General features: G+C 68.2%; 72 protein-coding genes (1 of these 72 running past the window's edge). 8 read left to right on the forward strand and 64 right to left on the reverse strand.

Going from position 1 to position 50,219, the window contains the following annotated elements; all coding sequences use genetic code 11:
* The coding region (locus tag MKK75_RS02780) for a LamG domain-containing protein (RefSeq protein ID WP_244041104.1) at positions 1-904 on the reverse strand (904 nt) is incomplete at its 3' end.
* Between the two features lie 168 nt (positions 905-1,072).
* Between MKK75_RS02780 and MKK75_RS02785 the strand changes: the two genes are divergently transcribed.
* Positions 1,073-1,624: a hypothetical protein gene (locus tag MKK75_RS02785; protein WP_244041105.1), complete on the forward strand. Its 552-nt coding sequence runs from the start codon at positions 1,073-1,075 to the stop codon at positions 1,622-1,624.
* A gap of 296 nt (positions 1,625-1,920) precedes the next feature.
* Here the strand turns inward: MKK75_RS02785 and MKK75_RS02790 are convergent, their stop codons facing one another.
* The 28 genes from MKK75_RS02790 to MKK75_RS02925 form a co-directional block, all read right to left on the reverse strand.
* Positions 1,921-2,628 (reverse strand): YmfQ family protein, encoded by a 708-nt coding sequence (locus MKK75_RS02790; RefSeq protein ID WP_244041106.1) that lies wholly within the window; start codon positions 2,626-2,628, stop codon positions 1,921-1,923.
* On the reverse strand, positions 2,621-3,718 hold the full coding sequence (locus MKK75_RS02795) for a baseplate J/gp47 family protein (RefSeq protein ID WP_244041107.1): 1,098 nt from the start codon (positions 3,716-3,718) through the stop codon (positions 2,621-2,623). The genes MKK75_RS02790 and MKK75_RS02795 overlap by 8 nt, the downstream gene beginning before the upstream one ends.
* Before the next feature lie 22 nt (positions 3,719-3,740).
* Positions 3,741-4,232, reverse strand: a complete 492-nt coding sequence (locus tag MKK75_RS02800) for a phage GP46 family protein (protein WP_244041108.1) — start codon at positions 4,230-4,232, stop codon at positions 3,741-3,743.
* A 29-nt stretch (positions 4,233-4,261) separates the two neighbouring features.
* Positions 4,262-5,317, reverse strand: a complete 1,056-nt coding sequence (locus MKK75_RS02805; protein WP_244041109.1) for a phage baseplate assembly protein V — start codon at positions 5,315-5,317, stop codon at positions 4,262-4,264.
* Between the two features lie 4 nt (positions 5,318-5,321).
* The gene (locus MKK75_RS02810) at positions 5,322-6,440 is read right to left on the reverse strand and encodes a phage baseplate assembly protein (protein WP_244041110.1); all 1,119 of its coding nucleotides are present in this window, start codon (positions 6,438-6,440) and stop codon (positions 5,322-5,324) included.
* A 3-nt stretch (positions 6,441-6,443) separates the two neighbouring features.
* Positions 6,444-7,112: a hypothetical protein gene (locus tag MKK75_RS02815; protein ID WP_244041111.1), complete on the reverse strand. Its 669-nt coding sequence runs from the start codon at positions 7,110-7,112 to the stop codon at positions 6,444-6,446.
* Positions 7,113-7,120: 8 nt separating this feature from the next.
* The gene (locus MKK75_RS02820) at positions 7,121-7,861 is read right to left on the reverse strand and encodes a DNA circularization N-terminal domain-containing protein (protein ID WP_244041112.1); all 741 of its coding nucleotides are present in this window, start codon (positions 7,859-7,861) and stop codon (positions 7,121-7,123) included.
* Between the two features lie 14 nt (positions 7,862-7,875).
* Positions 7,876-10,215, reverse strand: a complete 2,340-nt coding sequence (locus MKK75_RS02825) for a phage tail tip lysozyme (protein WP_244041113.1) — start codon at positions 10,213-10,215, stop codon at positions 7,876-7,878.
* 99 nt (positions 10,216-10,314) lie between these two features.
* Positions 10,315-10,677: a phage tail assembly protein gene (locus tag MKK75_RS02830; RefSeq protein ID WP_244041114.1), complete on the reverse strand. Its 363-nt coding sequence runs from the start codon at positions 10,675-10,677 to the stop codon at positions 10,315-10,317.
* Positions 10,678-10,703: 26 nt separating this feature from the next.
* Positions 10,704-11,066: a phage tail tube protein gene (locus MKK75_RS02835; RefSeq protein WP_244041115.1), complete on the reverse strand. Its 363-nt coding sequence runs from the start codon at positions 11,064-11,066 to the stop codon at positions 10,704-10,706.
* Positions 11,067-11,166: 100 nt separating this feature from the next.
* On the reverse strand, positions 11,167-12,672 hold the full coding sequence (locus MKK75_RS36005) for a phage tail sheath C-terminal domain-containing protein (RefSeq protein ID WP_244041116.1): 1,506 nt from the start codon (positions 12,670-12,672) through the stop codon (positions 11,167-11,169).
* Positions 12,673-12,675: 3 nt separating this feature from the next.
* On the reverse strand, positions 12,676-12,906 hold the full coding sequence (locus MKK75_RS02845; RefSeq protein WP_244041117.1) for a hypothetical protein: 231 nt from the start codon (positions 12,904-12,906) through the stop codon (positions 12,676-12,678).
* Between the two features lie 28 nt (positions 12,907-12,934).
* Positions 12,935-13,075 carry a hypothetical protein gene (locus MKK75_RS02850; RefSeq protein ID WP_244041118.1) on the reverse strand — a complete coding sequence of 47 codons (141 nt, stop codon included), beginning with the start codon at positions 13,073-13,075 and terminating at the stop codon, positions 12,935-12,937.
* A 162-nt stretch (positions 13,076-13,237) separates the two neighbouring features.
* Positions 13,238-13,528, reverse strand: coding sequence for a hypothetical protein (locus MKK75_RS02855; protein ID WP_244041119.1), 291 nt, complete (start codon positions 13,526-13,528; stop codon positions 13,238-13,240).
* On the reverse strand, positions 13,525-13,896 hold the full coding sequence (locus MKK75_RS02860) for a hypothetical protein (protein ID WP_244041120.1): 372 nt from the start codon (positions 13,894-13,896) through the stop codon (positions 13,525-13,527). The genes MKK75_RS02855 and MKK75_RS02860 overlap by 4 nt, the downstream gene beginning before the upstream one ends.
* Positions 13,897-13,906: 10 nt before the next feature.
* Positions 13,907-14,182: a hypothetical protein gene (locus MKK75_RS02865; protein WP_244041121.1), complete on the reverse strand. Its 276-nt coding sequence runs from the start codon at positions 14,180-14,182 to the stop codon at positions 13,907-13,909.
* Between the two features lie 54 nt (positions 14,183-14,236).
* Complete coding sequence (locus tag MKK75_RS02870) at positions 14,237-15,307, reverse strand: major capsid protein (protein WP_244041122.1); 1,071 nt, start codon at positions 15,305-15,307, stop codon at positions 14,237-14,239.
* Positions 15,308-15,394: 87 nt separating this feature from the next.
* The gene (locus tag MKK75_RS02875; protein WP_244041123.1) at positions 15,395-16,081 is read right to left on the reverse strand and encodes a head decoration protein; all 687 of its coding nucleotides are present in this window, start codon (positions 16,079-16,081) and stop codon (positions 15,395-15,397) included.
* Positions 16,082-16,152: 71 nt separating this feature from the next.
* Positions 16,153-16,860: a hypothetical protein gene (locus tag MKK75_RS02880; protein ID WP_244041124.1), complete on the reverse strand. Its 708-nt coding sequence runs from the start codon at positions 16,858-16,860 to the stop codon at positions 16,153-16,155.
* Positions 16,861-16,862: 2 nt separating this feature from the next.
* The gene (locus MKK75_RS02885) at positions 16,863-17,702 is read right to left on the reverse strand and encodes a S49 family peptidase (RefSeq protein ID WP_244041125.1); all 840 of its coding nucleotides are present in this window, start codon (positions 17,700-17,702) and stop codon (positions 16,863-16,865) included.
* Complete coding sequence (locus tag MKK75_RS02890; protein ID WP_244041126.1) at positions 17,699-19,384, reverse strand: phage portal protein; 1,686 nt, start codon at positions 19,382-19,384, stop codon at positions 17,699-17,701. Before MKK75_RS02890 ends, MKK75_RS02885 begins: the two co-directional genes overlap by 4 nt.
* Positions 19,385-19,390: 6 nt before the next feature.
* Entirely contained in the window at positions 19,391-19,642 is a 252-nt protein-coding gene (locus MKK75_RS02895) for a gpW family protein (protein ID WP_244041127.1), read from the reverse strand.
* Positions 19,639-21,702: a phage terminase large subunit family protein gene (locus MKK75_RS02900; RefSeq protein ID WP_244041128.1), complete on the reverse strand. Its 2,064-nt coding sequence runs from the start codon at positions 21,700-21,702 to the stop codon at positions 19,639-19,641. Before MKK75_RS02900 ends, MKK75_RS02895 begins: the two co-directional genes overlap by 4 nt.
* Entirely contained in the window at positions 21,662-22,219 is a 558-nt protein-coding gene (locus tag MKK75_RS02905; protein ID WP_244041129.1) for a terminase small subunit, read from the reverse strand. The genes MKK75_RS02900 and MKK75_RS02905 overlap by 41 nt, the downstream gene beginning before the upstream one ends.
* A 199-nt stretch (positions 22,220-22,418) precedes the next feature.
* Positions 22,419-22,937: a hypothetical protein gene (locus tag MKK75_RS02910; protein ID WP_244041130.1), complete on the reverse strand. Its 519-nt coding sequence runs from the start codon at positions 22,935-22,937 to the stop codon at positions 22,419-22,421.
* Positions 22,938-23,140: 203 nt separating this feature from the next.
* Positions 23,141-23,353 (reverse strand): hypothetical protein, encoded by a 213-nt coding sequence (locus MKK75_RS02915; RefSeq protein ID WP_244041131.1) that lies wholly within the window; start codon positions 23,351-23,353, stop codon positions 23,141-23,143.
* Positions 23,354-23,472: 119 nt separating this feature from the next.
* A complete protein-coding gene (locus tag MKK75_RS02920) occupies positions 23,473-23,730 on the reverse strand; it encodes a hypothetical protein (RefSeq protein ID WP_244041132.1) in 258 nt (85 codons plus the stop codon).
* 5 nt (positions 23,731-23,735) lie between these two features.
* Positions 23,736-24,584 carry a recombinase family protein gene (locus tag MKK75_RS02925; protein WP_244041133.1) on the reverse strand — a complete coding sequence of 283 codons (849 nt, stop codon included), beginning with the start codon at positions 24,582-24,584 and terminating at the stop codon, positions 23,736-23,738.
* Between the two features lie 269 nt (positions 24,585-24,853).
* Here MKK75_RS02925 and MKK75_RS02930 point away from each other — a divergent pair, with 269 nt between their 5' ends.
* Positions 24,854-25,093, forward strand: a complete 240-nt coding sequence (locus MKK75_RS02930; RefSeq protein ID WP_244041134.1) for a hypothetical protein — start codon at positions 24,854-24,856, stop codon at positions 25,091-25,093.
* 87 nt (positions 25,094-25,180) lie between these two features.
* Here the strand turns inward: MKK75_RS02930 and MKK75_RS02935 are convergent, their stop codons facing one another.
* The 10 genes from MKK75_RS02935 to MKK75_RS02980 form a co-directional block, all read right to left on the reverse strand.
* A complete protein-coding gene (locus MKK75_RS02935) occupies positions 25,181-25,330 on the reverse strand; it encodes a hypothetical protein (protein ID WP_244041135.1) in 150 nt (49 codons plus the stop codon).
* Positions 25,314-25,718 carry a hypothetical protein gene (locus tag MKK75_RS02940; protein WP_244041136.1) on the reverse strand — a complete coding sequence of 135 codons (405 nt, stop codon included), beginning with the start codon at positions 25,716-25,718 and terminating at the stop codon, positions 25,314-25,316. The genes MKK75_RS02935 and MKK75_RS02940 overlap by 17 nt, the downstream gene beginning before the upstream one ends.
* A complete protein-coding gene (locus MKK75_RS02945; protein WP_244041137.1) occupies positions 25,715-25,918 on the reverse strand; it encodes a hypothetical protein in 204 nt (67 codons plus the stop codon). The genes MKK75_RS02940 and MKK75_RS02945 overlap by 4 nt, the downstream gene beginning before the upstream one ends.
* Entirely contained in the window at positions 25,915-26,121 is a 207-nt protein-coding gene (locus MKK75_RS02950; protein WP_244041138.1) for a hypothetical protein, read from the reverse strand. Before MKK75_RS02950 ends, MKK75_RS02945 begins: the two co-directional genes overlap by 4 nt.
* 1 nt (position 26,122) lies before the next feature.
* Complete coding sequence (locus tag MKK75_RS02955; protein ID WP_244041139.1) at positions 26,123-26,278, reverse strand: hypothetical protein; 156 nt, start codon at positions 26,276-26,278, stop codon at positions 26,123-26,125.
* Positions 26,279-26,419: 141 nt separating this feature from the next.
* Positions 26,420-26,650 (reverse strand): hypothetical protein, encoded by a 231-nt coding sequence (locus MKK75_RS02960; protein WP_244041140.1) that lies wholly within the window; start codon positions 26,648-26,650, stop codon positions 26,420-26,422.
* Positions 26,651-27,009: 359 nt separating this feature from the next.
* Positions 27,010-27,279: a hypothetical protein gene (locus MKK75_RS02965; RefSeq protein ID WP_244041141.1), complete on the reverse strand. Its 270-nt coding sequence runs from the start codon at positions 27,277-27,279 to the stop codon at positions 27,010-27,012.
* A gap of 496 nt (positions 27,280-27,775) precedes the next feature.
* Entirely contained in the window at positions 27,776-29,452 is a 1,677-nt protein-coding gene (locus MKK75_RS02970) for a methyl-accepting chemotaxis protein (protein ID WP_244041142.1), read from the reverse strand.
* 639 nt (positions 29,453-30,091) lie between these two features.
* Entirely contained in the window at positions 30,092-30,976 is an 885-nt protein-coding gene (locus tag MKK75_RS02975; RefSeq protein ID WP_244041143.1) for a hypothetical protein, read from the reverse strand.
* Between the two features lie 211 nt (positions 30,977-31,187).
* Positions 31,188-32,195, reverse strand: coding sequence for a LysR family transcriptional regulator (locus MKK75_RS02980; protein WP_244041144.1), 1,008 nt, complete (start codon positions 32,193-32,195; stop codon positions 31,188-31,190).
* A 100-nt stretch (positions 32,196-32,295) separates the two neighbouring features.
* Between MKK75_RS02980 and MKK75_RS02985 the strand changes: the two genes are divergently transcribed.
* Together MKK75_RS02985 and MKK75_RS02990 are read left to right on the forward strand one after the other, a co-directional pair.
* Positions 32,296-33,600 carry a GNAT family N-acetyltransferase gene (locus MKK75_RS02985; RefSeq protein ID WP_244041145.1) on the forward strand — a complete coding sequence of 435 codons (1,305 nt, stop codon included), beginning with the start codon at positions 32,296-32,298 and terminating at the stop codon, positions 33,598-33,600.
* On the forward strand, positions 33,597-33,800 hold the full coding sequence (locus MKK75_RS02990; protein ID WP_244041146.1) for a hypothetical protein: 204 nt from the start codon (positions 33,597-33,599) through the stop codon (positions 33,798-33,800). The genes MKK75_RS02985 and MKK75_RS02990 overlap by 4 nt, the downstream gene beginning before the upstream one ends.
* Before the next feature lie 20 nt (positions 33,801-33,820).
* Here MKK75_RS02990 and MKK75_RS02995 read toward each other — a convergent pair whose 3' ends face one another.
* The 23 genes from MKK75_RS02995 to MKK75_RS03100 form a co-directional block, all read right to left on the reverse strand.
* Positions 33,821-34,066 carry a hypothetical protein gene (locus tag MKK75_RS02995; RefSeq protein ID WP_244041147.1) on the reverse strand — a complete coding sequence of 82 codons (246 nt, stop codon included), beginning with the start codon at positions 34,064-34,066 and terminating at the stop codon, positions 33,821-33,823.
* A 107-nt stretch (positions 34,067-34,173) separates the two neighbouring features.
* Entirely contained in the window at positions 34,174-34,560 is a 387-nt protein-coding gene (locus tag MKK75_RS03000) for a hypothetical protein (RefSeq protein ID WP_244041148.1), read from the reverse strand.
* A 105-nt stretch (positions 34,561-34,665) separates the two neighbouring features.
* On the reverse strand, positions 34,666-34,881 hold the full coding sequence (locus MKK75_RS03005) for a hypothetical protein (protein WP_244041149.1): 216 nt from the start codon (positions 34,879-34,881) through the stop codon (positions 34,666-34,668).
* 44 nt (positions 34,882-34,925) lie between these two features.
* Positions 34,926-35,054 carry a hypothetical protein gene (locus MKK75_RS35620; RefSeq protein WP_279593541.1) on the reverse strand — a complete coding sequence of 43 codons (129 nt, stop codon included), beginning with the start codon at positions 35,052-35,054 and terminating at the stop codon, positions 34,926-34,928.
* 422 nt (positions 35,055-35,476) lie between these two features.
* Positions 35,477-35,899, reverse strand: coding sequence for a hypothetical protein (locus MKK75_RS03010; RefSeq protein WP_244041150.1), 423 nt, complete (start codon positions 35,897-35,899; stop codon positions 35,477-35,479).
* Positions 35,900-36,107: 208 nt separating this feature from the next.
* Positions 36,108-36,383 (reverse strand): hypothetical protein, encoded by a 276-nt coding sequence (locus tag MKK75_RS03015; RefSeq protein WP_244041151.1) that lies wholly within the window; start codon positions 36,381-36,383, stop codon positions 36,108-36,110.
* Positions 36,380-36,739, reverse strand: a complete 360-nt coding sequence (locus MKK75_RS03020) for a hypothetical protein (RefSeq protein WP_244041152.1) — start codon at positions 36,737-36,739, stop codon at positions 36,380-36,382. Before MKK75_RS03020 ends, MKK75_RS03015 begins: the two co-directional genes overlap by 4 nt.
* A complete protein-coding gene (locus MKK75_RS03025; protein WP_244041153.1) occupies positions 36,739-37,170 on the reverse strand; it encodes a hypothetical protein in 432 nt (143 codons plus the stop codon). The genes MKK75_RS03020 and MKK75_RS03025 overlap by 1 nt, the downstream gene beginning before the upstream one ends.
* A 43-nt stretch (positions 37,171-37,213) precedes the next feature.
* Positions 37,214-38,404 carry a PcfJ domain-containing protein gene (locus MKK75_RS03030; RefSeq protein ID WP_244041154.1) on the reverse strand — a complete coding sequence of 397 codons (1,191 nt, stop codon included), beginning with the start codon at positions 38,402-38,404 and terminating at the stop codon, positions 37,214-37,216.
* On the reverse strand, positions 38,404-39,474 hold the full coding sequence (locus MKK75_RS03035) for a helix-turn-helix domain-containing protein (protein WP_244041155.1): 1,071 nt from the start codon (positions 39,472-39,474) through the stop codon (positions 38,404-38,406). The genes MKK75_RS03030 and MKK75_RS03035 overlap by 1 nt, the downstream gene beginning before the upstream one ends.
* The gene (locus tag MKK75_RS03040) at positions 39,471-39,704 is read right to left on the reverse strand and encodes a hypothetical protein (RefSeq protein WP_244041156.1); all 234 of its coding nucleotides are present in this window, start codon (positions 39,702-39,704) and stop codon (positions 39,471-39,473) included. The genes MKK75_RS03035 and MKK75_RS03040 overlap by 4 nt, the downstream gene beginning before the upstream one ends.
* A gap of 352 nt (positions 39,705-40,056) precedes the next feature.
* Positions 40,057-40,401, reverse strand: a complete 345-nt coding sequence (locus tag MKK75_RS03045) for a hypothetical protein (protein ID WP_244041157.1) — start codon at positions 40,399-40,401, stop codon at positions 40,057-40,059.
* 88 nt (positions 40,402-40,489) lie between these two features.
* A complete protein-coding gene (locus MKK75_RS03050) occupies positions 40,490-40,786 on the reverse strand; it encodes a hypothetical protein (RefSeq protein WP_244041158.1) in 297 nt (98 codons plus the stop codon).
* Between the two features lie 123 nt (positions 40,787-40,909).
* A complete protein-coding gene (locus MKK75_RS03055; protein WP_244041159.1) occupies positions 40,910-41,446 on the reverse strand; it encodes a hypothetical protein in 537 nt (178 codons plus the stop codon).
* Complete coding sequence (locus tag MKK75_RS03060; protein WP_244041160.1) at positions 41,443-41,826, reverse strand: hypothetical protein; 384 nt, start codon at positions 41,824-41,826, stop codon at positions 41,443-41,445. Before MKK75_RS03060 ends, MKK75_RS03055 begins: the two co-directional genes overlap by 4 nt.
* Positions 41,827-41,936: 110 nt before the next feature.
* On the reverse strand, positions 41,937-42,122 hold the full coding sequence (locus MKK75_RS03065; protein WP_244041161.1) for a hypothetical protein: 186 nt from the start codon (positions 42,120-42,122) through the stop codon (positions 41,937-41,939).
* Complete coding sequence (locus tag MKK75_RS03070; protein WP_244041162.1) at positions 42,119-43,315, reverse strand: MT-A70 family methyltransferase; 1,197 nt, start codon at positions 43,313-43,315, stop codon at positions 42,119-42,121. Before MKK75_RS03070 ends, MKK75_RS03065 begins: the two co-directional genes overlap by 4 nt.
* A 127-nt stretch (positions 43,316-43,442) precedes the next feature.
* Entirely contained in the window at positions 43,443-43,643 is a 201-nt protein-coding gene (locus MKK75_RS03075) for a hypothetical protein (protein ID WP_244041163.1), read from the reverse strand.
* A gap of 4 nt (positions 43,644-43,647) precedes the next feature.
* Entirely contained in the window at positions 43,648-44,535 is an 888-nt protein-coding gene (locus tag MKK75_RS03080; protein ID WP_244041164.1) for a TAXI family TRAP transporter solute-binding subunit, read from the reverse strand.
* A 9-nt stretch (positions 44,536-44,544) separates the two neighbouring features.
* Positions 44,545-44,742, reverse strand: a complete 198-nt coding sequence (locus tag MKK75_RS03085; protein WP_244041165.1) for a hypothetical protein — start codon at positions 44,740-44,742, stop codon at positions 44,545-44,547.
* Positions 44,739-44,912 carry a hypothetical protein gene (locus tag MKK75_RS03090; protein ID WP_244041166.1) on the reverse strand — a complete coding sequence of 58 codons (174 nt, stop codon included), beginning with the start codon at positions 44,910-44,912 and terminating at the stop codon, positions 44,739-44,741. Before MKK75_RS03090 ends, MKK75_RS03085 begins: the two co-directional genes overlap by 4 nt.
* A gap of 364 nt (positions 44,913-45,276) precedes the next feature.
* Complete coding sequence (locus MKK75_RS03095; protein ID WP_244041167.1) at positions 45,277-45,465, reverse strand: hypothetical protein; 189 nt, start codon at positions 45,463-45,465, stop codon at positions 45,277-45,279.
* A 1-nt stretch (position 45,466) separates the two neighbouring features.
* A complete protein-coding gene (locus tag MKK75_RS03100; RefSeq protein WP_244041168.1) occupies positions 45,467-45,769 on the reverse strand; it encodes a hypothetical protein in 303 nt (100 codons plus the stop codon).
* 200 nt (positions 45,770-45,969) lie between these two features.
* Between MKK75_RS03100 and MKK75_RS03105 the strand changes: the two genes are divergently transcribed.
* Positions 45,970-46,317, forward strand: a complete 348-nt coding sequence (locus MKK75_RS03105; protein ID WP_244041169.1) for a hypothetical protein — start codon at positions 45,970-45,972, stop codon at positions 46,315-46,317.
* Between the two features lie 180 nt (positions 46,318-46,497).
* On the opposite strand, the gene MKK75_RS03110 is transcribed toward MKK75_RS03105, so the two are convergent.
* Positions 46,498-46,719 carry a transcriptional regulator gene (locus MKK75_RS03110; protein ID WP_244041170.1) on the reverse strand — a complete coding sequence of 74 codons (222 nt, stop codon included), beginning with the start codon at positions 46,717-46,719 and terminating at the stop codon, positions 46,498-46,500.
* A gap of 98 nt (positions 46,720-46,817) precedes the next feature.
* Between MKK75_RS03110 and MKK75_RS03115 the strand changes: the two genes are divergently transcribed.
* From MKK75_RS03115 to MKK75_RS03125, 3 genes are all read left to right on the forward strand, one after another.
* On the forward strand, positions 46,818-47,531 hold the full coding sequence (locus MKK75_RS03115; RefSeq protein WP_244041171.1) for an XRE family transcriptional regulator: 714 nt from the start codon (positions 46,818-46,820) through the stop codon (positions 47,529-47,531).
* Positions 47,532-47,819: 288 nt separating this feature from the next.
* Positions 47,820-48,245 carry a hypothetical protein gene (locus MKK75_RS03120; protein WP_244041172.1) on the forward strand — a complete coding sequence of 142 codons (426 nt, stop codon included), beginning with the start codon at positions 47,820-47,822 and terminating at the stop codon, positions 48,243-48,245.
* Positions 48,242-48,496: a hypothetical protein gene (locus MKK75_RS03125; RefSeq protein ID WP_244041173.1), complete on the forward strand. Its 255-nt coding sequence runs from the start codon at positions 48,242-48,244 to the stop codon at positions 48,494-48,496. Before MKK75_RS03120 ends, MKK75_RS03125 begins: the two co-directional genes overlap by 4 nt.
* Before the next feature lie 5 nt (positions 48,497-48,501).
* Here the strand turns inward: MKK75_RS03125 and MKK75_RS03130 are convergent, their stop codons facing one another.
* A protein-coding gene (locus tag MKK75_RS03130; protein ID WP_244041174.1) for a DNA methyltransferase crosses the window boundary here: on the reverse strand, positions 48,502-50,219 show its 3' portion. 112 nt of this gene lie beyond the right edge of the window; 1,718 of the gene's 1,830 nt are visible here — the last part of the coding sequence; the start codon falls outside the window, past its right edge; it ends in the stop codon at positions 48,502-48,504.

Here is a 50,219-nt window from a genome sequence, read left to right on the forward strand (position 1 = left end):
CACCGGGTCCGCATCGATCTGCGTGAACGTGGCCGCGGAGCCGTCCGCGACGTTGCCGGTGCGACTGACCAAGCCGGTGAGATTGCCGCCCGAGCCGAAGTTCAGCGAGCCCGCCGTCTTCTAAGACGCGTGCGTACAGGATCGCCTTGGTCGGGACGACGAGCAGCGGGCGCGCGATCGAGCGCAGGTCGAGCAGGCCCGAGGTGCCGACGACGAAGGGTTGGGTCGCGACCGGATAGGTCGACCCGATGTAGCGCGCGCTGTTCGAGCTGCGCACCTCGTCGAGGTAGACCACCGCGCCGTTGTTGCCGGCGGTGTCCCCGCCGAGCCGGTAGCCGGTCAGCGTCCCGAGGTTGGCCGTGTAGGCGACCGAGTTCTCCAGCGTGTTGTTGATGTACGTGTAGAGCGTGCCGGCCTTGCGCACGAAGGCGAAGCCGACCTTCGTGTTGGCGGCCGGGGTCGTCGCCGAAACGCTGTAGGCCGTGCCCGAGGCATAGTCCTGGAGTGCGAGCTTCCCGTCCGAGCCGCGTAGGAAGATGTAGAAGCCGGCGGCGTTCGACGCGGAGGTGGTGGCGAAGATGACCTGCGCCGAGCCGACGCCGTCGAACCAGACGTAGCCCTCGACCGTGAAGTCACCGGTGCCGATGGCCACGGGCGAGGCGTAGGCGATGGCGAGGTAGGAGGTGGTCGAGGCGAGCCGCAGCGAGGCTCCGCCAAACGCGCTCTGGGCCGTCGAGATCGCAGCCGAGCCACCGCGGGTAACCGTGTTGCCCGAGACCGCGTCCGGGATCGCGGTCGCCCCGTTGATCCCATCAGGCCCACCGGCAGGCTGGTGAGGAGGAGCTGCCGGGTCGCGGTCACCGTCATGGGGTTGGCGTCCATGACGAAGGTCGCCAGCGTGCACTCCAGCGCGCCGCCCGCGATCTCGACCGCCGTGAACGGGATCGGGTTGCCCGAGGTATCGGTGGTGAACGGGAACAGCGGCCTGGCGTAGGCGTAGCCCGAGGGCAGCGTCGGGCTCAGGCTCGCCGAGGCGAACGGCGCCACGCCGGCCGTGCCCCAGATCAGGAATATGAACAGGGTCGACGCGCCGGGGAGCGTCGTGCCGCCCTGGAAGCCGCCGGCGGCGTTGCCGTTCGAGACCGCCCAGGCGAGCGCGCCGCCGGTCTTCTGCGCGGAGGCGCCGGTGCTGTCGACGCACGAGCCGGGGCCGATCGACAGGGTGGCGGTGGTGGCCGAGCCGGCGATCGCCGCCGGGACGAAGCCGGCGATCGGCAGGCCGACGAAGGTGCCCGAGCCCGAGCCGCCCCCGCCGTCGCTCGCCACCGAGCCGGTCATCCGGAACGCGGCGCCGTCCCAGCGGATCTCGAAGTCCTGGTTGACCGGCAGGTCGCCGGCCTGCAGCGCGGTGCCGTTCCGGCGCAGGAGCGGCGCGGTCACCGTCCCCGTCGGCGTGCCGATCCCGGTCAGCGCCAGCGTGACGCCGGCCGAGCCGCCGACCGTCGCGTTGGTCGCCGTGACGAAGCCGCCGAACTTGATGCCCCTGAGCAGCGAGGCGAACACGACGTTGTTCGGCAGCACGCAGGTCAGGGCGTTCGGCGTGCCGGCGAACTGGCCGACGTAGACACCGCGGGCGATCGCCTGGATCAGCTGCGTCAGGTCCGAGCCGTTGAGCGTCTGGCCCGAGGCCTCGATCGCCGAGAGGATCTCGGCCTCGCTGTCGGTGACGATGGCGTGGCCCGGGTAGGATCCCTGCGTTCCGGTCGAGGGGACGCCGTCGGTCCAGGGCATCTGCCCCGCATCCTCGGCGCCCAGGGGGTTGAGCGGGTAGTGCTGGCGCACGGGTTCTCTCTCCGGATGGGAGCCGGTGGGCGGGCCGCGAGCGGCCGGTTCAGAGCGGGCGAGGGGCGGCCTGAGCCGTCAGGCGTCGATCAGGCGCAGGAGCGGATCGCGCCCGAACTCCGAGGCGCCGAAGCTGAAGCGTTGCTGGATGATCGTCGGAGCGGCCGCGCCGTAGCTGAAGAACAGCATCGAGTGCGCGGGCTTCAGACGCTGGAGGATGCACTCCAGGTCCTCGGCCCTGCGGATATCGAGGAAGGGGTCGCGCCCGAAGGACGACGCGCCGAACTGGAAGCGGGTCAACCGCTGCCCGCTGATCGAGACCGACCACACGAACCGGAAGTTCGGCGGGTTGAAGCGGCCGTGGCTGCCACCGAAGCTCGACAGCCCGAACTGGAACGGCACGTACTCGGTGATCGTGATCGCGTAGCCGAGCGCCGCCGCGATCCCGATGAAGAAAGCGCGGGACTGGCCGCCATGCAGGGTCATCTTCTGGACGAGGGCCGCGCGGCGCTCGGGCAGCGTCTGGACCACGGGGATGCAGGGGTCGGGCAGGCCGAAGGCCCGTTCCCAATCGCCGAGCAGCTGCAGGGTGAACCGAGGGTCGGTCTCGATCTGCAAGAGGCCGAGGGCCTGGGTATCGACGTCGCCCCAGACCTGCCCGAGCGCCGAGATCAGGAGACCCAGCGCGCCGTTCGGATCACGGTCCCAGGCGGCCCCGGTCGGCAGCAGGTTGCCGAGCCCCTCCGCGTAGTCGTCGCCCGAGTGGCCGAGGATCGCGTCAGCCAAAGGACACGCCCCCGTTCCCGGGCTGCATCACCGCCATGCAGCCGTTGTTGGGCATCACCGCGTCGACGAAGCTGGTGTCGAAGTGCTGGACCGTGCCGGCGCCGAGGATCGCGTCGTACACCCAGGCCGCGTAGATCGTCTGGGCCGGGACGAGGGCGCCGTTGACCGAGCGCGCCGGCGCGGCGCGCTGGGCCAGCATCGCCTGCAGCGCGGTCGCGACCGCCGCGCGGTTCGAGGCGGTGTCGGGGCAGAGCCCGGTGATCGGCACCAGGATCCCGGTCGGGATCGGCGCGCACACGAAGCAGTCCGCGACCGTGACCGGCCGGCGCAGGTCGATGTGCGCCTGGACGGTGGCCACGTCGGTCGCGTTCGGGAAGCCGAAGTTGCCCGCCCGCAGGTTGTCCATCATGAACCGGATCGTGACGGTCCCGACGCCCATCTCGTTCGGGGCGCACCACGCCCGGGTCACGCCCGGCACCTCGCGCGCCCAGGCCACGTAGTCGTCGGCGTCGCCGCCCATCGGCGGCTGGCGGATCCGCGCGAGCACGCGAGTGCGCGCGTCGGTATCGTCCTCGACGTCGACGCCGCCCGAGAGCTGGACGACCAGGCCGGAGCCGTCGACGCCGGGGATGCCGGTCACGAGCGCGATCGACGTGCCCGCGGGCAGGTTGCCTGCGGAGCCGGCGGCGAGCGCCATGATCGCGACCGCGGTCGGGCCGGTCCCGATCGTGATCTGTTGCGTCGTTGCGAAGGTCAGCCCGCCGGCGGTCAGCTGCGTCGCCGCCGGCACCACCGTGCCGAAGGTGCCGGTCAGGGTCGCGGCACCGCTGGCGAAGGTCGCCGCCTCGCGCCCGTCGAGGAAGATGTCGAGCCAGCGATCGAGCCAGGGGCCGACCGCGGTATCGGGTAGGAACTGGACGGCGAGGGCCTGGATGAACTGGTAGGCCGAGAACGCCAGTTCCGCGTTGCCGTCGCCGATCACCCGCGCGCGGGAGTTCGGCGGCAGCCCGTCGGCCGCGGCCAGGCGCGCCGCGAGGTAGTCGCGGACTTGCGCCCGGACGGTGTCGCGCGTCGGGATGAGCAGGGGCATCGCGGGCGCCAGGTTCGAGGTCTCAAGACTTGATCAGCGACCAGAGGTCGGCGAACCGCAGCGCCACCGCCGAGAGCGGGCCGCGGTAGAGGACGACGTCGGCCGCGATGCTCTCGACCCCGGTCCGCTCCGGGTTCGCGGTGAAGGCCGAGGCGATCTCCGCGTCCACGAAGGGCTGGAGGCATTCGTTCAGGTAGGTCTGGACGTGAGCGACGGTCGCGCCGGCCTTCGCCTCCGGCCCGGTGATCTTCGTCCGCGACAGGAGCCAGATCCGCGAGCCGATCGGCCAGGCGTCGAACAGGACGTCGGCGTTCGTGTCGCCCCACCAGCCCCGGCGGTTCGTGTCGCCCGGGCTCGGCAGGGCGTCGTCGTCCTCGGCCCGCCGGTCGGTCGCTAGCGCGATGATGACGGCGGACCGCAGCTCGTCCTCGGCCTCCTCCGCGGCATCGCCGAGCAGCCAGTCGAAGGTCACGGCGTGCGGGGCGACAGTGATCGGATCGGGGACGCCGCTCATGGATCCATCCCCCCGTCAGCCATCGCTCATCAGCCCGGGCCGCCGAAGCGCATCGACTTCGTCTGGCCCTGCACGAGCCGCTTCTGCGGCTCCAGGAAGTTCAGCGCCGGGCCGGCTTGGTCGGAGAGCCGCTGCAGCGTGGCGCGCAGGTTCGCGATCCGACCGACGATCGGGTTGGCTTTCGTCAGCTGGTCGATCTGCGCCTGCAGGCTGACCGTCTTGGACGCGATGCTCGCCGCCGTGTTGCCGCTCTCGGCCAGTGCCGCCAGCTCGTCGACCAGGCCGTCGACCGTCGCGATGATCGGGTTGTTGGCGATGAGGCCGGCGATCTGCGCCTCTAAGCCGGCGATCAGGCCCTCGACGTTGCCCGACAGCAGGCTGGCCATGCCCATCAAGCGGCTCGGGTCCAGAAAGGCCTTCAGGCCGCGCTGGATCGCGTTCTGGAGGTACCCGGTGAGCTTGCCCTCCGCGAGCGCCTTCATGGCGTCCAGACCGGCCGGCAAGCCGCTCAGCGCGGCGGTGACCTGGGTGGCGAGGTTCAGCGGCGCCAAGCCCTGGACGACGCTCTCGATGTTCTCGCGCAGCTTGGACACGACGTCGAACAGCGCGTGGTGCGAGTCCTCGACCTGGGACAGGCGGGCGGCCAGGCCCTTCAGCTGCTCGTTCAGCTCGAAGTTGTCGGTGGCGGGCTTCGACCCCGCGGTGATGGTCACCTTCTTGCCGGTCTGATTGATGCCGGCCCGGGTGATGTGGGTGTTCTGACCCTGATCGTCGTAGTGCTGACTCTCGCCGGCCTTGAGGTTCTTCGGGCGGTAGCGGCGATCGTCGACCGCGAAGACGACCGGGTGCGAGCGCCCTCCGGAGAGCGAGGCGATGAGGGCTTCCGCGGCCTGCTCGGCCGCCTGCAGCGGGACCGAACTGAACCCGTAGCGCTGCCAGTGCTCGACGCCGTCCTTGACCTCGTCGTGGAGCCCTTTGACCGTCACCTCCTGCATCTTCTTGGAGTCGTCGGCGCTCTGGATCGTGCCGCGCGTGATCATCACACCGGCGCGGGTCGCCGCGTCGCGGGTGGTCGAGCGTTGCATCGGGTCAGGTCTCGTAGCTGACGGGCGCCGGGGTCGCTCCGAACGGGCTGCCCTGGTCGCCACTGGCATCCGTCGGGCGCGCGGCCCCGAGCCACTGGGGCAGGCAGAGCTCGATCGAGGAGATCGTCCCCTCGCCCCCTTGCGTCGACGACACGGCCTTGATCGCGAGGTTCATCCGACCGTTGGGCCCCGGGAACAGCATCGGGCTGTCGACGGTCACCGTCTTGCCGATCTGGTCGAGCCAGAGCTCGGCCCCGTTGAACCAGCCCGGGACGGTGACGCGCACGACCGTCGAGGTGCCGATCTGCTCGTCGACCTCCCGCTGGACGCGACGCTTCATCGCCTCCTGGTCGCCCGGCTCTTCCGAGAGGAACTTGTTCGGCCGGTACCGCTGCATCAGCGGGTTCGTCTGCACCGCCTCGGCGTTGCGGGATTTCTCGCCGAAGCTGTCGTCGCTGCCCGGCGCCTGGCCCACCGCCACGGTGCGGTTGAACAGCCCGCTGTAGTCGATCTCGCAGTAGCCCGAGAGGATGTTGCCGCCCTCGACGAGGTCGCCGGCGGAGCCGCGCGTGCCCGAGAAGGCGACGAGCGTCCCGTCGCTCTCCTCGCGCAGGTGCAGGTTGACCATCCGGGTCAGGCGCTCGATCAGCGCCCAGGCGGTCTCCCCGAACTGGACGTTGACCAGCTTGAACTGGCCGTTGCCGTCCGGCGCATTGTCGACCCGGAACTTGACCCCAAACGGCTGCAGCACCGAGCGGCAGATCTGCTCGTAGCTCGTGTTCTTGTACTGGCCGGACTGCGCGTCGACCGAGGCGGCCGCGACGTCGCCGGTCAGGGCCAGGCCAGCGAGCAGCAGGCCGTGCGCCTTGTCCGTGTAGGAGGCCTGCCGGACCTCGATCAACCCCTTCTGGATCGCCGTCTTGCCGCCGAGGATGATCTGGCACTGGTCCCCGGGCTTGATCTTGAGCGCCCCCCAGGAGGTGTAGCCGTCGGACTCGGTCGCGGTGAACTTGAAGTACGTGATCGTCTTGTCGTCGAAGGACCGGGAGACCTCGACGGTCTCCCAGCCGGCGTACTTCGTCCCGTTCACCGAGATCTGCGCGACTGTCTTCGGATCGGGCATGGATCAGGCCGTCAGCGCCCGGATCGAGGCGGGTGCGAAGAGCGGGTGGAAGATGCCGTTCTCGGCGACGATCTCGTCGGCCCGGTCGGCGTCGTCGTAGAGGATGGTCGCGAGCACCGCGGTCGGCAGGTTCGTGCCGTACGTGAAGGTCGCGATCCGCGGCAGCGGGCGGGATCGGGCGGCGAGGTCCCGAACCACCGCGCCCTGAAGCGCGACGAGGGCCCGGTAGACGGCGCCGGCGCCTGCATCGGCTGCCTGTGCCTCGGCGTTGTCGAACGCGACCGTCAGGATGTCCCGGACGCTCTGGATCGCATCCCGTGACCGGTACGTGGTCGCGGCGACGATCTTGGCTTCTTCCACGAGGCACATCTGCACCGCGGCGGCCCGGATGTAGGCGGCCGGAGCCGAGGCGACGGCGAGCGCGGCGATCGCGACCCGGGCCCGGCCCATCGCCGGCTGCGTCGCGCCGGCCGCGCGGGCCGCCTCGAAGCAGGCGAGCAGGCGGGAGCCGAGGCTCGCCGGGAGGGAGCCGCCGCTCATCTCGGCTTCGAGCGCGCCGATCCGCTGGTAGAGCGCGGAGGCCGCCGTCGTGGTCGCGTCGCTCGGTACGCCGCGCAGCGTCTCCAGCACGGTCGTGAGGAGCGTGACGGCCTCGGGCGCGCGGAGCTGCATGGTAGGCCTCAGATCGATAGGATCTCGGGTGTCGCCGTCCCGGGTGCGCCGGGCGAGGCGGCGGTCGGGGCTGAGGCGGAACCGTCGGTCTGGGTCGCGGACGCCGTGCCGTTCGTGAGATCGCCGCTCTGGAGCTGGCCGATCCCGGCATTGTCGATGTCCGAGCCCTCGAAGCCCGGGAGGGTGAAGTCGTTCAGCGTCGCGCCGGGGAGCTGGCCGACCTCGATATTCTGGACATCCGAGGCGTTGAAGCCCGGCGTGTCATACGCGTCGAGGGAACCGTCGAGCGTCGAGGCGGAGGTCTGCCCGGCGCCGTCGGCCGCCGTGTTCACAGCCCCGGACGTGTCCGTGGTCGCGCTCATCGAGGCGGCGGAGAGCGACCCCGCCTCGACGAAGGTCATCTCGAACTCGACGTACCCGCCCTTGTCCCGGCGCTCGATCGCCGAGAAGCCGTCGCAGGCGACCCGGAAGGTGCCGAGCGTCGGGTGGACGAGCGTGCCGCCGCCTCCGGCCTCGAGGGCCGCGATCAGCGCGTCGCGCTGCGGGATGTAGTCTTCGTCGACGATGTAGCCGGTGACCGGGAAGCGCCGCGCGCGACGGCCCATATCCTCGGCGTAGGGCGTGTCGCGCTTCGGGAACTCGTGGAGCGCGATGCGCCGCCCGCCGGCGAGCGCGCCGACCTCGACGTGGAAGCCGACGCCGCGAAAGGAGGCCGACCGCAGCTGCAGGCGCCAAGGGGCGATCGGCATGTCTTGGAGCCCCCTCAAGCCTCCTGAGAGGCGAGCTGCATCGCGTTCCCGCGGTTGAGCTTCACCTCTCGGAAGAGCTCACCTTTGCTGACGGTGCTCGCCCGCCAGCCCGGCGGCGCGTTGACGTTGACGTGGACCTGCCCCTCGGCCTTGGCCGCACCGCCGGCCTGCGCCGCGGCCCGGGCGCGCCCCATCAGAGCGGAACGCCTCTCAGTCGGCTTCGCACCGGCGGTGTCTCCATCGCGGCGAAGCCGATCGAGGAAGGGCTTCCGGATTGCGTAGGCGAGGCCGTGCTTCTGCGGGTTCTCGTACCCCGTGATGCCGTTCCACAGCGACTGCTCGCCTCGCTGCGAGGCTATGATCCGACTGTAGACACCGCGGTACCGGCCCATCATCTCGCGCCGGTACATCTCCTGCTGGACCGACCTGTCACGCCAATCCTTCCTCATCTCGGTCGCGAGCGCTCGCAGACGAGGAAACCGATCGTTGCCTTTGGCGTCGCTCCACTGGACTGTCCCGAAAGCATGCGGGACGCCGCGGCTGTCCTTGTCCCCCATGGCGGCCGGGTTGAGGTTCAGTCCCGACTCGCCCTGCATCATGGCGATCTGGCCGCGGGCCTGCTCCTGAGTGTAGCCCATGCCGCCCTGGTCGGCGGGGCGACGCATAAACTCCATCCATGAGGCGACGTTGGCACGCCCGGCCGCCGTCATGCCGCTGCGGGCAGCGCGTCGACCGTCGTTGCCGGTATAGCCGCCGACCGCCGGAGGTTCACCGGGATCGCCGCCAAGGCCGCCACCGCGCTGCCGAAGGGGATGATCGGCACCGGATCCGGTATTGCCACCGCCACCGCCCCTGCTTGCGACGCCGAGCCCTCCTCCAGGTCCGCCGCCAAACCCGCCGCCGCCGAGGCTTGCCTTCACGATGCGCGCGCCGCCGAACCCGCCCCCGTCGAAGCTCGCCGGGTCGGCCTTCAGCTCGCTCTTCGTCTTCTCGTCCTGCTCGCGCTTGCGCTTGATCTCCTCGGCGAGCTTCTTGATCTCGTCCGTCAGCTTGTCCCGGCGCTGGCGTTCGTCGCTGGCGACGACGTGGCCTTCGCCCATCGGATCGGGCTGGTTCTCCTTGCGGGCGATGTTCTCGTCGAGGATCGCGAGCTGCTTCTGCAGGTCGCCCTGGCGCAGCATCAGCGGCGCGAGGTCGCCGCGCATGCCGTCCTGGATGCGGCCGGCCGGGCGGTCCTTGCCGAGCCCGAGGTCGGTGTCCTTGTCGATCTTGCCCAGCTTCTTCAGCGCGTCGCCGACGTTGCCGTGCAGCAGGTCCTTTACGACGCCGAGCGCGTCGCCGACCGACCGGATCGCGGTCGCGGTCTCCTGCCCGAACGTCTTGATGTCACCGAAGAACGCGGCGGCCCCGGCCTTGGCCTCGGCCCATGGAAACTGCTGGATCGCCGTCTTGGCGGCGGCCAGCCCGTCGACGATGCCCTCGCGGATGTCGCCCTTGTGCTCGCGCAGCCAGCCGCCGAGTTCGGTCAGCCCGGCGTTCAGCGGCTGTAGCAGGTCGGGCCCGAGATCGTCGCGCAGGCCGCGGAGCTGATCGCGCAGCGACTGGATCTGTCGCTCGAACACGATCGCCGCATCCTCGGCCGCCTTGCCGAAGCTGCCGAGATCCTTCTGCGCCTGCTCCTGCTGCTTGTGCAGGCCGGCGAGCCCTTCGCTGCCGAGCGCGCCGAGCGAGCGGTCGCCCAGCAGCTTCTCCGCGAGGTCACCGCGCTGAAGCGGGTCCTTCACGCTGGCGATCATGTCCAGCGTCTTCTGGTAGGCCTCCGCGTTCGTGCGCGCCGTCTTGATGGACTGGGTCCACTTGGCGACGTTGCCGGTCGGGTCCTTCGAGCTCTGCTGCAGCAGGAAGTTGTAGGCCTCACCGCGGTTGCGGTGCATCTGGTCGATCTGGTCCGCGAAGTAGCGGGTCGAGCGCGCGATCTGGCTCGGGTCGAGGTTGAACCGCCCGGCCACCGACTGCAGCTCGCGCAGCTTGCCGGCGCCGATCCCGACCTCGCGGGAGAGGTAGGACAGGTTCGTGGTGTCGGCCGAGAACCCGCGCAGGGCCGATCCGATCCCGGCGATCGCCCCGCCGGCGGTGAGCGCCGCGATGCCGAAGCCAGCGAGCGCCGGGTTCAGCATGTCCTTGGCCACCGTGGCGGTCTTCGCCATGTGGCCCTGGACCTCCTCCAGGTCCTTCTTCAGCTGCTTGACGCCCGGGCCGCCGCTGATGCCGCGCAGCTGCGTCTGAAGGCTCTTGAGCGGGCCGGAGAACTTGTCGACGATCTCGGCCTGCATGCGCAGCGCGTCGTCAGCCATCCCCGTGAACCTCTTCCAGGACCTCGGCGACCTCGTTCCAGAGGGCGGTGATCACGTGCTCGGGCTGGTCCAGGAGCCAGGGGAGCTGGACCGCGCCCTTCAGGACGACGGCGAGCCGGACGCAGTCCCGGAGGGGGGTCTCGCCCGTTGGACCGGCAAGAAAAAATCCGACACCCGCCAGCACGCGGCGGCGAAGTCGTTCGGGTCGAGGCGCGCGATCGTGGACGGCGGGACGCCGGCCAATCGCGACAGCATCTCCCCCATGAGCCGGGTGTCGAAGCGGATCGTCGAGGCCGGGTCGAGCGCGTTCATGTCGATCAGGACGGGGTTGCCCCCGACCTGGATCATGTCGCCGGCGGTCGGCTTCTTGAACACGAGCTCGGAGACCATCTCGCCGTTGGCGAGCACCGGCTCGGCGAGCGAGAGGGTGACGGCGCCGGCGGGCTTTGCGGTGTCGGTCATGGCGGGATCCTCAGGTCAGCCGCGCGTCAGCTCGTGAGCTCGGTGCAGCTCGTGCCCTCGAAGCGGACCTGGAACATGCCCTCCTTCGAGTTCACTTCGGAGCGGCCCGCGCGCCACGCGTTCTTCAGTGTAAAGACGCGCCCGTCGGCGAGCTCGACCGTGATCGTCGAGTTCGTGATCGCGTCGACGTCGGCGACGCGGGTGCCAGGCATGAGCGAGACGTCGCCCTGGATGTACGGCACCAGCGGGTTCTCGCTGTAGCCGTGGACGTAGTCCTGGCCGGCGATGCCGGCCTTCTCGGTCGCCGACGGCGAGACCGTGAGATTGCCGCGGACGGCGAGGCGGGTGCCGTCGACCGACCAGAAGGCGACGCCTGCGATGCGAGCCACGATGTACCTCCAGGGCTGGGAGCGCGCGGCTCGCTGCCGATCGGATCAGGGATGCGGAGAAGGGGAGCGGGCGCGCTCTGGAGCGCGCCGTGCGCGAGCGTCAGCTCGTGTAGTGGAGGCGGAAGCCGGCCCGGACGTTGAAGCGCCGCAGCTGGTTGATCACCGCCGGCGGGTAGTAGACCTCGACCGTGTTCGGCTCGGTCTGCGAGCGCACGACCTGGAGGTTGGCCGCGAAGTCGTCGCCCTGCTGCGCGACGCCCTGCTCCTCCAGTTCGAGGTAGTGGGCGACGAGCTCGGCCTTGATCGTCTTCGGCGTGGCGATCGTCTGGCCGGCGCCGAACGGCGTGCCGTCGTCGGCGAGCTTGCACCGGCCGAACTTCTGCGTGACCCGCGTCTGCAGCGCTCGGAAGATGTAGGCGAGGGTGGCGAGCGTGGTGGCGAGCTCGTAGGCGTTGTCGGGCCGGCCGTAGGCGTTGAGCTGGTACTGGGTCTGCTCGCGCATGATCGTCGAGACGCCGGCGATCGCCGTCTTGATCGCCAGGCCGACGGTGGCGAGCGAGTTGATCTGCGACTTGATGAACTGGTTCTGGCGCTGGGCCGGCATGTGGCCGACCAGGGGCAGCGTCTGCAGCGGCAGGCCCGGGTCGGCCGCGAAGCTGCCCGAGGCGGTCGCCGCGTAGATCGCCGCGAGCTCCCAGGAGGGCGTCGGCGACTGCAGCTCGTCCGCCATCACCGAGATGGTCGGGTAGTTGAACTGCTGGCCCCAGGTGTAGAGGTTGGCGTACATGTCCTTGTGGGCCGAGAAGATCTGCCCGTAGATCTCGCGCTGCCAGCCCCAGCGGCCGCTGTCGGAGAAACCGTACTCCTGCGCCCAGGCCGCGAGCGAGCCGGCGTCGGTGAACGGCATGCCCACCCACTCGTAGTTCTGGTCGCCGAGGTTCGGGATCGCGGTCGAGAAGTCCGGGTTGCCGGAACCGCCCCCGAGCACGTTGCCCGCGGGATAGGTCGCGACCAGGCCCGAGGGCGTGGTCTGGCCGCCGAGCGTGCCGAGGACGTTCTCCTCGATCCGGATCTCGCTGCCGGAGTTGCCGGCCCACTTGCAGGTGAGGTTCACCTTGGCCGGATTGGTGCCGTCGACGGCCGCCGTCACCGGCAGGTCGACCGCGGCCGTGATCGCCGCGACGACCGCGGCGGCGACCTGGGCGGCGCTCATGCCGGTGGTGATCGCGACCTGCACGAGCTGGCCGGCGACGTACAGGTAGTAGGTCCCGGCCTGGACGCTGGTGGCCGCGTAGGTCACGGAGTTGGCCGCCGGGGCGCCGGTCGCCGGCGCGATCGGCAGGCAGAGCAGAGGCACGCCCTGGTTGATGGCGATGAACACCTGCACCATGCGGGACAGCATCGAGCCGATCCCGAACATCGCGTCGGCCTGGCCCTTCGAGGCGCAGGCGACGGGGACGCCCGGCGTGGCGGTGCCGGCCGAGGTCATGTGTCCGGTGAGCAGGGCCTCGAGGGTCGCGACCGCGGTGCCGGCCTGCGTGGAGTCCACCTCGATGCCGATGCCCGGGACCTTGTAGAAGGGCGGGATCGTCTGGATGAAGGTCACGGCTTACGACTCCTTGGTCTCGGCCGGGGCCGGCGCGGGTTCGATGGGGGCGGGCTCGGAGGCGGGAGCCGGATCCGGCTCGACCGCCTCGAGCGGCGCGATGGCGCCGTCGCGGATCAGGCGGAGCGTGAACTGGTCGTCGGGCCAGTTGCCGCCGTCGGGCGGCAGGGGACCGGCGGCGGGGTGCGGCGGGCACGCGCCCGCGCGCACCGCCTTGACGGCGATGAGCGGCATTCCAGAGCTCCGACGGGAGAGGGGCGCGCTAAACGGCGCCGGGGACGTCGACGTGGATCGTGACGGCCGGGGTGTTCGCGTCGTGCCCGAGCGGGCGCGCGGTGAAGATGAGGTGCTGCAGGTCCTGGCGGACGCCCGGGTCGTAGACGACGCGCTTCAGGAAGGTCATCTCGACGCGCAGCTCGCCGAGGTACGTGTCGCCGTCCTGGGGGAACAGGCGGCGGCGCTGGATGCGGGTGACCGCCTCGAACAGCGGGAAGCGCTCGGGATCGTCCCAGGCTTTGGACGTGTCCTGCTTGCTGACGAAGCTCGGGTCGGTGAGCAGCGTGGTCTAGATCAGCGTGATCAGCGCATCGATGTCGCCGTCGATCCGCTCGGGCGTCTCGTAGCCCTCGACCAGCGAGATGCCGATCGTGATCTCGGCCTCGAACCGGGGCGGTCCGTCGTTCGCGTCGCCGTCGGGCGAGAGCGTCTCGCCCATGATCACGACCAGCAGGCCCGGCAGCTCGTCTTCCTGCAGCTGCGGGATCGGCTGGTTCCGGATCGTCAGGGCCGGCAGGCCGGGGAGCACCTTCAGACGCTCGGTGATCGCGTCCCGGATGCGCATGGCGTCCGTGCTCATGACCCGGTCGCCCCGCTCTTCGGCGGCACGCCGCGCTTCAGGAACAGCGTCGCCCCGCCCTGGCCGTCGAGATCGATGTCGTCGATCCAGAGCGTGTTCTCGGTCGGCAGGCTGAGGTAGGCGGGCACGTCGATGATGTCCCTGGTCTTCGGCGGTATCGCGAACTCGGAGAGCCGGATCCCGAGGGTCAAAGTCCGGCTGTTCAGGAGCCGATTGTCCTCGGTCGCCACGTCGAGGTTGCGCGAGCTCCAGACGCCGCGCGCCGGGTAGGCCGGCTTGCCCGGCTGCGAGCGCACCGGGCACACCGAGATCGGGCGCGCGAAGGCGTCGATCCCGGGCCCGAGCGCGAGCGCGGCAAAGTCGATCATCGCGCCGCGCTCAGGCTTGGTGGCCGAACCGCGGGCCGGCGCCGTAGACGACGGCCGGGGCGTCCGGGTCGACGAGGAAGCCGGCGAGCCGGAGATGCGCGATCTCGGCGGCCGGGAGTTCGACCTCCTCGCCGGGCGCGGCGACGCGCTGGACCGTCTGGTAGACCGGCTTACCTTCCGCGGTGTAGCCGGCGATCCGCCGCTCGTCGGACGGCACCGTCACGGTGCGTCCCTTCGCGACGATGCCCTTTGCGAGCTTCGGCGCGGCTTCCTTGGTCTCGGGCATGTCGGCTCCGGGGTGGGAAGGGTGCGGTGGGGCGCGGCCGGAGCCGCGCCGCGATCAGCTGAAGACGGGCGGGCAGGCGACGATGGAGATCGCCGCGTTGACCCGCGAGGGGATCACGATCGGCGAGGACTGCATCAGCAGCATGCGCTGGGCGGGGTCGTTCTCGACCCAGGTCTTCGGCGCGAACGGCAGGGCGGCGTAGTTGAACGCCGGGTCCATGATCTGGCCGAAGGCGCGCGTGCCCATCAGGTCGGGGCCGGACATCACGACGGAGCCGTCCGCGAGCATCGGCACCTCGACGCCGGCGTCGTTCACGAACCAGTCGTTGTAGATCCAGAGGTCGTACTGGCCCCACCGGCCCTTGTAGACGGCGCCCTTCTCGATCGCGGCGCCGACGTTGACGTTGTTCCCGGCCTCGCCGAGCTTCGGATAGTAGATCGCGCCCTTGAGCAGCGGGTCGGCGATGAAGCCTTCCCAGGACGAGGTCGTGAAGACGATGTCGAGCATCTTGGCGCCCGACTTCTTCAGGACCTGCCGCTGCGCCGCCTCGATGTCGGTCGTCGGCGAGGCGGTGCCGGCCGCCACGTTGGCCGGGGTCCAGGTGGCCGCGCCGGTCTTGGCGACGGTCAGGCTCGGGTCGCGCCCGAAATCCACCACCACGGTCGGGAAGCCATCGCCGGCGATGGTGACGGTGCCGGTCGCCAGCGCCGAGGCCGCCATCCACTCCAGGCGGCGGGTCAGCATGTCGACCTGGTCCGTCATCTCGAACTCGAGGTTCATCATCTCGCGTTCGACGCCGGACAGCTCGCCGCCGATCCGCTCGCCGATCTGGCGGCGGACGGGGCGGCGGAGATCCGGGGCGCGCTTGTCCTTCACGTAGGCCGGCTTGAACGTGTTGGTCTGGACGCGGCGCTGCTCGACGAGCTTGCCCTCGACCAGGGGCGACACGAACGGCGCCATGCGGCGGATGCCGATGTCGACGTCGATCGAGACGTACTCGCTGTCGCTGACGACGAGGTTCGGGAAGAACTTGTCGAGCAGGAAGGACTGCGAGCGCTTCAGGTTCGGGACGACCTGGATCAGCGTGTTGGTGTCGTAGATCAGGGAGCCGGCTGGCGCGGACATCGGGTTTCTCCGGACATGGTGAAAGACCCGCGTCGCGCGATGGCGGCCGGGGCGAAGCTTTCAGCGGTTGAGGGGTCGGTGTTGGGATCAGGTCGGGTCGGCGGCGGAGACCGCAGACTTCACGAACAGGCCAAGCGGGCGCAGCGCGGCGGCGACCGCCGGCAGCGAGAGGCTCGGGTCGAGGATCAGCGCGTTGCCGTTCAGCTCGGCCATCAGGTAGACGCCGCTGAGGAGATCGCCGGCCGTCACGTCGACGGTGTCGACCGCCACCGCGCAGGGCGCCTGGCTGCCGTCGGTCGCCGTGGCGACGCAGGGGCGGTAGCTGCCGGAGCCGTTGCCCACGGTTATCGCGAAGCTGTCGCCCGCCCCCATCGCGGTCGCGCCGGGGGTGAAGGTGAAGGACAGCTCGGCATCGACGTACGCGCCCGCGGCCTTGCCAGGCGCGAGCTGTGTGCCGTTCGGGCTCAGCACCGTGTACGCCGTCGGGCCGGTGAAGGAGACCACGTAGGTGCCGACCTTCGCCTTGCCGCCGGACGCGACGGCGGTGATCGTGCCGTTGCCGACGTTGCCGGCGGTCGCGACCGGTGCAGAGGGGGCCGCCTCCAGCACCTGGCCGAGCACGGTGCCGCGCGGGATCACCACGCCGCCGGTGAGGACGCCCTGTCCCGTGACGATCTTGAGATTGCCGGCGATCAGCTGATCGGGGACGTAGACGTAGTCGGTGGCCCCCGGGATCTGCGGGTTGCCGGCGATGGTGTTGACGGTCACGGTCATGGCGAGTGGGTCCTCGGTAGCGCGGGCGGCGGTGGCGGGCGGAGGTTTCCGCCCGCAGGATCAGCGGAGGGTCAGGCCTCGCCGCGGCGCTTCTTGCCGGCGGCGATGATCTGGGCGGCGAGGTTCGGGGCGGGGCGCTCGCCCCCGGCGCCCACCTCGGGGTTCTTCACCTCGGCCATGCGCTCGCGCAGCCCGTCGCGACGCGGCTCCGGGGGGGACGCGGACGCGGATACGCGGCCAGCCTGCATCGCGGCGAGCATCTCGATGGCCTGGCCGCGCGGCATCGACGTGCCGGTGGCGAGGTGGGCCGCAGCGACGGGGTCCGCCTTGCCGGGCTCCGACGTCAGGATGGCGCGGATGCGGGCGCGCTCGCGACCGCGGGCGGCGCGAGCGGACTTGTCCTGCTCCTCGTCCTCCATGTCATCGTCGCCATCGTCGTCGGCCTTGGCTTTCTTGGCCTTGCCCCTCGTGTCGTCGGCGTCGTCATCGCCGTCGTCGGCCTCATCCTCGGCCTCGCTCTCGTCGTCGGCCTTGGCCTTCTTGGCGGACTTGCCCTTGCCCTTGGCGCCCTTCTTCTCCTCGTCGCCGGCCTCCTGGTCGTCGCCCTCGGCCTTCTTGGCGCCAGTGTTGTTGTCGTCCTCGTCGTCGGCCTCGGCCTCGGCCTTCTTGATCTTCTTGGCGTCGTCCTTCTTGGGCTCGTCCTCGTCGGAGGCCTTGGGCGGGCGGGCGAGGTGGGCGAACGGGCTGGTGCTGGCCTTGAGGCTGGTGCGCGTGGACATGATCAATCTCCCAGGGTTTCGACGAGCGCCGCGAAGGCCGCATCGGGTGTCAGGACGGCGTCAGAGAGGCCGGCCTTGACCGCCGCCGCGCCGAGGAAGGTGCCGGCCTCGGTCGCGCGGACGGCATCGGGGTTGAGGTCGCGGTTGCGGGCGACCAGGGCGACGAACATCTTCCCGAGGCTGTCGATGTCGGCCTGCATGCGCTTGCGCGCGTCGTCGGACAGCACGGTGGTCGGGTAGCTGTCCGACTTGCGGTCGCCGAACTGCACCGTGGTAACCTTGAGGCCGGCCTGCTCCAGGGCGGCGGTCACGTCGAGGTGCATGGTGATGACGCCGATCGAGCCGATGACCGCGGTGCGCGGCGCCACGATCCGGTCGGCCGCCGAGGCCAGGGCATAGGCGGCGGAGCAGCAGTACTCGTCGACAATGGCGACGATCGGCTTCTCGCCGCGCAGGCGATAGATGTCGTCGGCGAGGTCGAAGCAGCCCGCGACCTCGCCGCCGGGCGAGTCGACGTGCAGCACGACCGCCTTCACCTCGGGGTCGGCGAGCGCGGCCAGCAGCGTCCGGCGGATCGAGGCGTAGCTCGTCTCGCCCCACCACCAGCAGCAGTCGTCGCCGTGGACCAGCACGCCCTGGATCCGCACGATGGCGATGCCGTCGACCACCTCGTAGGGACGGCGCCGATCGCGCGAGGCCGTCTCCTCGACGCCGTCGAGGAACGCCGATGGCGCTACGGGCCGGTCGGCGCCGATGATGCGAAGCCGCTCCAGCAGCGCCGTGGCGTGCGCGGGCAGCAGCGCCAGCGGCCGGTAGAGGAGGCCTTCGACCGACATACTCATACTGCCTCCGGCTTCTGCGCGGCACGGGCGACCGCGACCTGCCCGCTCCATTCCGGGCGCGGGATGCCGAGGTCGTCGAAGAGCTTGATCTCGTGGGCCCGCTGTTCGAGCACCTCCTCGTAATCGAGGCCCTGCTCGCCGCAGACGTCTTCGAGGGTCTGGAACCCGGCATCCATGCCGATCACCGCGCCGGTGCGCTCGTCGACCGGGTTGATCCAGCCCATCGCCGGCCCGAGCCAGCGGCAGCGGGCGTAGGCGTCGCGGCACTCGGCGAAGGTGTCTGGGACGACGCCGCGCGGTAGCGGGAAGTCGTCGACCACCGTCGCCTCCTCCAGCCACGCCGACCGGATCGGTCCGGCGAAGCCGTGGGAGAAGTCGTGACGGCGGCGCGTCATCGTCTTCCAGGCTTCGAGCAGCGCGGCGCGCGCCGACGAGTAGTTCACGTCGCTCCAGTCGTTCGAGACCTGCTGGGCGGAGAGCCCGAGGCCGGTCGCGACGTTGCGGAGCATGGCGCCCTCGAACGCGCCGAAGTTGTTGTTCGGCCGCGTTGAGGCGACGGTGTTGATCTTCTCGCCCGGGAACATGATCGGGACGCGCACCCCGCCGAGTAACAGCGAGGAGTCGCGGTGGAAGTCCTCCCGCGCGCCCTGGTAGCCGTTGATCTGCTCCAGGCCGCCGTCGGCGTCGTCGAGGGCGTCGCGCACGAGCGTCGCGTCGAACGGCGACTCGATGTAGGCGCCGAAGATCGCGTTGATGATCGCGGCGTCGAGCTCGTTGCCGTCGTACTTCACCAGCATCTTTAGGCGCTGCAGCACCGGGCCGAAGATGCCGGCGCCGCCGCGGTGGGTCGCGGCGCGGTCGCCCTCGTAGTCGTGGACCACGATGGGTCGGCCCCAGGCCGTCTCCCGCTCGACGCGCTCCCAGGTCAAAGAGGCCGCGGCGCTGAACCAGTCGCCCGCGTGCGCCTTGCGGATGTGGTAGGCGATGGCCGCGCCGGTATCCTCCTCGATCTCGACGCCGCCGCGCATCACGTTCTGGTCGAACGCCTGCTGCGGGTTCGACAGCCGGTCGGGATCGACGAGCTGCACGGCCGTGCAGTACCGGGCCCGGCCGGGCGCGACGCGCGCGGTCAGCCATTTCAGGACGGCCAGCGCGTCGCCGTCCACGAGCTTGTGCCGGAACGCGGTGCGCATCAGCTGCGCGAAGGTCTGGTTGCGCGCGGCGTCGCACCACTTGCCCAGCGCGTTGGCCCAGATCCGCCAGTGCGCGTCGGCGGCGCGGGCGTATTCCTTGGCCCACACGGCATCGAAGGCCGGATTGCCGGTGTAGCGGGCGAGGTACTTGTAGTCGGGCTTGGCGATCGGCCGCAGGTTCGGTCCGATGGCGTTGTCGAGGATGCGGGTGACGGCGCCGGAGGCCCAGCCGTCGTTGCGCACCATGTCGCGGACGCGGGAGACGATCCGGTCGCGATACGGGTTGAGTTCGCCGTCGGGGCTCCACAGCCCCGGCGTCCACGCGGCCATGTGCTGGCCGTAGATGTCGGCGGCGTCGTAGGGCGCGCCGCCCCAGGCCCCGCGCCCGCCGTTGAGGGCGCTGGGGCCGCGCTGTGCCGGAGCGGACCGCGCGCGGCGCGGCGGGAGCGCCTGCCCGTCGGGGCCGAGGAGACGGACGCCCTCAGACATGCGCCCTCACCGAAAGTACGGGCGCAGCGCCCGACGCGAGCGGCCAAGCCCGAGCGAGGCCTGGAGCAGGCCGATCCACGACAGGAGCGCGCCGGCATCCGTCGGCGTGTAGCTGACCGCCTTGCCCTCGTAGGACACACTCACCGGCTTGCCGCCGGACATCAGCAGGGCGTAGGCGGACTGCGCGTCAGTGAGCCACTGCCGGCGCATCGCCACCGTCGTCCCGGCGAGCATGCTGCGGTTGGTGTCGAACATCATCGGGCCAACCTGCGGGCAAGGGTTCGCTTCGGGGTCGGCTGGGCCGAGGTGATCGAGGGGCCCGCCCGCCCCGACGGTGGGGCGGTCGCCGGTGCCGGCGACGATGGGATCTCGACGAGCGGCACAGCCGGTGGGGCCTGCGCCGCCTCAACCGCTGGCTCGTCGGCGTCCGACATGCTTCCGAGCGCCACGTAGCGCCCGTTCGATGCCTGCAGGCCGCATACGGCCGCGTAGGCATAGACGAAGCACACGCCGGCCTCGCGCGGCTTCTTGGGCTTGTCCCATTCGGTGAAGCCCTGCCGCCGCGTGACGCGGGTCTCGCAGGTCAGCTGCTCGAAGAAGTCGTCGTCGATCTCGCGCGAGCCGGCCGCGGGCTGATCCGTGAAGTGCGCGTAGCGCGGCCCGGGCTTCTCGATGGAGAGGTTTTGGTAGGCGTAGTCGCGGGCCGCGTTGCCGCCGATCATGTACCAAGCGCTGCCGAGGTTGCCCGAAGGCTTGCGCGGCCAGACCGGCGAGCGCTTGCCGCGCATCTCCGAGCGGCCCTTGATCGCCCAGATCCGGCGCCGACGGCGCTCGTTGCATAACGCGTAGGTCTCCGCCGTGTAGTGACCGCCGGAGTCGATGGCGGCCGCCTGAATGCCGATGGTCCGCCCGTCCGCGCGCTTGAAGCGTCGGCCGAGCAGGCGGTCGAGGTCCTGCCACACCGCCGCCTCGCCGGGGTCGCCCGGCAGCACGAAGTGGCCGATCAGCCAGCTCTCGTTGCCCCGGCCCCATCCGTAGACGCCGCCCTCGATGCGGGCGTTCTCGCCGGATTGCACGTCCCCGCCGAGGGTCAGGAACCAGACCCCCTCCGGAACCTCGGCGCCGTAGAACTCGACGCGGCCGAGCAACTCGCTGGCCTTGCTCTCGCGATCGAAGCTCGCGCGGTAGGTCCGACCGAGCCGCAGATTTACGAAGGGCTGGACCTTGTTGATCGGGTCGATCTGGGCGTTCAGCCACTCCTGCGCGATCGACTGCCAGGACGCGTTGAGGTCGAGAGACATCCCGGTCCAGAGGTGGAAGCCCGGGTGGTCGCCGTCGGGGTTGGTCGGGCGCCACTCGCCGTTGGCGTCCATCCAGGCCTTGCGGCTCTCGTCGATGAGGCAGCCGCACTGCCCGACGTACCAGAGCCGCTTGACCCGACCCTTCTCCTCCTCCCACTTGATGCCGGTGAGGGTCTCCTTCCCGCCCCATTCGAGGTACTGCCAGCCATCGAGGTGGCCGGCGGCGTCCGAGCATTGCGGGCACGGCACGAAGTAGCGGCGCTGGTCGCTCTTCGCCCACAGCGCCGCGATCCGGCTCGTCTCTTCGAGGACCGGCGTCGATCCGACGATGAGCTTGCGGTTCCAGAACTTCTCGCCGCGAGTCCAAAACAGGTCGAGCTTGTCGCCCTGGCTCTTGTAGTCCGGGGTCCAGCCGTCGGCGTCGATCTCGTCGGCTGCCATGAACTGGGCCGAGTAGCGCCGGAACGCATCGTCGGCCGCCGCGCCCACGAGGCGGGCGGAGGCGCCGTTCGAGAGCTTGAAGAAGGTCGCCTTGTCCTGCTTCTCGCCCTTGCGCACCGGGCGCATCATGCGCTTGAGGACCGGCGTCTCCCGGAGCATGGGGGCGATCTCGGTACCCCCGAAGTCCTCGGCGTCCTCCTTCACCGGCTGCGCGATGGCGCAGAGCGTCGGCGCGTGGTGGAGGTGGTAGCCCACGGCCAGCGTGAAGCAGCGCGTGTAGCCGACGCGGGCGGCCTTCATCACCGTGACGCGCGGGACCGTCGGGTCGCACATCGCGTCCAGGAGGCCACGCTGGTAGCCGTAGAGCACGATCTTGCCGCTGTCGGCGCCGGTGCTCTTCGGGATCCGCCCGAACTCCTCGGCCCACTGAGAGCCGCTCATCCGCGGCGGCTTGATCAGGGCCGAGCCGAACAGACCCAAGATCGTGTGGCGATACTCGCCACGGCCGCTGCGGTAGCTGCCAGGACGATGCGCCTCAATCCTCGTCGAGATCTCCGCTGCGGTCGCCCTCGCCATCGACGTCCGCCCACCGCTCCTGGAGGTCGCTCTCGGCGGCCTGGAAGGCGCGGTTGATCTCCGCCTCGCACAGGTCGCGCACTTCGTTGGGTTGGGTCATCTGCACGACGCGGCCGGCGATCTTCGAGCCCGCGTTCGACAGGGCGGAGCGCAGCGCCTGACAGAAGTCGGCCACGACGGTCTCGGCGTCGAAGCGGGAGACCACGGACTTCAGGGCTTCGTCCGCCTCCACCTCCGCGACGATCGCGCTGGCGACCGCGCGGCGCCGGACCGCCTCGTCCTTCGAGACCTTGCCGTCGCCGGTCTGGAGGCCGGACACCGCGTCCTCGACGGCGCTGGCGACCCGCCAGTCGATCACCGCCGCGCAGTCGAACTGATACTGCTGGCCTTTACTTCCGCGTTCGACGACCGGGCAGCCCTTCCGGACCCACGCGTCGATGGTGGGGAGCGTGACATTACAGAGGGTTGCGAGGTCCGACCGGTTCACGATCCGGCCCCGTTTTTCGAGGTCGGACATAAACATAAAATCCGTTTTCAAAATTTCAGAAACGGAGAGGACCTGAGGTCGCGCGTCCCCGCAGCTTCGACCCCCCTCCGGAGGGACCCAAGAATTTTGTCCTAGGGCGCGAGGGCGGCCTCATCTGTGTCCGGCATTGACGTGTCGGGCGCGGGCGCTGGCGCCGAGCCGGTGAAGCGCCCGATCGAGCCTTCGCCGGTCAGCGGGCGTTCCGAAGCGCCTCCAGGAGCCTCCTGTCGAAGTTCGACCGCATCTCCCGCCGCACCACCTCGTTGAAGGTCCGATGAAAGGGGACGCGCGCCCGCACGTTTGCGCTGCTCTGAAGCTTGTAGAGCAGTCGCAGCTTCTGGTTCTTGCCGCGTCCGACACGGGTGAAGAGCAGGTTGCCCTTCTTGACCACCTTCTTCGGATCGAGCGCGCGCGGCTTCTGGCCTTTGACGACCGCGCCGTTCGAGCCACGCCGGATCGCCTTCGTCGGGATGGCGATCATCCCAGACTTCGCTTGCTTTGTGCCGCCGTCCTCAAGACGTGTCAGCGGCACGCGGTTGATCCGATCGTAGAGCTCGACCCGCAGGTTGCTCTTCGTCGCGCGTTGGCCGGCGGTTGTCAGCGCGGCAGAGATGAAGCGCTGGTTCTTCACAGCGACGGCGCTGGGCCACGTCGAGGTGATGATCTGCTGGCGCGCCGCCTCGGCGCTGTCGTTGAGCGACCGGGCCATCGCGAACGAGGCCTGCTTGGCACCCTTCTCGAACCGGCTGGCTGCCCGCTCGAACTCCTTCACGTCGAGGGAGAGCATGAGTCTACCGGGTCAGCGGCCGATCCGTGTCGATCACCACCACGGTGCCGGTGACCGGATGAAGTATACGAAGCGAGGCCATTCAGCAGGTCGCCTTCTGTGCAAGCCGCAGCTCTGTCGCGCACTCACTGGCTGTCGAGGGCGGCCAAGTCGCGGTAGCCGACGCGATAGGTTGCGATCACCTCCCCGTGCTGTTCAGAGATGGCTTCTCGGTAGGCTTCCCGCAGGTAGACGGCGACATGTGCATCAAGGCGCGGAACAGTGCTTTCGATGTGGGCCGGCGCTGGTAAGGCGCAGCAGATCGCCGCCGCGAGCGCGGTGGACAGAGCTAAACGCATCGCAAATCCACCCGCATAAAGTTGTTGGTGGCGCTGGTTTAGCGGAGACGTGGTTAATCCCGCGCTAATTGCTGGTTGTTTCTCCGCACAGCAGCGTAGAACTATAATGATCGTCGGCGTCAGCCCTGCATCAGCTGCGGCACGTCCCGGTGCTGCTGCACCAAGCGCATGGCCGGCCGCTCGACCGCCAACTCGGTGCAGTCGTCCAGCACCAGCGCTGTCACGTCGGTCACGCCGGCGTCGCGGCACATGCGGATCAGGTCATCCTGCCACTTCGTGACTGTCGCCGCCGGAAGCTTGCGCCTGGTGCGCAGCACCAGGATGTCGCCGTGCTGGACCTCAAGGCGGTCGAGCTGGCGGTCGAGGTCTTCGGACAAAGGGTTCACCGGACGATGCGGGCATGGCTGCCCGGGCGGTTGACGTGGGTCACGGCGCCGTCCGTCACGAAGACGTACTCGACCTTGCCCGAATAGACTTGGTTGTTGAGCAGGTAGCTCACGTTCGAGGGCCACCAGCGCTTGCCCTTCGGCGACGGCACGCCGTCAGCGTTCAAGCCGTCGGCGATCGCCTTCAGGGTCCGGCCGGCGCCGTTCTCGTCGAAGATCCGGCGAACGATCGGCGCGCGCTCGGCGTCGATCAGCAGGCCGCCCTTTCCGTCCGACAAATAGCCGTAGGGGATGACGCCGCCGGCGAAGCCGCCGCGGCCGGCCTTCTGCATCCGTCCACCCTTAGTGCGTTCGATGATCACCGAGCGCTCCTGCTCGGCCATGGCCGAGAGGACGCCGAAGATGAGCTTGCCCGAGGGCGAGCCCGTGTCGATCGCCTCGGTGACCGAGCGGATCGTCACGCCGTGCAGCGTGTCGAGTTCGGCTGACGTGGTGACGGCCAGCGCGATGTTGCGGGCGAGCCGGTCGAACCGCTTCACCAGAAGGACGCTGAAGCGCCGCTCGGTGGCGAGCTGCAGGACCTGGCTGAAGCCCGGCCGCTCGGCTGGCTTCACGGTTCCGGACACGCCGGGGTCGGCGAGGACCTGGACGAGGTCGAGGCCGACGGCCGTGGCGTAGGCGCGGATCGCCTGTTCCTGCTCGGGCAGGCTGTTGCCGCGCTGGGCTTGTTCGTCCGTCGACACCCGGAGGTAGCCGACGGCGAGCGCCCGGACCTCCTCGCGTTCGGCTGCCTGGACGGCATTCCTACGCAGGGCGAGCCGGGCGCGGGCGCTACTTGTAGCCACCCACAAACCCCTGTTTTTGCTAGCGTTCTCTGGTCGGTTGAGGGCGAATTTCTAGATCTCTTAAGGTCTAGTAATTGGCCGGACGTAGGCTCCGCGAAACCGTCAAAGCCGGGATTAAAACCCGATCCAATCTGACCGCCGAACCGAGTTCGGGATTGGGCACGGGACTGTCGATGATCGTGTGGGTCGAACCGATCAGAGCAGCCTGGCGAAGACGCCGCAGGCTGCAACGGCAGCCTCAGCCGTTGTGACCCTGATCGGAGACCATCATGACGTTCGTGCGTACGACTGCGTTTGCCCTCATCCTCATCGGCACAAGCGCGGCGCAGGCCCAGGTGACGGGGGCTACAGTGACGCTGGCTCGCGACACGACGGCTGTGGGGGCGACCAAGCCCCCGAGCCGCGATGCAAGCCCGACCTCGCGTCTGAGCCCCAATCGGCGCTCTCAGAATGAGCTGAACCAGGACAAGATCGCGAGGGGCATCTGCATCGGCTGTGGCGCGAAATAGTCGATCGAAGCGGCTACGCCGATCGGTTCGGCTCTACCAGCGCCCGGGCGAAGCCCAGCGCGAACCGGCGGTACCAGGCGCGGAACATCACGCGTCCCGTAGGATCCGGCCCCACTCGGCGAGCAGGGCCATCGGCAGGTGATAGTTCGCCTCGACGAGGATGGTCGCGGCGGCCGCGTAGATGCCGATCAGCGACCAGAGGTCGAGGTGGGCCGGCCGGTCAGAGCGCGTCGTCACCGATCAGGTCCTCGACGATGGCGTCTCGCTCGTCATCCGTTTCGGCGAGCCGGTACAGGTGGAGTTCGGTGGCGCGATCGGCGCGTGCGAAGGCCAGGGCCTCCGCCATCGTGCCGCGGTGGCCGGCGCCGACGATGCGGGCGAGGCCCAACTCGCCGTGTCGGATCGCCAGGAACACGGCGCCCGGAGCGTCTCGGCCTTCGGCCTGTTTCAGCGTGAGGACGGCGACGACGTAGCGGCGGCCCGACTGTCCGCGCCAGCAGCTCAGGCCGACCGTGCAGCCCGATTTCCCGCGCAGCCGCTCCTCCCGAATGGGGGAGCGCTGCGTGCGCATGGTCCGGGCTTGATCCAGCGCGGCCGTCCATGCGAGGCGGCGACGCGCGCTCATGGCCGACCGCTGCAGATCACCTTGGAATATCGTCCGTCGCCGAGCATCTCCTCGCGGGCGACCGTCGTCTGACCGGTCATCATGCAGGCGAAGACCGAAGGAGTCTCGATGGCGGCGACTGACAGCGCGGTCTCGCGCGTGCAGTCGGGCTGCGCGGTCGAGGCGGCGCACACCAGGATCAGGGCGAAGACCGTGTTCATGCGGCATCTCCCAGAGTGAGCGCGGCGATCAGGACGCAGGCGGCGAGCGCGAAGTGGAGGGCGGCGATCAGCAGGACGTCGCGGAACGACGTCGCGGCCGAGCGGCACGGGTGGTGGGCGTCGAGGCCGGCGATCGCGATCAGCAGCACCAGCGCCAACGCGATGAACGGGATGGGCGCCAGCCGCTCGATCAGGTCCGGCATGTCAGCGGCAGGCGGCCTTGCTCGGGATCAGCGCCCCGCACAGCAGGATCACCAACGCGATCGCCAGGATCTGCGCGGTCATCGGTGACAGGCAGACCGGCGGCACGAACGGGGAGACATGCTCCGGTGCGGGAAATTCGAGGATCAGACCGTCCATGTCAGGGAGCCTCACCGACGGACATGGCACGTCCGGCGTGGATCGGGCGGCCGACGCAGAGGGCTGGTGCCGGATCGCGCCAGGAGCGGACGGGTGCGGGACGACGCAGGCCGATCAGCAGCGCGAGGCGCGCCAGGACACTCACAGCCGGAACCCCTGCAGGAAGGCGCGGCGCACCTGCACGCACTCGGCGGCGTTCCGGCACTCCTCGCTGACCACGGCGGCGATGCGCTCGTGCATCGCCGAGGGGGCCTTCGCTGCGTAGGCGTCGAACGCGTCGGCCGCAGCCCGGAAGCTCGCCGGCGAGGTGCCGACCATCGGGGCGAGCTGCTCGACGGCCTGGTCGACGAGCTCGGAGGCGCTGAAGGTCATGCGGATCGGGCTCTCAGCCGAAGATCGAGCGGAAGAACGCGGTGTCGAACGCCAGCCGGAATTGGAGGCTGTTCGCCCGGAAGCGGAGGTCAGCCGGAGCGCAGTCGCAGCGCTAAATCGCGGCGCACAGGTCGAGGAGCGCGGAGCGCTGGGCGGCGGTCATGAACGCTCCAAAGAAAAACCCCGCCGGAGCGGGGTTGTGGATGCGTGGAATTGTGGGGGTTAGCGACCTCGCAGCAGATGAAATCGCGAGGCGCTCGCGATAAGACGACTGCGCGGGAGGCTTGAGACGGTCTTCTCGTTCGGTCAGCGGGTCGGGCAGTAATGCCCCTCAGCAGAGGCCGGCCCGCTGCTGCCGATCAGGTCGTCTTCGCTGCGGTCCGGACGCGCTCCCGGTGGCGCAGCATAGCAGCTGGAACCGGGAGCTGTGCCCGGCGAGCTGGCGGTGCTCCGGCCTCGTGGCCCGGCCAGTTGCCAGTCAGGTCGCGGTAGAAGCGCCGGGCGTGGTCGCGGATCTCGTCGCGGTCGGCGACGTAGTCTTCCTGGGTGTGGCGGTGACTCGGAGCGCGCAGGCGGTCCGCCAAGAGGCAGAGGCCGTGCAGGCGCTCGACGATGTCGCGTTCGGTCACGGCCGCGGATCCGTCATGGGAGCGAGCCTACCAAGAAATGAAGTGCTTTGGGAGCGGATGGGGAAGGTGCGGGCCGGGGCTACAGCTTCAACCGCTGCACGAGGGCAGCTGTGGATCTTTCGGGCGTCCTGGCTGGCCGGCTTACTGCGACGCCTTTTTCACGGACCATGGTCCGCCGCACCATCTCGTTGCCCGTTCGGGCGAAGGTCTGTGGAGTGGCCCGCGCCAGTGTCTTGACTGTCCGGCCGGCTCACGGGCGGGCTTTCGCCCTCACGGCTACATGACCGACCCCGGAACGACGAAGGCCCCGGCGGTCGTCGCCAGGACCTTCTAAATCTCTGCAGGGTCCGAACTACCGCAAGCCGTTCTCCCGGTCAAGCTACACTTTGAGCACAAGCGGATCTGTGATGATGGCCGGCACCGTCTGCAACGGGTGGATTTCTACCGGTCCACTTCCGCTCAGACATGCAGCGGAAGCAGACGTTCGCGAGTTGTGTCAGGCCGCGCGGACGGTCGCAAGAAAGCGCCCGACCTCGGCCGTCAGGTGCTCGGACTGGCGCGAGAGTTCCGAGGCCGCACCGAGCACTTGGTGGGCGGCCGCACCCGTATCCTCCGCCGCGCTGGCCACGCCGGCAATGTTGCCCGTCACCTCGCCGGTGCCGGTCGCCGCCTGGGCGACGTTGCGCACGATCTCCTGCGTGGCCGCCCCCTGCTGCTCGACCGCCGCGGCGATCGAGGTGGCGGTGGCGCTGATGTCCCGGATCCGCTGCGTGATGCCGCCGATCGCCGCCACGGCCTGACCGGTCGAGGCCTGGATCAGCCCGATCTGGCCCGAGATCTCCCGGGTCGCCCGAGCCGTCTGGCCGGCCAGCTCTTTCACCTCGGACGCCACGACGGCGAAGCCCCTGCCGGCCTCACCGGCGCGCGCCGCCTCGATGGTGGCGTTGAGGGCCAGCAGATTGGTCTGGCCGGCGATGGAGGAGATCAGCCCGACCACGTCGCCGATCCGCTCGACGGCCCCGCTCAGTTCGAGCACCAGGGCACCCGTCTGATCGGCCTCGGTCACGGCCTGCCGCGCGATGGCCGCGGAGCCGTCCACCTGCCGGCCGATCTCCAGGACGGAGGAACCGAGTTCCTCGGCCGCCGCCGCGACCGTACCAACGTTGCTAGCCGCTTCCTCAGCGGCTGCGGCGACGGCCGTCGACTGCGCGGCAGTCTCGGCGGCGGTGCCGCTCATCGCACCGGCCGTGGCCTGTAGTTCGGTCGCTGAGGACGACACCGTGCCGATGATGCCGCCGATTGCCTGCTCGAAGCTGTCGGCCATCTGCCGCATGCCTGCCTTGCGCTGCTCCTCCGCGGCCAAACGCGCCTGCGTGGTCTCCGCCTCCAGAGCCCGGGTGTGGATCAGGTTGTCCTTGAACACTTGCACGGCCGCCGCCATGGCACCGATTTCGTCACGGCGCTGCGCGCCCGGCACCTCTCGGGTCAGATCGCCCGCAGCGAGCCCAGTCATGAACGCCGTCATGGCCCGCACCGGTTGCACCACACTGCGCCCTATAAGGGTAGCCAGAAAACCGATCATCATCGCAACGATGGCCGCGCCGCCGAGCAGACGCATCAGGGTCGGGCGCATCTGCGCCGCTGTGTCGTCCGCGTAGATGCCCGATCCGATGATCCATCCCCAAGGCGCGAAGCCTTTCACATAGGAGATCTTCGCCACCGGCTGATCCAGGCCGGGCTTCGGCCATAGATAGGGGACGAAGCCCGCGCCCGACTGCTTCACCTGCTCGACCATATCGACGAAGAGGTGCTTGCCCGCCGGATCGACGATCCCGCCGATATCTTTGCCGATCAGGTCAGCCTTGGGATGCAGCACCATGCGAGGCTGCATATCTTGGATCCAGAAATACTCGCTGCCCGCGTAGTGCAGGCCCCGAACGGCCGCCACGGCCGCCTGCTGGGCAGCATCGCGGCTCATGCGGCCGGCGCGCTCTTCGCCCTCGAAGTAAGCGAGCACCCCTTGCGCGGTCTCGACGAGATCACGCGTCTTCAACTCGCGCGCGTCCGTGACCGTCTGGGACATATCCCAGCCTGCGAGCCCGATCAGCACCGCCATGCCACCGAGTGCGGTCAGGGTGATCAGCTGTATGCGGGTGCCGACGTGGAAAGACATGAGATCCTACTCTGAACCGCGCGAAGTTTGAGGACGGGCGTTCGTGCCAGCGGGCGTCCCGTTCAGCTCGCGGCCTAACGCGCGATATGGCTGCCGGCAGCTAATTGCTTGGTCTTAGCGGTTGTCTATTGCGTATAGCAGTTAATAATAACTTATGCAGCTTCAAGTTGTGATTATCTTCGTACAACCTGTAGCCAGGGGGCTTGGATATTTTCCGAAGGATACTTCAAATTCTCGAGGTCGCTATGATGCGATCGTTCATGGTCGGCCGGCATGATCGGGTTACACGTAAACAGGTCTAATCATGCGCAACCTGAAAACCCTTCTTGTTCTGGCCCTGGTCGCCGGCTTTGCCGCTCTGACCCCCGCTGCGGCGCTCGTCGGTCGGGGCGCTCTACCGAATGCGTCTAGCACTGGCGTAGGGGTCCAAGATCCTGATGGGTTCTTCGTTCGCTTTGGTATCGCGCGCTGAACTGAAGGTCGTCGGCAGAGAAGCTAATCCTCTTAGACGCGAACGGCACACACGGGCTGGAAGCGGAACATCTGCTTCCGGGGTGCGCCGACATCGCTCCCGACATCTTGGTTGGGTCGGGAGCGGACCCGGGCCAGCAATACCAGGCCTTGAGACCGCTCCAACTGTCAGCCTGTCCGTTCGCTCGGCGGCCTCCAGTCCCGCGGGTCGATCTTCCGGACCGGCGAGGCGCGCGGCGGCGCCGCGCGGCGTCCGGCCACCCGGCGATCCCGCTCGACCTGGCGGCGCGGGCGCAGGTTCGGCAGCGGAGTGCGCACCTCTTCCGCCGGCTCCACCCACGGCGCGATCGGCGCCTTCGGCGGCAGGACCTCGATGCTGGTGAGAAACTGGAGCGCCGGCACGAGGTAGACCAGCGCCGCGTGCCAGTAGGCGTAGCGCAGCTGCTCCTCGACCACTTCGGTCCCGGTGCGGGTGTAGTTCAGCTTGCAGAACAGGCCGGTGTCCCGGGCGTCGCCCTTCGAGGTCGCGATCTCGTCGTGACTGGTGAACCACGGCTTCCCATCCGGTCCCTCGCCGCTGGGCTTATGGACTGTCCGCCAAAGCGTGATCTTGCCGTTGTCCGACATCACCGGCTCGATCTCGATGCCGCCCGCGACCTCGGGCGGCCGGCGGATCGCGCCTGTCATGAGCCATGAGGGTGTCGCGTGTAGTGCGGCCGAGGTCAGCACCCCGAGATCGGCTTTGCCGCGCAGGTTGAACTGGATCGGATAGGGCGTCAGATCGAGCGGGCAGGTGGCCGAGCCGGCCGCCGCCTTCTGAAGCGTCTCGCTCAGGACCTGCAGGTGCGCCTCGATCGTGATGGCGTCCGGATGGGGGTCGCCCATCGCCGGCGGCATGCCGGGCTCGCGTGACCAGTTGTCGACCGGGCCGCCCATGGCGACCATGCGCCAGACCGGGTCGGAGGCGCAGCGCGGGCCGCGGATCGGGCTGTCCGCCCGGCGCTTCGGCAGCTCGTCGCGGATCGCCCAACGAAGGGCTTCCTCGATCGTCATCTTCCGGCGCTTGCGCGCCCCTTGGGTGGTGCTCTGCGAACTAACCGGCACGGTGGTCCCCAATCGTCCTGCCGAGCCACATTGGTCAGCAACATGCGACTGATCCGATCCCAGTTTTCTCACGGTCAAGCATTATTTTCGATCCGTCTGCGCTTGGATGATCGTCGCAACGAACCGTGTCCCGCCCCACGCAATGGAGCCGCTCCAATACTCAGGGAATATAACCTCGATAGAACTGGGCCAAAGGTAGATGTTTATCAAGAACCGGTAAATCCTTTGGATGTATGAATTCCTTCCTAAAGAATGGGTATCGACGCCCGTCAAAACATGCGCGAAGCCAGTCCACTGTTCGTCGGACGCGCGGGACTTTAACAACATCAGGGTGATAGGTCAGCCAAATATCGAACTCAAAATTGACGCCGCAGTCAATCGGAATGATACCTAACTGTAGTGAGTGTATGTATGTTGGAAGCCATCCGATCCCAATGCCGTTTGCGATGGCTAGCCCGTGTACTGTGCTTGCATTTGAGGTAAATGGCACGTAGGGCGCACGATCCATGTTTGGGATTGCAGCCTGAAACAGCGTCGACTGCCCGGTGTGCTCAGCGATCTGCAGGACGAGCCTATGATCTGCGAGCTCGCGTACCGATTTCGGGACTCCAAATTTTGCGATGTAGCTGCTCGAAGCGAACGGCATCGAGTGGAGATAGCCCAATCGGATCATCCTCAGATCGCCCGCGGCTGGACGCGTCAGCTGTATTGCGATGTCGGCTTCCATGCGAAGTACATCGGCCGAATTTAGTCCGCAATTCATGTCGATGCGCAGCCGCGGGTGCTGCTGCTGAAGCTCGGCGAGCCTTGGGGTCAACCAAACCGACCCCAGTCCTTCGGTCACCGCGAGGCGCACGTCGCCCGCGACGTCACTCTCGAGCGCGTCGCGCGCCCTGAGCACCGAGAAAGCCGCTTCTTCCATCGCAAGTGCGCTGTGCAGGATGCTGTCGCTCTCCGGAGTCGGCCTGACCCCGTCCACGTGCCGTGTGAATAAGGACACGCCGAGGACCACCTCCAGCTCCTCGACGCGCCGCCGCACGGTGTTGATCGACATATCGAGGCGCTCGGCGGCCGCGCGGAAGCTGCCCGCGCGCCGGAGTTCCAGAAACAGGCGGAGAAGGTGCCAATCCAGTCGCGTTTCGGCCCGCGAGCCAGGGAGGCTTTCCATGGTTGGAACGCTGCGTTTCACCCCTGACCGCATACAACCTCCTCCGACAGTGCGAGAGAGTTCGCCTCTTCACAAGAATTTGCAGAGGTTCAACTAAGCCATGACAGCTCACGCTGCGGACGCAAAAGCTTTCTCTGATGCTGGGCAGTCTGTCACAGCCGCCGGGCGGCATAACCTGCATCATTTAGATGTCGAACGGACCGCGCGCCGGGTGGTGATTTTCTCGCCAAGCATGCTGGAGATCGAGAGACTGCTCAGATTATGGGAAGCAGAGGTGGGTCCGTCAGCTTCGGCTGACGCACTACGGCGAATGATGTCGGCCAACCCAGACATCATTCGCGCTATCGCCTTGAAGAAAAATTTCGATTGGGCGAACCCAATGGCGCAAGGGTTCTTCGCGATATTGCCGCTATCTCTTCAAGGACACCTGGCCCTTCTTGACGGATCATTTGACCCACGCGATCCAGCAGAGGAACACCTGGTCGGGCAGCATGAAAGGGCGGCCGCCATCTACTTCGCCGCGATCTATGCGCCGGGACAAGTCGCCGGAGGGGTTGGGCTCGCCTTCGAGCAGGTCTGCGCGCCTCTGCGCCGGGATGCGGATCTTTACTCGCGACTGGCCACGTTCGCGGGGCAAAACCTGATGCCTCAGCTCGGCTTCGAGCCGATCGCCCCGACTGCCTCCGCGAATGCTGATACGCTCTACGTGTTCAGGCGGGTGGCGCGGGACGAGGAAAGGCCGCTCTACGACAGCTATCCAAGCCCGGCATCGAAATATGCGGTCGGCATCGTGCGCGATCTCGATGATTACAGCAAAATGTTATCGATCAGGAGTTCGGTCTTCGTCGGTGAGCAGATCTGTCCGTACGCGGAAGAGTTCGACGGAAACGATCTCACAGCTACGCATCTGATCGGTTACATCGACGATGAACCCGCCGCCACAATACGCATTCGGCTTTTCGCGGGTTTTGCGAAGCTCGAACGTGTTGCCGTTCGGCGTGAGCATCGTCGATCCGAGATCGCGTTCGTCATCATCCGAGCCGCTCGAGAATTCTGTCGTATGAAGGGGTATCGAACGATCTACGGTCACGTGCAGAAACGGTATGTGGCGTTCTGGAAGCAAGTCCTCGGCGCGCGCATCGCCGACAACGCGCGGGAGTTTTCCTTTTCAGACTTCGATTACGTCGAAATGATCGTCGATCTCGACGAACACCCGGGTGCTATTTCCATGGCAACGGATCCCCTCATCTTGCTGCGTCCCGAGGGACGTTGGCACAAGCCCGGAGTCTTGGACCGCTCGGCCTCACGACCAGTCACCCGTCCATCCTGTCGTCAGGCATCACCGGCCCAGCGCACGAGCGCTCGCCCAACCGCATACGGACCCACAGGGAACGCGCGATCATGATCCTGTCGCTGAACGGTCCGACCGGCGCGGCTGATCCAAACGGAGGACGTGCACAACGTGTTGCCGAACTCGCAATCGAGCTTCTGGAGGCATCCCGAGATCTAGGAGATGCGGCGGTGATAGCGGCGGCTGAATTCGCTGCGTACCAAGCTGCGGTGGCCTTGGCGCGATCGATTGAGGCGCAGGACCGCGATGGCTGAGAGCCCTCGCGGGGCGTCGTTCATGCCTGTGAGGGGACGCAACCCAGCCGTTTGGCCACGATGGAGCGGGCATACCGTAGCAGTTCCGCCCGATCCTCGGGATCAGGTAGATCGTGTAGGAGGCCAAGCAGCTCGTTCACGTCTCGACCCATAACCTCGGCGCTTCCCGCGGCGAAGAAGTCGGCAGTGGGTCGGTGTAGGAGGTCGGCGATGCGATCGAGCAAGGCGTGTGAACGCTGCGCACCGTCCTTGCTCGTATCGCGCATGTGTCACCTCAGGGTTGAGTTGCGCCGCAGCAATACACCTTGATGCGGATCCGACCAAACTGCCCTTTCGGCGACTGCTCAGGTATAGATTGGAACGAGAGATATCGTCATTGACCGTTTCCCTGGAGATCGATGATGGCGGCGTTGATACCGGCGGCGATCTGCGCAGCCGCCTCGTCACGGAGGCGATACACGGTCGCCGGAGATCCCCAGCGGGGACGGGAGCGGATGAAATCCTGAAAGCTCATCCGGTCCGCGCGGCACTGGGCCCAGGCGAGGAGGATGTCCCGCTTCTTGGTCCAGTCCGGGTCGACGATGTCGAGGTACTCGTTGAGCCAGTTGATCGGCCGGACCTCGGCGGCGCTCCTGGTCTTGGGGTTGGTCCCGCAGGCGCGCTTAAGCCAAAGCAGGACGTCGCCGCTGGTCCAACTGGGGCTGCGGCCAAGGGTCGGGTCGAGCGGCGGGCCTTCCTGGCGGGGGAACATCGGATGCAAGGGCGCGGCTCTCGGCGCCGCTCTCCGTTCCTACCATGTTCCGGATCACGACAACGTGGCCGCCGCGACAACATGCGCCGGCGATGTTCCGTCTCAGACGGTCGGCTACGCGACTGAACCGTCCCGTCGCCGCAGCGCCTCTCGCCGTTTGAAGTCCGCGGCCTCGCGCTGGCGCGCGCGTCGAGCCTGTCCGGCGGTTGCCGACGGGCCCAGGATGACATGGGTGCCGACGAGCCCGTTCCTACGGGCGGCCTCGACGAGTGGTGCTGCTCGCTCGGCCTCGGCGGGCGTGAGATCTTCGAGGCGCTTCCACTTCGCCATGACAGCTCCGCCGAAACCGGAGAGGGGGCCGAAGCCCCCTCCCATCAGATCCGCTGTGCCTTGTAGCGGACGATCCCGCAGGAGTTGAGGAGGTCGACCCGCTTGTGGGCTTCGGTCTCGCTGATCCGGTTGAAGGCCACCTTGTTGGTCTTGGTGTCGATGATCTTGAGCATTTGCTTGCTCCGTCTCTGTCTGTGCTTGTAATATGCACAGATATGCTTGAGACGTCAACAGTGTTTTCGCAGTATTTGCAAATAAAAAGGCGGAAGCGAATGTATTTGCTCGCCCCGTTCGAGTTCTGCCCCCTCCGCGCTATTCAGTGCGTAGGGATTTCCCAATCTGGTCGGGACTGGAAAATTCCCTCACCTTCATGGTTTGGGCATTCGGTGTTGTCGCACGCCGACCACCAATCCCATCCGGCGGCCTCGGGCCTCTGACGAACAAGATCGTGGTTGCAGGTGTAGTGGCTGACCGGGCTTCCGCAGTCGCGGCACGTCCCATGGACGCCGATGTGTTCGCGCTCGCTGATCTGTTCCAAAGCCATCCCGCATCCTCTTTCGTGGTGGGCAGAGTTCCCGTCCCCCATCGCCGCCCGCTATCTCCGCAGGGAGTGTGCGTCGCGGAACAGCGCATCCCACGCCGCGCGGAAGTCGCTATCGGGGGATAGGCAGCGCCCCTCAATGTCGTCGACGATCTGCTGGAGGCGCCTCACCGCGGCGGCGTCGCTCTCGGCCTTGAACTGATATCCGTGGTTCGGCGGACTGAGCGGGTGGAGCTGCCGACCCTCGACCATGTCCCGGGTGGTCGTCGCTGGATAACTCGGGTCGAGGGCGACCAGGAGCAGCTCGTGCGTGGCGCCATCGAGGTAGATGTTTGGCGCCGGGTCGCTCGGCGTGGTCAGGTCGTAGAGTGCGAGGGCGTACTGGCTCCAGGCGGGGTGCGCCCAGGGCGCGGTGATGAGCCAGGTGGCGCCGAAGGGCTTGCCTTCGGTCGTGGACAGGTGAGGCTCATTCTTCACAGTGTTTCCTCCGATCTGAAGTGTTCCCGGCAGCCCTATCGTCGGCGCGGCCCCGGTCGCTGCTTGTTCAGGTACTCCCGCAGAGCACCTCTCGACCGGAACGCCGGCTCCTTGATCCAGAGCAGCTGACGCTTGCCCTTCCGCGGCTTGCCGGACCGATCGATCCGGACAGACCAGAGCCTGTCCCGGATGCGCTCGCGCAGGGCGCTCACGGCGGGCTACCTTCTGTGGCCCGCTCTTCGCCGTTGCCTGCGTCCTCCGGAGGCATCGCCTCGACCCATCGTGGCGGCAACTCATCCACCTGGACGACCGGCACGTTGAGCCAGACGGTGCCGTACTCGCCGCGCCACTCCTGCTGGAGCCGGGCGGCGCTCGCGGTCTGGAGGAGGCGCAGGCGTCCTGTAGGGCGGGCCTCGTATCCGACCTGTGCCATGGCGGCCTGGACGTCTGGGCGACGCTCAGGCGGGACATCATGAATGATCACGCGCTCTCCTCCGTTTGGGCCGGATCGTCCGGCACGCACCGGAAGCCGCGCTGGGTTCGCGGGATCAGCCGGCCGTTCGGCGCCACCCATGGGTTCGCCTCGCAGACCGGACAGAGCGGAAGGTCGTCGCCCTGGATGCCCGCCCGCGGGTTATAGGCCTGTGGGGTCCAGCCTTCTCGACCACGCCAGTTCGCGAACATCTCGGGCATTAGGATCACGCCGAGGCGCATATCCCGAACGATGTCCGCGACCGCATGCCCGTTCGGACATGTCAGGGTATCGCCGGCCCGGGCGAGGATCGGGCGGTAGTGGCGGACGACCTCCTCGACGTAGTCATCCGCGTCCGGCGTCGGCATCACGCGCCTCCGCCGAACGATGCGCTCGCGCGTCCGGCCCCGCCGAAGCCGCCGAACGACGTGGTGCCGGCGGGCGCGGCCGCGCGCACCGCGGATCCGGCCGAGGCGTAGGCGTGGGCGGCCGACGTCGCGGGCCCGTAGGACGACCCGCCCCCGTGGAAGAACCAGAAGACGCCGCCCCCGATGTGGCCGCCCGAGGCCGTAGCCGCTTTGCCCGTGCCGGCGTACGGCGCGGTCTGCGGCCCAGGCTCGTGACACTCGGGCAGCGGGAAATCCTCGGGTCGGTCGCAGCGGGGCTTCTGTATCGGGAGCGCCAGGCTCTCGGAGAACTCCCGCGGCGACGGTTGAGGCGGCGCGGTGCGGTCGTCGTTGCAGCCGGCGAGCGCGGTGGTGCCGAGCAGGACGAGGGTGACGTGGCGGGAGCGCTTCATGGCGGTGCCCGTCCTGCGCGGTCGAGATCAGAATGCCCGTCGTTCATCGCCGCCGCTCCAGCGAAGTGAAGCGCATCTCGCCCTTCAGCACGACCTGTGTTCCATCCGCGCCAGTGATCGTCGCGGTTCCAGCGATCCCACGCTTCGGTGGGGTGCGCGCCTCCTCCCAGCAGGCCTTGGCTTGGCGTTCCAGGGCGCGCGCCGCGTCCATTACGTCTCGGACTGGCCACGCGTTGCAGGGTCCGCGAACCTGGCGGAGCGCCAGCCGCTCGAATGCCCCGCCGATCTCGATGGTCGCGATGCGCCGTCCGTCGCGACGGAGGGAGAAGATCCGGGATGAGCCGTTGCGCACGTCGGAGATGTAGCTGCCGACGCAGTGGTGCATGGCGACGCCCTCCTGGCTGAGATCGCGCCCCGAGCGCAGGGGGACGACCTCGTAACCGCCGAGTTCGAATGGCTCGTTCCACAGCGGCGCGTAGTCCACCGGTCGGTCGAAGTCGTCGTCCCGGCGGGACCAGATCCGGCGCTCGGCGAGCTCACGGTTCAGCGCCTCGTGCCAGCGCGCCGCGGCGGTGGCAGCCTGCGCGAAGGTCCAGCGCGGATCGATCCGGGCATCGCCCCGTGGGTTCGGCTGGATCGCCTCGATGAACAGATCGGCCACCGCCGTGACGACCTCCTCGCGCGCGCCGACCTCGGTCGAGAGAGCCCGGGCCGCCCACTCGAAGTGCTGCTCCATCCCCTTGCGGTGCCCGCGCCGCGCGATGTGATCCACCCAGGTCGCCAGCGCCTTCATCCAGGCATCCTGAGCACGCGCATCGGCCGGGATAATCGGCGCAAGGCGGGACGGCGGTAGGCCGCACAGGAGCCGGATCACCGGCCAGCGGCCGAGTGCCAGCGCCTTCGGGTGGAGCGCGCGCAGCTGTGGGACGCAGCCGTAGGCCCGCATCACCTCGCGCAACCGTTCGCCGCGGCGGCAGCGCGCCCCGAGGCTCTCGTGCAGCGCTGTCCGGACGCGCCGGCCGTTCATACGGTGCGGGCGGCCGACAGCGGCGGCCAGCACGATCACGGGCGCCTGGCGGATGTAGTCCAGGGCGCGGGGATGGGCGCCGGCGAGCGCGGCCGCTACGGGCTTGAGGGCTGCGTTACTGAACATCGTCCGCGCTTCCTTCTCGGCGCGGCCGCGATCCCACGGGGCGGGAGCGAGGGCGGAGGTGCGGGTAAAGTCGTCGGCCATCACGCGGCCACCGTCGCTGCGGGCGGCAAGGCGCTCTCGAATCGCCAGCCGTCCTGGCCTCCAATCTGGATGGGGGTCATCATCGGCCGACCCTGACGCCGGTAGTGCGCGGCCCAGGCATCCCATTCGGGCGACCCCTCGCGGACGAACACTCGGGTGGGCGGGGCGGCCGTGCCGGTTGCCAGCCGAGGTGGCGCGCTGAAGTCGGTCTGTCTCAGCCAGGTCTGCAGGGCGAAGGCGTAGCCCGGCTTGCGCTGGACGTGGGCGGCGTAGGCGCGGGCCGCGGCGATCGCGGCGATCTGCTGCGAATCGGACAGCGCGCCGAATAGGGCCCGGGCATCGCGCTCCCGGCTGCGCACGAGGCCGTCCGGCCAGACCGCCGCCAGCTCCGCGAATCGTGCCGCCACCGGATCGGGCTCGCCGCCAGCGGCCGCATCGCCCCCTTGGCGAGCCTTCTGTTTGGTCGACGCCGCGCTGGCGCCGTCCGATGCTAGCTGACCGGTCCCGCCGCTTCCCTGATCCCCATCCCGATTCTGAGAGGCGTTCGTCCCCCCGTCCTCGGGGGGATTGGGGGGTCTGGTATTCCCCAAGGGAGTCCCAAGGGATTCTGTCCCCTCACCGGTGAGGGGACCTGACCCGCAAAATGAGGGGACCTGGCCCTCAATTTGAGGTCCCCTCAATCCGGCTCGCGCGTCCCGGCAGGTCCCCTCATTTTGAGGGGACCTGATTTGGGCCTCCCCGGCCCGCTTTCGAGATGGCCGCGCGCGCTTCTGCCGGAGGCCTTCCTCGACCTGCTCGGCATCGAAGCTGAGGTAGATGTGCCGCTTGGCGCCGCCGTTCGGGCCCCACGTCTTGGTCTCGCGGCGCAGGTAGCCCTGTCGCTCCAAGGCGGTCAGGTTGCGCTCGACGGTGGCCTCGGATGCCAGCGTCTTGGCCGCGAGGTAGCGGTTCGAGGGCCAGGCGTAGCCTTCCTCGTCCCGGTAGTGGCTCGCGATGATCCGCAGCAGGTGGAGCTGGCCGCCTGTCTGCGGCTTCTGGGCGTCGGCCCAGGCTTCGGCGAGGAAGCTCATGAACCGGCTCCCTCAAGCTCGATGAAGCCGGCCTCGTTGAGCTGCACCACGAGCATGGTGAGCTGCGCCCGGTTGATGCCGAAGCGCGCCATCGCCTCGTCGCCGGTTCGCGTCTCGTCGGCGAGCCAGCAGTACAGGCCGATGGCCGGGAGGGAGAGCCGCGCATCCTCGAACAGGTCGAGGGGCACGGTGGTGAAGGTTCGATCGCGGCGGCGGCGTATGTTCGTCATGGCTGGGCTGCCTTCTTGAGGGCAAAGCTTCATCGTCCGGCCGCGAAGCCTGTCCGGCTCCGGGCACGCAAAAACCCGTCGGCCGAATCGCTGGTCGCGACGCCGTGCGGATCGGTGTGGCGGGTGGGGATCTCGCGGCGCGGGCCGAGCGGTCGCCTCCGCCGAAAGGGACGGCGTCTGGAGGCGTGGGCTCAGGACCTGCGGAAGGCCGGTATCTCGTCCGGACCGGGCGGCATCAGTCGGGCACGAGGCTGGGACCTGACGCAGGGCGCGCGAAGATCTGTGGGGCTGGGCGCGGGGGACCGCGGGGCAGGGGCCAGAGCTGCGTGATCATGGCGTCAGCGCTCCCGGGTCAGGCGGCCGTGGTGGCGCCGGCGGCGGGCGCGTCGGGCTGCGGGGCGGTCGTGGGGCCGGGCTCGGCGCCGGCCGCGGCCGTCCCAGTCGCGGGGTCGGGCTGCTGCACGGCGGCCCCGGTCGCGGTGCCGCTGCCGGCCGGCTGCGTCAGGGTCGCGAGCTTGGCGTCCGTGTCGGCGATCGAGGCGTCGAGTCCCGTGGTGTCGATCGCCTGCGGTGCGGCCGCCGACAGGGTCTTCAGCATCTCGGTGTGGGTCTTCTGGACCTCGAAGACGCCGACCAGGACTTCGGCGATGACGGCGTTCTGTGCCTCGATCCGGGTGACCGATGCTTCGATGCTCATGAGCTTGCCTGTGAGGTCGCCGAGGGATTCCCGCACGGACGGGCGACGGCGCCCGGACGGGGAGAGGAAAGAGAGGAGGGACACGGGCTCAGGCCTGCGAGCCGGCCGAGCCGGCGCCGATGCGCGGCCGGCCGCTCGGGCCGCGATCGGGTCCGAGCTCGGTCAGGCGGGCCTGCGTGTCCCGCTGAAGCCGCTCGGCCTCCAGGAGGAGGTCGAGGATCCGGACGTTGTTCGCCCGCACCAGGATCGCGGTCGCCGAGGGGTCGCCGGCCAGCCGCGCGTTCTTGTCGGCGAGCTCCTGGCAGAGCTGGGGCAGGAGCAGCTCGAGCTTCCAGCCGTCGGGATTGTCCTTCGACATCAGCACCGGGATGGCGGGCGTGCTCATGGGTGACCTCGGGAGGGGTGGCGCGCGCAGGCGGAGAGGCGGCCCAGACGGGCCGGAAGGGGATTCGGATTCCGAGTCTGGCGGGAGTCGGGACCCCTCTGGGGCCTGCTCCCGGGCGCCACGCTAGGCGTCCGGTCCGGGTGACGCCGACGGCGTCGGGGGTGGCTGTACGGGCGCGTCCAGCCGACCGCGGTGCGGACACTCGAAATCGCACCACTCGGTGCCGGCGTTCATGCAAGTGCCGGTGTCGGTCAGCCCGCAGTCGTCGGCCGGATCCCAGTCGTCCGGCTCGTCGTCCCAGTCGTCGTCCTCCGGATAGTCGAGCTCGTGCTCATCGAGCTCGCGCCGGGCCCCGGCCTCGACGCGGTCGCGACACGCCTTGCACACCCGGTAGACCGGGCCGCTCATCCCTTCCTCGTAGTCCCGGGCCCAGGCGAGGTCGGTCGCCTCGCGTTTGCACCAATCGCAGGTGCCGCTGCGGGCCTCTTCAGTCGCCTCGTAGGCGCGATCCGCGTCCAGGCATTCCTGGCACATGAGGATCGACTCGTAGCCCATGCTGTCCGTCTTGCCCTGGACATTGGCGACGGCCGGGCGGTCGGGGTGCTCGTCGCACATCGCGTTGTCGGGCAGCGGGTGGCGACGTCCGGGTAAGCCGCTCATGGCGCGCCTCGCTCAGGTCGAAGCGGTTCTCCCGCGGCGGCCAACCGTACGGATTCGCGCGTCAGCAGCTCGGCGTAGAGCCGGCGGCGCATCGGGGCGCCGAAGGAGCGGTAGGCCGCGATCTCGGGCGGGAAGGCCTGCGCCAGGGCGGCGATCGCTCGCACATCGGCGGCCTGCTGGGCCGGGATGCTGGCGGGATTCGAATCGAGGCGGCTGAGTAGGCCAGAGAACCGGGTGGAGGCCGGTTCGATGTCGAGATCGAGCGGATGAGCTCGATCGAGCATCACGTTGATCCCCGGGATGGTCGATTCCAATCCCTTGAGCTGATCTTTCACTCGGCCGAGCACGCCAGTGAAGCCGTCCGTGGCACGTGCGCTCAACGATATCGCTTGAGCGCGGCCAAGCACGGATGCGGGTTGGACGCCGGCGGCCGCGGCGAGCGGTGCTGCGGCGAACAGGCCGAGGAGGCTGCGGCGGTGCGGATTCGCGCTCATAGTCCCGCCGCCTTCAACAGCGCCATGAGCAGGGCCGGCATCGCCATACCGAAACCCACCAGGGCGACGCGCAGCGCCGTGACGCCGGCGATCCGAGACGCGGGATCTCCGCGCCGGACCCTGCGGTGGAGGGCCTCAGCGAGGATCGCAGCGACCGCCATGAGGATGGTGGCGGCGATCATTCGGCCGCCTCGCTGAGGACGGGCTCGGCAGGTCGGTACAGGTCGACGAACCCGTCGCGCGGCATCCGCTGGAAGGCCTCCCCATAGGGGCCGTGCGATAGGCTTTGGACCATCGCGTAGAAGCCGTCGGGCTTCGATGATTCAGGGCCGTCCGGCCGCGGCCAGGCGTGGACGGTCGGCGTGCCCCGGAAGGCGTCCTTGCACTTGCGGTCGCCGCGCATGGCGAACAGCACCGTCTCGTGCGAGTTGCGGGCGTAGCGCCCGCGGCCCATCGGCTTCGACCAGATGTGGGAGATCTTGAAGTCGAAGCCGTAGTGTTCGAGGGCCTGATGGGCGAGGCCCGTCGAGTTGTTTTTCGCCCAGAACCATAGGTGACAGAAGTCGTCGGCAGCCCACCGGTCGATCAGGGACTTGAGCCCGAGTATCTCGTCGAAGCCCATCTGGGCGTAGCCGTGATCGGAGGCTTCCGAAATCTCGTCGACTCGCCAGGGCACGTCCATCACGAGGGTGTGGAAGCGGCCGTCCGTCGGCACCAGCAGGCCGACGCGCGCCTCGTCCACGAGCGAGCCGAGGCGCGTCCAGGCGGCCTGCGGGCGCCCCGCGCGGTTCATCGTGTCGACGAGGAAGCCGAAGCGCTCCGGATTCTCCTCGGCCGCCTCGCAGAGATCGAAGATCTTCTGGAGCCAGTCGCCGCGCTGGCCCCATAGGGCGGCGACGTGATTCAGGGCCTGCGTGCGGCGGCGGGCCGGGTCCAGGTAGCGCACGCCCGGGACGGGCGTGCCGTGGTCCAGGATCCCCGTCAGCAGGGCGCGGGCGGCCACGGCGACGTCGGAGAGCCTGTCCCACCGCGGGGTGAGCACGGGACCGGCCGCGCCGCCGGCGGGCAGCGGCGTCAGCTCGCCGGCGGCGCGCTCGCGGTTCTCCTCGATCCAGGCCCAGGCGACATTGGGCGCGCCAGCGCGGTCCAGGAAACCCATGACGCGGCCGAAGCGATCGGGTTCGGCTTCAGCAGCGTCACTTGCCTTCAGCGCCCATTCGAGCCATCTTCTCGCCTTCCCCCAGCGCGCGGCAGTGAGGTCCAGAGCCTCCGACCTTCCGGTAATTTGCCGGGAGGTTCCAGCCAGCTTGCGGGCCTGCGCCGCTCCACGCTCGATCGCCAGAATGGCACGCGCGGCGACCACGATCTCGCTCAACAGCCACGGCCTCGGCCCACGCATCACGCGCCCTTGTGAAGTCAGATTAGGAGTGGGGACGGCACGCGGTGTGGCGCGCCCGGGATTCATGCCGAGATCAGCCCCGGCAAAGAGCGGGGCGCAGCCATCAGACGAACCCCCGGCGCAGCGGCACGCGCAGCGCCTTCTCGGCCGCCCGGCCCTCGCGCCGCGCCTGCCAGCGCAGAGCCACGAGCAGGCCCAGCTGGGCCGGCGCCGTCAGCAGCGCGGCGAGGCTCGGGTGCACCATGATCGCCGTGACCAGGAGGACGGCGATCAGCAGCCAAAACGAGGGGGAGCGGGTGGCCACGGCTTCAGTTCTGCGGCTGCGCGATCGCCTGGATCTGCGGCTTGGCGGCCGTGAAGGCGCGCAGCAGCGAATCGTAGGCGCGCTCGTTGGCGTTCACCCAGGGCAGCGCCGTGATGAACAGGGCGTCGACCGCGATCGTGTCGAGCGCCTTGGTGCCGAATACGAGGCCGCCCGGCTGGATTCGCGGGTATGTGCCGGCCGGGATCTCGCCGTAGCCGTAGACCGGCTGGCCGCGGGCGTCCTTGGCGCCGTCCACCATCTCCCGGTCGTCGGAGCGCACCAGCACCACCCGGTCGCCCTGCGCCTGCGCGTCGTTCTTGATGAAGGACGCGTTGAGCGCGCCGACCCAGAGAGCACACTGCACTTGGCTGCCATCGGCGACGGCGGAGAGCGCGCGCACGCCCGAGCGGGTGTCGACGTTGACCGGCCCGAAGCGCTTCTTGTCGGCGAGCGCGAAGGCGTCCCAGGTGGTGCGGCCACCCGAGCCGTCGGGACCCACCGCCACCGTGGTCGCCTTGCCGAGGTCCGTGATGCGGGAGATGCCCGCGCCTCGGTTGCACAGGAGGTGGACCTGCTCCTGGTAGAGCACGCCGGCCCGCTCGATCGTGGAGAGCGCGGCCGCGTTCTTCGAGGAGTAGACCAGGAGCGCGTCGGACTGGACGAAGGCGCCGTCGCACTGCCCGGACGAGAGCTTGTCCAGGTTGTCGAGCGAGCCTTGCGTCGGCACGACCTCGACCTTCAGGCTGCCGGCCTTGCTCTTCAGGATGTGGCCGGCGCGGAAGTAGTTGCCGGATTCGGACCCCGTGCAGAGGCGGAAGGCTGGGGGCTCGGCCGCGAGGGCTGCCGAGGAACTGGCGAGAACGAGGGCGAGGGCGGCGAGCTGGGCGCGCATGGACGGGTCTCAAGCTCCAGGGGGCGGGTGAAGGTCGGTGTGCTGGCCGCGGGACCAGAGGCGCGGATCCCACTCGCGGGCGCGATCCTCGCAGGCTGCGGCCACTGCCAGGATCGGGGTCGCCGCCGCGCCGACGAACAGGAACGGCAGCGACAGCCAGCGGAGCGCCGTGGCGACGGCGCGCAGGAGATGCCAGCGGACGCTCATCGCGCGCCGCCTCCGATGACGTAGGCGAGCTGCTGTTGGATCGCGGCGGCCTTCGCCTCCAGGCGTTCCTGCTCTTCCTGGCGTGCGAGCTCCGCGATCCACTCGTCTGCATCCTCGCCGAGGACGCCGTCGACGAAGCTCATCCGGTAGCGCCGGATCAGCGCGAGCATCGCAGCTCCGTTCGGGACCGAACCCGTTTCGAGCCACTTCCGGACGGTCTCTGAAGAGACGCCGATCTCGCTGGCTACGTAGATTGCCGTCTTCTCGGGGTGCTTTGTACGTAGGTACGAAGCAACCCGTTCTCCTAAAGTTCTACCATCACTTGGGGCGATCCTACCGTTGCTGCGGCCAGACTTTCCCATTGCAGTCCTCGATGCTGTGGGCATCGAGGTGGATCGGCCGACAGGTCCGGTCGGGAACAGCGAGGCGGTCATCGATCGGCCCTCGCGAGGAGGACGAAGACACCATGCAGAGAGACGCGCGCCGGGGCTGCCAGGCTGTGAGGCGCGTGAAGGACGGCGGGGGCGGTGCGCGTCATGCGGGCCGCCCCGTCGCTATGAGGCCGAGCGCGATCGCGCCGGCGGCGCAGCATGCCCCCATGACGGCGTGGCGCACGGGGTCGCTGTACACCCCGTGCTTGCCGACCTCGCGCACCATCAGCCGGGCGAACCCGAGGGCGGTGTACGCCAGGACGATGCTGGGGATGAGCAGCAGGAACGCCATGTCAGTGCTCCGCCGCGGATTCGACGGTGACGTATTCCGCGGCACCGGAGCGCGCGGCACGCACACCCGCATCAAGCGCATCGTGGGCAAACTTCAGCGCCGCGCGCCTCTGCCCGCGGTCGCGCAAGCCGGCGATCAGCTCGCCGGCTACGGTCTGAAGCTTCGCGATCGCTTCAGACGAGTCGATGAGGTGATGCCCGGAGACGGGATCGCGATCGCCGTTCTCGGCATAGTAGCCGTCGACCGCGCGGCCGATCCGGCATTCGAGGCAATCGCAGTCCGGCTTGAGGGCGCGCGCCGACATCAGGCGCCTCCCAAAGGGACCGGAGCCCGAAGGCCCCGGCCAGTCGTCTTAGGGAGGAAACGCCCGCCATGGGCAGGGGTACGGCTTGCACGGGTCGTGCCGGCCGAAAGGCAAGCGCGGGTGAAGCTGCGAACACGTAGCTCGACAGCCCCACCGCGCTGGCTACCATCGGAAGTGCGAAGACCGATGGAGCTTGAAACATGGCCGACGAAGCCGCGCCGACGATCAGCGTCGACGCCCTCATCCGCGAACACGTCACGCCCAACCAGGACGTGTGGCGGGTTGAGCTGCGCATCACCGAGGCGAGCGGCCATAAGAGCCGTTTCACCGCGTGGGTGCCCCTCGCGGACGGTGATTACGCGCACGCCGTCGAGAGGGCGAAGGAGGAGCTGCATCGAGTCAGCTCCCGGATCGCCGAGGCAGGCGGCACGGTCGATCCAGCTTCGAGCGAGCCCGCGTCAGAAGCTCCGCTTGGTCGGCGCCGTGGGCGCACGATTGCGGAGATGGCCGCGGATCACGATGCTCGGAAGGGAAATCCTCTGGCGTAGCGGCACCCGGAACACTGACCGCGCGATACGCTACGGCCGTGGAGAGCGCATCACGGCCGCGGGGCGGCACGACGGTGCAAGCTGCCGGAACGACGCTGGTCGGCTCGAATGCATGCTGCGACGACATCGAGCATCTGAAATTCGACCGGGACAAGAAGGGCTGAGGCGGGCAGAGGCACATCATACGGCAGCTCCCTCGGTGGGGGCGGCTTCGGTGACTGGATACAGGTCGGGTCGCAGCTCGTGGCGAGGGACACCCGATGCTCTCTCGACGTCGAGGACGCGAAGAGGCGGGCACTCCTGCCACTGGCTGATCGCCTGTGAAGAAATGCCAATTTTGCGCCCGAGCGCCTTTGGGCCCCCGGCGGATTCGATCGCTTTGCTGAGCGCGGTCCGTGCCATGACTTCAGAGGGTAAGTCACGCTTACACGAGTCGCAAGGTGGTAGGTAAGAAATTCTGGCCTAGCGGACGTGAAAGGCTTGCTTACACGCTGTCAGGCATGCCCACTCCGCTCGGCAATGTGATCAAGGAAGCTCGAAAGGCCCGCAAAATTACGCAGGGTCAGATCGCGGCTGAGTTCGGCATAACTCGTAACGCAGTGACGATCTGGGAAACGAGTGATAGTGGCCCTCAGCGCGATCGCCTTCCGCGCCTGGCCGACCTTCTCGGCATTGATCTCGCCGCAGCAATGCGTGGAGAAATGGTCTTTGTGGATGGCGGTAATGCCGCCGCTGCGCCGAAGCCCCAACCGAACGTTCGACGTGCCAGCGAAGGCGAGAGAGTCGAACCCGCTAAGCTGAAGGGGCCTCGGGACGTTCCCGTCCTAGGCACAGGCGTGGGCGGCGATGAAGGCGACTTCCGCTTCAACGGTCAGACGATCGATTACGCGCCTCGACCGCCCGGCATCGAGGGCAAGAAGGATGTGTTCGTCGTCTACATCGTCGGCGACAGCATGGCGCCGCGGTTCGAGGATGGGGATCCGGCCTACATCGATCCGCACCGTCGCCCGAAAGCTCGCGACTACGTCGTGGTCGAGCTCAAAAGCGAGGATGACGGCGAAGCTGGCGACGCCTTTGTAAAGCGCCTCGTTCGGCGTAGTGGCGGCAAGGTCGTTGTCGAGCAGCACAACCCACCGAAGGAGCTCGTCTTCGACGAGGCTGATATCGCGCGCGTCCACCGGGTGATCCCGTGGACGGAGCTTATTGGGATCTGATCGCAAACCAAAACCCACAAAGCCGGAGGGACCCATGACTCGCTATTCGGCCGCCGCTCTCGCGCTCCCGCTTACCGTGAGCGGTGATGGAATCGCGTCAGCTCAGACCGCACCCACCGGTCAGCCACCATCTAAGAACGACACCTCCGGTATGTCGGGCGACAAGGCGAAGAACTCCGAGAGCGCACTGAAGGCCCCTGACGCTGCGGGCACGGTAGACGTGTCCCCGGGCGTCGGGGCGATAGAGGGGGCGGATGGCAGCCCGCCGATACCGAGCAACGCACGCAAATGACACCAGCCGCGACCTTCAGCGCCGGTACCGCCAGAGTTGCGCTAGGGGGCCGCGCTGGCGGTCTGCACTGGTGCGCCCGCCTCGCCGCGACGCTGGCAGTCGCACTCACGTTCGAAGTGGCGCACGCGCAGAGCCATGCGGACCAGCTGAAGGTCTACGCCAGGACCCTCTCCACGACGACGTTTGCGGAGCAGGCCTGCTCCGGCTTGCGCGCGAGCGCACCAAAGCTCGCACTTCTGCGCATGCAGGCCCGGATCACCGACTCCGAGGATGCGGTGATCGCCGACAGGATTCGCGAGAGCACCGCCGCAGTCATCGCGGCCTATGAGCGGTCCGGGAAGGACGCATGGTGCGCCGACACGTACCGCCAATTCGGGCCGGACGGCGCGTTGGCGAAAGGCGCTTTGGAGAAGAAGCCATGACCGACCCCGCCCCCTTCCGCCCCGACAAGGCCGCCTACCTCCAGCTCGGCGAGCTCCACACCGACTTCATCCTGCCGATCTGCCTGCCGGATCCCGAGCTTCAGGTCGGGGATGCGCTGGCCGTCCTGGTGGTGACCACCGTGGAAGGACACCGGGTGGGGGTGCCGATCGGGGTGAATGCGCTGGAACACCTGCGGGGGATCGTAGAAGAGGGGCTGCGGGTGCTTCGAGACGAGGGAGGCGAGCTGTAGAAGGCTCACGGCGTGGTTGTTGGGATCAATATCTCGTTGCCCTCTCCGTCGTCGGCCGCGATCAGATGCAGTCCCAGTGCAGCCTCGGATGCGAGGTCGATCAAGTCGCGCGATCGATTGGTGGCGACTTGCCGAAGCTTGCCGGGTAGCGAGACCCCGCGTTTCTTGTCGCGAGCTGCCGCCTTTGATCCCGCAGCATGTGAACCGGCTATATCGAAGGCGTGTTGGGCATCGGGCTTTGTCTCCCGCGGTGCCTGCTTGAAGCTGGCGCTGTGGCCGTAGGGGATCTGTACTGCGCGATCGCCGAGCTTGAGCGCGTCCTCGATGGTGACGATTTGGATCTTGGGCGTCGGCTTGCCGAAGCCGGCATCATAGAGGCCTGCGGCGGCCGCCTCTCGACGCATCGGCTCAGAGGGTGGGTGAAGGGTGACGAAGATGCCCATCGGCTCATGCAGGCGCTCGATGGTACCTCTGAGGTCGCGGATGTGAGCAACGTTGACGTTCGCGCCGCCCTTCACGGACACGATAGCGGCCTTCGTCGTGCGCCCATCCGGCTTGAAGTAAACCATGCCGTCTATGCCGCCGTCGGCGCCTTTCTTGCCGTCGCGGTAAGGTTGAGCGCCGATCAAGTCGGTTGCCCATAACTGGAAGAGGTGTTTGTCTCTAGCGGCAAGCTCGCGCGCGCCGTCCATGTCCTTCGGGATACCACGCACTTCATAAACAATTCCCGGGAAAGCGGCCTTAAGACGGCGTGCGATGAGGTTCACTGCAAGCGGAGTTACATCGATGCCGACCCAACGACGATCCAACTTTTGTGCGGCGTGGACGGCGGTGCCGCATCCGCAGAATGGATCGAGAATAACGTCACCTGGGCTGGACGACATCTGGAGGATGCGCTCCAGCAAGGCCACGGGCTTTTGCGTCGGGTAACCAAGCCTTTCCTGCGACGAGGCATGTATCGGAGGCAGATCAGACCACACGTCCGTCAATGGAACGCCGGGACTTTCATCAAGATAGATCTTCTTGCGAAGCCGCGCATCCTCCTTGGCTGGAAAGAACAGCCTACCCTCTTCGTCTAATCGCTTCATCACCTCTAAGGAAACTTTCCAGCCGTTGTGGTGCGGTTTGTAGGTTATTCCATTGCTTGCAGTATAGTCGTATCGAAGGTTCGGCCTAACGGCCGGATTGACAAGATCGCTGCGGCGGAACACCCGTCCGTCTAAATCCCGATGTACAAAGTGTTCGCGGACGTAAGCGTCGTCATACGCTGTAAAAGGCTGGTTCCACGCAAATTTCTGGCCTTTGGTGTAAATCAATACAATGTCGTGGACGGAGGCAAGTTTCAGCGTTGCGTTCGAGTGAGCACTGGTTCGGCGCCATATAACCTCATTTAGAAATCGATCTGGCCCAAATGTCGCGTCAAGAATGATCTTTAAATAATGACTGGCTGTGGGATCGCAGTGGAGGTACAAGGTTCCAGTATGCTTCAAAGCTCTATGAAGCTCAATGATGCGAACCGCCATCATGGCGAGGTATGCCATCATATCGTTTTCGCCGAGAAACTGACGCATGGCTCTAAGAACGTTTGAAACTTCCGATCGATTACATCGCATCACGTCATCGAAAGCCCGTTCACTAGCGTCGTTCCAAGACCAAGTATCTTCAAACGCTCTTATCTGTGACGTGCTATTCTTGCCATCCGGCGCTTTGAATAGAACGTTGT

The sequence above is a fragment of the Methylobacterium sp. J-030 genome (assembly GCF_022829545.1).
In the GTDB taxonomy this organism is placed as follows: Bacteria; Pseudomonadota; Alphaproteobacteria; order Rhizobiales; family Beijerinckiaceae; genus Methylobacterium.

What these genes read in the sequence shown, in the direction of transcription:
- MKK75_RS02885 (WP_244041125.1), bottom strand. Translation starts at nt 17,702, where the DNA reads ATGAGTATGTCGGTCGAAGGCCTCCTCTACCGGCCGCTGGCGCTGCTG.
- MKK75_RS35620 (WP_279593541.1), bottom strand. Translation starts at nt 35,054, where the DNA reads ATGCTCAAGATCATCGACACCAAGACCAACAAGGTGGCCTTCAACCGG.
- MKK75_RS02915 (WP_244041131.1), bottom strand. Translation starts at nt 23,353, where the DNA reads ATGCGTTTAGCTCTGTCCACCGCGCTCGCGGCGGCGATCTGCTGCGCC.
- MKK75_RS02930 (WP_244041134.1), top strand. Translation starts at nt 24,854, where the DNA reads ATGACGTTCGTGCGTACGACTGCGTTTGCCCTCATCCTCATCGGCACA.
- MKK75_RS02785 (WP_244041105.1), top strand. Translation starts at nt 1,073, where the DNA reads ATGAACAGGGTCGACGCGCCGGGGAGCGTCGTGCCGCCCTGGAAGCCG.
- MKK75_RS03055 (WP_244041159.1), bottom strand. Translation starts at nt 41,446, where the DNA reads ATGAGCGGCTTACCCGGACGTCGCCACCCGCTGCCCGACAACGCGATG.
- MKK75_RS02985 (WP_244041145.1), top strand. Translation starts at nt 32,296, where the DNA reads ATGACAGCTCACGCTGCGGACGCAAAAGCTTTCTCTGATGCTGGGCAG.
- MKK75_RS03110 (WP_244041170.1), bottom strand. Translation starts at nt 46,719, where the DNA reads ATGGCACGGACCGCGCTCAGCAAAGCGATCGAATCCGCCGGGGGCCCA.
- MKK75_RS03065 (WP_244041161.1), bottom strand. Translation starts at nt 42,122, where the DNA reads ATGATCGCCGCCACCATCCTCATGGCGGTCGCTGCGATCCTCGCTGAG.
- MKK75_RS02870 (WP_244041122.1), bottom strand. Translation starts at nt 15,307, where the DNA reads ATGTCCGCGCCAGCCGGCTCCCTGATCTACGACACCAACACGCTGATC.
- MKK75_RS03025 (WP_244041153.1), bottom strand. Translation starts at nt 37,170, where the DNA reads ATGAAGCGCTCCCGCCACGTCACCCTCGTCCTGCTCGGCACCACCGCG.
- MKK75_RS03050 (WP_244041158.1), bottom strand. Translation starts at nt 40,786, where the DNA reads ATGAGCACGCCCGCCATCCCGGTGCTGATGTCGAAGGACAATCCCGAC.
- MKK75_RS02900 (WP_244041128.1), bottom strand. Translation starts at nt 21,702, where the DNA reads ATGGCGAGGGCGACCGCAGCGGAGATCTCGACGAGGATTGAGGCGCAT.
- MKK75_RS02945 (WP_244041137.1), bottom strand. Translation starts at nt 25,918, where the DNA reads ATGAACACGGTCTTCGCCCTGATCCTGGTGTGCGCCGCCTCGACCGCG.
- MKK75_RS03035 (WP_244041155.1), bottom strand. Translation starts at nt 39,474, where the DNA reads ATGAGCTTCCTCGCCGAAGCCTGGGCCGACGCCCAGAAGCCGCAGACA.
- MKK75_RS02940 (WP_244041136.1), bottom strand. Translation starts at nt 25,718, where the DNA reads ATGAGCGCGCGTCGCCGCCTCGCATGGACGGCCGCGCTGGATCAAGCC.
- MKK75_RS02845 (WP_244041117.1), bottom strand. Translation starts at nt 12,906, where the DNA reads ATGCCGCTCATCGCCGTCAAGGCGGTGCGCGCGGGCGCGTGCCCGCCG.
- MKK75_RS02865 (WP_244041121.1), bottom strand. Translation starts at nt 14,182, where the DNA reads ATGCCCGAGACCAAGGAAGCCGCGCCGAAGCTCGCAAAGGGCATCGTC.
- MKK75_RS02815 (WP_244041111.1), bottom strand. Translation starts at nt 7,112, where the DNA reads ATGCAGCTCCGCGCGCCCGAGGCCGTCACGCTCCTCACGACCGTGCTG.
- MKK75_RS02895 (WP_244041127.1), bottom strand. Translation starts at nt 19,642, where the DNA reads ATGATGTTCGACACCAACCGCAGCATGCTCGCCGGGACGACGGTGGCG.
- MKK75_RS03090 (WP_244041166.1), bottom strand. Translation starts at nt 44,912, where the DNA reads ATGCTCGCGCTGATCCGGCGCTACCGGATGAGCTTCGTCGACGGCGTC.
- MKK75_RS02880 (WP_244041124.1), bottom strand. Translation starts at nt 16,860, where the DNA reads ATGTCCACGCGCACCAGCCTCAAGGCCAGCACCAGCCCGTTCGCCCAC.
- MKK75_RS02850 (WP_244041118.1), bottom strand. Translation starts at nt 13,075, where the DNA reads ATGACCTTCCTGAAGCGCGTCGTCTACGACCCGGGCGTCCGCCAGGAC.
- MKK75_RS03005 (WP_244041149.1), bottom strand. Translation starts at nt 34,881, where the DNA reads ATGGCGAAGTGGAAGCGCCTCGAAGATCTCACGCCCGCCGAGGCCGAG.
- MKK75_RS03105 (WP_244041169.1), top strand. Translation starts at nt 45,970, where the DNA reads ATGGCCGACGAAGCCGCGCCGACGATCAGCGTCGACGCCCTCATCCGC.
- MKK75_RS02955 (WP_244041139.1), bottom strand. Translation starts at nt 26,278, where the DNA reads ATGGACGGTCTGATCCTCGAATTTCCCGCACCGGAGCATGTCTCCCCG.
- MKK75_RS03020 (WP_244041152.1), bottom strand. Translation starts at nt 36,739, where the DNA reads ATGCCGACGCCGGACGCGGATGACTACGTCGAGGAGGTCGTCCGCCAC.
- MKK75_RS03085 (WP_244041165.1), bottom strand. Translation starts at nt 44,742, where the DNA reads ATGAGCGTCCGCTGGCATCTCCTGCGCGCCGTCGCCACGGCGCTCCGC.
- MKK75_RS03040 (WP_244041156.1), bottom strand. Translation starts at nt 39,704, where the DNA reads ATGACGAACATACGCCGCCGCCGCGATCGAACCTTCACCACCGTGCCC.
- MKK75_RS03125 (WP_244041173.1), top strand. Translation starts at nt 48,242, where the DNA reads ATGACCGACCCCGCCCCCTTCCGCCCCGACAAGGCCGCCTACCTCCAG.
- MKK75_RS02960 (WP_244041140.1), bottom strand. Translation starts at nt 26,650, where the DNA reads ATGACCTTCAGCGCCTCCGAGCTCGTCGACCAGGCCGTCGAGCAGCTC.
- MKK75_RS02825 (WP_244041113.1), bottom strand. Translation starts at nt 10,215, where the DNA reads ATGGCTGACGACGCGCTGCGCATGCAGGCCGAGATCGTCGACAAGTTC.
- MKK75_RS02905 (WP_244041129.1), bottom strand. Translation starts at nt 22,219, where the DNA reads ATGTCCGACCTCGAAAAACGGGGCCGGATCGTGAACCGGTCGGACCTC.
- MKK75_RS02810 (WP_244041110.1), bottom strand. Translation starts at nt 6,440, where the DNA reads ATGCCCGATCCGAAGACAGTCGCGCAGATCTCGGTGAACGGGACGAAG.
- MKK75_RS02990 (WP_244041146.1), top strand. Translation starts at nt 33,597, where the DNA reads ATGATCCTGTCGCTGAACGGTCCGACCGGCGCGGCTGATCCAAACGGA.
- MKK75_RS02975 (WP_244041143.1), bottom strand. Translation starts at nt 30,976, where the DNA reads ATGACGATCGAGGAAGCCCTTCGTTGGGCGATCCGCGACGAGCTGCCG.
- MKK75_RS02795 (WP_244041107.1), bottom strand. Translation starts at nt 3,718, where the DNA reads ATGCCCCTGCTCATCCCGACGCGCGACACCGTCCGGGCGCAAGTCCGC.
- MKK75_RS03080 (WP_244041164.1), bottom strand. Translation starts at nt 44,535, where the DNA reads ATGCGCGCCCAGCTCGCCGCCCTCGCCCTCGTTCTCGCCAGTTCCTCG.
- MKK75_RS02855 (WP_244041119.1), bottom strand. Translation starts at nt 13,528, where the DNA reads ATGAGCACGGACGCCATGCGCATCCGGGACGCGATCACCGAGCGTCTG.
- MKK75_RS02980 (WP_244041144.1), bottom strand. Translation starts at nt 32,195, where the DNA reads ATGGAAAGCCTCCCTGGCTCGCGGGCCGAAACGCGACTGGATTGGCAC.
- MKK75_RS02875 (WP_244041123.1), bottom strand. Translation starts at nt 16,081, where the DNA reads ATGACCGTGACCGTCAACACCATCGCCGGCAACCCGCAGATCCCGGGG.
- MKK75_RS03100 (WP_244041168.1), bottom strand. Translation starts at nt 45,769, where the DNA reads ATGTCGGCGCGCGCCCTCAAGCCGGACTGCGATTGCCTCGAATGCCGG.
- MKK75_RS02800 (WP_244041108.1), bottom strand. Translation starts at nt 4,232, where the DNA reads ATGAGCGGCGTCCCCGATCCGATCACTGTCGCCCCGCACGCCGTGACC.
- MKK75_RS03115 (WP_244041171.1), top strand. Translation starts at nt 46,818, where the DNA reads ATGCCCACTCCGCTCGGCAATGTGATCAAGGAAGCTCGAAAGGCCCGC.
- MKK75_RS02950 (WP_244041138.1), bottom strand. Translation starts at nt 26,121, where the DNA reads ATGCCGGACCTGATCGAGCGGCTGGCGCCCATCCCGTTCATCGCGTTG.
- MKK75_RS03030 (WP_244041154.1), bottom strand. Translation starts at nt 38,404, where the DNA reads ATGGCCGACGACTTTACCCGCACCTCCGCCCTCGCTCCCGCCCCGTGG.
- MKK75_RS02970 (WP_244041142.1), bottom strand. Translation starts at nt 29,452, where the DNA reads ATGTCTTTCCACGTCGGCACCCGCATACAGCTGATCACCCTGACCGCA.
- MKK75_RS02805 (WP_244041109.1), bottom strand. Translation starts at nt 5,317, where the DNA reads ATGCAACGCTCGACCACCCGCGACGCGGCGACCCGCGCCGGTGTGATG.
- MKK75_RS02830 (WP_244041114.1), bottom strand. Translation starts at nt 10,677, where the DNA reads ATGACCGACACCGCAAAGCCCGCCGGCGCCGTCACCCTCTCGCTCGCC.
- MKK75_RS03120 (WP_244041172.1), top strand. Translation starts at nt 47,820, where the DNA reads ATGACACCAGCCGCGACCTTCAGCGCCGGTACCGCCAGAGTTGCGCTA.
- MKK75_RS03095 (WP_244041167.1), bottom strand. Translation starts at nt 45,465, where the DNA reads ATGGCGTTCCTGCTGCTCATCCCCAGCATCGTCCTGGCGTACACCGCC.
- MKK75_RS02910 (WP_244041130.1), bottom strand. Translation starts at nt 22,937, where the DNA reads ATGGCCCGGTCGCTCAACGACAGCGCCGAGGCGGCGCGCCAGCAGATC.
- MKK75_RS02890 (WP_244041126.1), bottom strand. Translation starts at nt 19,384, where the DNA reads ATGTCTGAGGGCGTCCGTCTCCTCGGCCCCGACGGGCAGGCGCTCCCG.
- MKK75_RS02860 (WP_244041120.1), bottom strand. Translation starts at nt 13,896, where the DNA reads ATGATCGACTTTGCCGCGCTCGCGCTCGGGCCCGGGATCGACGCCTTC.
- MKK75_RS03045 (WP_244041157.1), bottom strand. Translation starts at nt 40,401, where the DNA reads ATGAGCATCGAAGCATCGGTCACCCGGATCGAGGCACAGAACGCCGTC.
- MKK75_RS02820 (WP_244041112.1), bottom strand. Translation starts at nt 7,861, where the DNA reads ATGCCGATCGCCCCTTGGCGCCTGCAGCTGCGGTCGGCCTCCTTTCGC.
- MKK75_RS02995 (WP_244041147.1), bottom strand. Translation starts at nt 34,066, where the DNA reads ATGCGCGATACGAGCAAGGACGGTGCGCAGCGTTCACACGCCTTGCTC.